The sequence below is a fragment of the Staphylococcus caprae genome, from assembly GCF_002902725.1.
GTDB classification, from domain to species: Bacteria; Bacillota; Bacilli; order Staphylococcales; family Staphylococcaceae; genus Staphylococcus; species Staphylococcus caprae.
In genome coordinates, this window is record NZ_PPRT01000027.1 from 1 (window position 1) to 57,671 (window position 57,671).

Here is a 57,671-nt window from a genome sequence, read left to right on the forward strand (position 1 = left end):
GCATATTAATATGGTGATAATATGCAAGAAACCCTGTTTATTAGATTTCATGAATTTATATTAATTATTTATATATTGAGCATAGTATGCTACTTTGTGGACTTTATAAGAAAAAGTTATAAAGTTAGGACTTTAGGCGTTTATTCACTAGGGATTGTTTGGATATTACAAACAATCTCTTTATCTGTTTTTATCATTCAAACAGAGAAGGTCCCTTTAAATTCTATATTTGATGTCTTTTTCACGTTGACGTGGATTATTATAACGATTTCTCTAGTATTGAATTTAATTAAAGTACTTAATTTTTCTGTATTTTTCTTGAATCTTATAGGATTAATACTTATGGCAATGAATACGTTCCAGCCGAAAAATTATCAAACCCAAATCCAACAAGTAGCAGTTATTAATGAATTGTTGCTTGTGCATATTGGATTAGCTGTATTAAGTTACGCTTTCTTTGCCGTAGCATTTGTGAATGCATTATTATATATTATTCAATATAGAAACTTAAAAGAGAAAAACTTTGATCAAAATTATTTTAGAATCGGTAGTGTAGGTACTTTAGAGTCAATTATTTTTTATTCAACTCTAACAGGTTTTATTGTACTCATTTTAAGTATTATATTAGGCGCGCAATGGGGCGTTTTCGCAGTAGGTAATAAAATATTTATAGATCCTAAAGTCATACTTTCTTCAGTCATTACATTCTTATATGGTGTTTACATTTTTTTACGTATCAAAAAATGGATTACTCAAAGAAATTTAGTGTATTTTAATATCATTTTATTTTGTCTTTGTATGATTAATCTGTTCTTTACAGCCCACTTTACTTAAAAATAAATTTAAGCACTTAAGGACGAAGCAAAATAAACAAAACAGACTGTTAATAATCTTTTGTTAAAATAAAAGAGTATTGAGATTTAAGTTATGTGTTTAAAAGAGTTATCTACAGTCTGTCATCTATGTCAATCATTTTAAGAAGATACTAGTACCTAGGAGGCATTCAACATATGCGTAAACTCGTTGTTGGATCACGTAGAAGTAAATTAGCTTTAACACAGAGTCAACAGTTTATAGATAAATTAAAGGAAATTGAACCTGATTTAGATATTGAGATTAAAGAGATTGTTACCAAAGGTGATAAAATAGTTGATAAACAATTATCTAAAGTTGGGGGCAAAGGACTTTTTGTTAAAGAAATTCAAAACGAATTATTTAATAAAGATATCGATATGGCTATCCATTCATTAAAAGATGTACCAAGCATTATCCCTGAAGGGCTTACGTTAGGATGTATACCGGATAGAGAAGTACCATTTGACGCATACATTTCGAAGAATCATACACCTTTAAGTGAATTACCTGAAGGTAGTATTGTGGGCACAAGCTCATTACGTCGTGGTGCACAAATTCTTTCCAAGTATCCACATTTAGAAATTAAATGGATTCGTGGAAACATCGATACTCGCTTGAATAAATTAGAAACAGAAGACTATGACGCTATTATTTTAGCGGCAGCTGGCTTAAGACGCATGGGCTGGTCAGATGATATCGTTACCACTTATTTAGATAAAGACATTCTCTTACCAGCAATCGGGCAAGGTGCACTAGGTATAGAATGCAGAAGTGATGATGAAGAACTTCTTGAGCTACTTAAAAAGGTTCATAATCACGAAGTTGCACAATGCGTGACAGCTGAACGTACTTTCCTATCTGAGATGGATGGTAGTTGCCAAGTTCCTATCGGAGGTTATGCAACGATTGACGGTAATAGTCAAATTGAATTTACGGGATTAATTATGACACCTGACGGAGAAGAGCGTTATGAACATACCGCTAGAGGTCACAATCCTGTTGAGTTAGGCCAAGAAGTAAGTCGTGTTTTAAAAGAACAAGGTGCTTATGAAATCATTAGAAAGTTAAATGAAGAAAATTAATTATATAACCATACCTTAAAGGTGGCACTAAAATGATGAAACCAGTGATAGTTATGACGCAAACAAGTAAAGTTCAAAGTGATTTAGTGGATATTATTCACAAACCATTGATACAAATTCAAGGACTTTCTTTTAATGAACATTTGCTCAATCATAGCTATGACTGGCTTATTTTTTCGTCAAAAAATGCAGTTAAATACTTTTATGCATATTTAAAAAGCGTTAAAGTTAAAAAGGTAGCAGTTATTGGAGCTAAAACTGCTCAATACTGCAAAGATTTGAATATTCATGTTGACTTTCTTCCACAAGATTTTTCACAAGAAGGATTTTTAGCAGAATTTCAAAATAAGGACCAAAAAATATTACTTCCATCAAGTCAGTACGCACGGCCTAAATTAGCAAATCAATTGAACAAATATAATGATGTTACTAAGATAGATTTGTATCGACCTGTACCGCATCAACAACATATTGAGGAAGTAAAACAATTAGTAAAAGAAAAACACATTGATGCTTTCACTTTCTCTAGTTCATCGGCTGTTAGATTTTATTTTAGTGATAATAATATTCCAGAATTTAATCATTATTATGCGATAGGAAAACAGACGGCTGATACGCTGAAAGAATATCATCAAAATGTGCGGATTGCTGATCAACAAACTTCAGAATCGCTGATAGATAAAATTTTAGAAAGTAGGGACAATAATGAAATTTGATAGACATAGAAGATTACGTTCTTCTCAAACAATGCGTGATTTGGTAAGAGAAACACATGTGAGAAAAGAAGATTTAATTTATCCAATCTTTGTGGTTGAAAAAGATGATGTTAAAAGCGAGATTCAATCTCTTCCAGGTGTATATCAAATTAGTTTAAATTTATTACATGAAGAAATTAAAGAAGCTTATGACCTAGGCATAAGAGCAATTATGTTCTTTGGTGTTCCGAATGAAAAAGATGATGTAGGTTCTGGCGCATATGATCATAACGGCGTTGTTCAAGAGGCAACTCGAATTGCTAAAAAAATGTATAGTGATTTATTAATTGTTGCTGATACATGCCTTTGTGAATATACAGATCATGGTCACTGTGGTGTGATAGATGATCATACACATGATGTAGATAATGACAAATCATTACCTTTATTAGTGAAAACTGCAATTTCTCAAGTAGAAGCAGGAGCAGATATTATTGCTCCAAGTAATATGATGGATGGCTTTGTTGCTGAAATCAGAGAAGGTTTAGACCAAGCAGGTTATGAAAATATTCCAATCATGAGTTACGGTATTAAATATGCATCTAGTTTCTTCGGTCCTTTCCGAGACGCTGCAGATTCAGCACCATCTTTTGGAGATAGAAAAACATATCAAATGGATCCTGCCAATCGTCTAGAGGCTTTAAGAGAATTAGAAAGTGACCTTAAAGAAGGTTGCGATATGATGATTGTTAAACCTGCATTAAGCTACTTAGATATTGTGAGAGATGTTAAGAACAATACTAATGTACCTGTAGTAGCTTATAATGTCAGTGGCGAATATAGTATGACTAAAGCTGCTGCACTTAACGGTTGGATTGACGAAGAAAAAATCGTAATGGAACAAATGGTTTCTATGAAGCGTGCGGGCGCTGACTTAATCATTACGTATTTTGCAAAAGATATTTGTCGTTATTTAGATAAATAATAATACGCTACTAAGGAGGCACTTAATTATGGGTTATGAAAAATCTATTAAAGCAATGGAAAAAGCGGAGCAACTTATGCCTGGTGGGGTGAATAGTCCTGTAAGAGCATTTAAATCAGTTGATACGCCTGCAATTTTTATGGATTATGCTGAAGGTTCCAAAATATATGACATCGATGGCAATGAGTATATAGACTATGTTTTAAGTTGGGGGCCTCTCATTTTAGGACATAAAAATAAACAAGTTATAGAAAAACTTCATGAAGCAGTAGATAATGGTACAAGTTTCGGTGCTTCAACTTTACAAGAAAATAAACTTGCAGAACTTGTCATTGACCGTGTTCCATCAATAGAAAAGGTTAGAATGGTGTCATCAGGTACTGAAGCTACATTAGATACATTGCGTCTTGCAAGAGGTTATACTGGTCGCAACAAGATCATTAAATTTGAAGGTTGCTACCATGGACATAGTGACTCGCTACTAATTAAAGCTGGTTCTGGTGTAGCAACATTAGGCTTGCCGGACTCTCCAGGTGTACCAGAAGGTATTGCTAAAAATACTATCACTGTACCTTACAATGATTTAAATTCCCTTAAACTCGCATTTAAAAAGTATGGCGACGACATTGCAGGTGTGATTGTTGAGCCTGTTGCTGGGAATATGGGCGTTGTACCTCCTGTCGAAGGATTTTTACAAGGTTTACGTGATATTACAAATGAATATGGTGCATTACTCATCTTTGATGAAGTTATGACAGGTTTCCGTGTAGGTTATAATTGTGCCCAAGGTTACTTTGGTGTAACACCAGATTTAACTTGTTTAGGAAAAGTCATCGGTGGCGGTTTACCAGTTGGTGCCTTTGGCGGTAAAAAAGAAATTATGGATCAAATCGCTCCTGTTGGAAATATTTACCAAGCAGGTACGTTATCAGGTAATCCATTAGCTATGACGAGTGGCTATGAGACATTAAGTCAACTTACACCTGAGTCGTACGAATATTTTAATGAATTAGGAGATATTTTAGAAAAAGGTCTTAAAGAAGTATTTGGTAAGCATAATGTGCCTATTACAGTTAACAGAGCTGGTTCAATGATTGGTTATTTCTTAAATAAAGGTCCAGTAACTAATTTTGATGAAGCTAATCAAAGTGATTTAGAACTATTCAGTAATATGTATAGAGAAATGGCAAAAGAGGGCGTATTCTTACCACCTTCACAATTTGAAGGAACATTCCTATCAATGGCTCATACTAAAGAGGACATTGAAAAAACGATTCAAGCATTTGATAATGCCTTAAGTCGCATTGTATGATAAATTTAATTTAATATAAGATAACAATTTAGTGAGGCTGAGACATGATTGATTATCTCAGCCTCATTTAACATATTGACAGTAAATGTCTGAGTGGAATGATCAAGGAATCATATATTTTAAGATTCAACGATTTCTATTTAACTTCCGTACTCAAGAAAGCGGCGTGATAGGATGAATAAAATACAAAGAAATAACTTTATTGTCTTAGTTTTAGCCATTATTTTAAGTTTAATTTTAAAATTCTCACATATATTATTACCGTTTATGTTTGGTCCGATGATTGCAGCAATCTTATGTGTGAAAGTTTTCAAGTTAGAAATCAAATGGCCATTTTGGTTAAGCCAAACTGGTTTAATATTTTTAGGTATACAAATTGGTTCTACCTTTACGAAGACAGTCATAGGTGATATTAGGAATGATTGGTTAACCATCATCATTATTACGGTACTATTACTAGTCCTAGCGTTATTCATTGCTTACTTCTTTAAAAAGATCGCTCAAGTTAACACAGAAACAGCTATTTTAAGCGTGATTCCAGGTGCGCTAAGTCAAATGTTGATTATGGCGGAAGAAGATAAAAGAGCAAATATTTTAGTAGTCAGTTTAACTCAAACCTCACGAATTATATTTGTTGTGATTTTAGTACCGCTGATTTCTTACTTTTTCAGAGATTCTAGTAGTTCTTCTGAAGGAGCTAGCATGAAAGTAGCGCCATTCACGCAAGCGTTAGAAATATGGCAAATTGCACTTCTACTATTATTAGTTGCAATTGTTTATATTTTAATGGCTAAAATTAATTTTCCTACGAAACAGTTACTTGCACCGATCTTGGTACTTATAGTTTGGAACATGACAACAAATCTTACTTTTACATTAGATCATTGGTTATTAGCGTCTGCACAAGTTGTGTATATGATTCGCATCGGAATACAAATTGCGTATTTGCTGAATGACTTAAAGGGCAGGATAGCTGTAGCAATTGCATTTCAAAATATCATGTTAATTCTATCTGCATTTATCATGGTTGTCATTGTGCATGTGTTTACCAATAATTCCATCAATGAATTATTCTTAGGTGCAGCGCCAGGTGGTATGAGTCAAATCGTACTTGTGGCTATGGCAACAGGTGCTGACGTTGCAATGATATCAAGCTATCATATATTTAGAATCTTCTTTATCTTATTTGTTATCGCACCATTAATTGGTTACTTCTTAAAATACAGAGCAAGATATAATGAAAAGTAAAAGAGGCGGGAAACCTTATCGTTTATACTCTGGGAAACCGATTAACGGTGTCCCAAAAGCAGGATTTTCGGCAGTAACACTCACAATTCGACAAAATTTGAGAAACAATTTTGCTCATTGTTCGGTTCTGCTCAAATCCTAAACGCTTTTGTCCCGACCTCTTTTTAATTTTATGCATGTGAAGGTTTGACTGGACAACCTTCTAAATGTGAATCGTATAAGCCAGCAGCCTCTAAAAAAGAAAAGACAGTCACTGGACCTAAAAATTTAAAACCGTATTTCTTAAGATCTTTCGAAAGTTGTGTTGCGCGTTCATCAACTGTTATTCGATCACTTGGCTTTTTATATCCCATATCAATAGGCTTATTGTTTACATATGACCACAAGAAATCACTAAAACTATTATAATCTTGTTCGATTTTTAAATAACCTTGAGCTTGACTCACAATTGCTTCTAGCTTCTTTCTATTATGAACGATGTTAGGAAATTCCATTAATCGGTCGATATCTTTGCTCGTCATTTGAGCAACCTTTTCAGGATCAAAGTTATAAAAAGCTTCTTCGTATGCATCTTTTTTCTTTAAAATAGTTAGCCATGATAAACCTGCATGTTGTGACTCTAAAGCAATCAGTTTAAACAATTCCTTACTATCGTATAATGGTTGCCCCCAAAATTTATCGTGATATTCTAAGTATGTTTCATCCTGTGTACTAAAGGCACACTCATTCATAAATTTTACCTCCAATACATTGACTTATTGATATATCCATTATACTATAAGTGAGTAAATGAATATAATGTTAGGGAAGAGTAAATTCTAATCATTTTATAGAGAGCATATATTTGGTGGAAATATGTAAGTGGTTTGAATTGAAGGTAGCCCGTTAATAACTTTCACTGAACATATATATAGTAGGTGAAAGCGTGTTTGAGCGTTAATCTAATACTTAAGTGCTTGAAGACATTACATGTAACAAATTGAGAATGTAATTCTTCTTGAATATAGGTGGTACCACGGAACATCCGTCCTATTTTTATAGGGTGGGTGTTTTTAATTTATTAGGAGGATTTTTTATGGAAATGAAACCGAAATACGATCCAAGAGAAGTTGAAGCGGGTCGTTATGAAGAATGGGTAAAAAATGGTTATTTTAAACCGTCAGAAGATAAATCGAAAGATACATATACGATTGTGATTCCACCACCCAATGTAACTGGGAAGTTGCATTTAGGACATGCATGGGATACAACGTTACAAGATATTATTACACGTATGAAACGTATGCAAGGTTATGACACTTTATATCTTCCTGGTATGGACCATGCTGGGATTGCAACACAAGCTAAAGTTGAAGCAAAATTAAACGAACAAGGTATTTCTAGACATGACCTTGGACGAGATAAATTCTTAGAACAAGCATGGGATTGGAAAGAAGAATATGCGTCATTTATTAGACAACAATGGGCTAAACTTGGTCTAGGTTTAGATTATAGTAGAGAGCGTTTTACTTTAGATGAAGGATTAAGTAAAGCAGTTCGAAAAGTGTTTGTCGATTTATATAATAAAGGTATTATCTACCGCGGTGAAAGAATCATTAACTGGGATCCTCAAGCAAGAACAGCGTTATCTGATATAGAAGTTATCCATGAGGACGTTCAGGGTGCATTTTATCATTTTAAATATCCATTTGCAGATGACGATGGATATATTGAAATTGCGACAACACGTCCAGAAACAATGCTTGGAGATACAGCCATTGTCGTCAATCCTAATGATGAACGTTATAAAGACGTTATTGGCAAAAAGGTAATTCTACCTATAGTAGGTAGAGAGTTGCCTATTCTTGCAGACGAATATGTTGATATCGAATTCGGTTCTGGTGCAATGAAAGTCACTCCAGCACATGATCCAAATGACTTTGAAATTGGTCAACGTCACGATCTGGAAAATATTATCGTGATGGATGAATACGGTAAAATGAACGATAAAGCCGGAAAATATGAAGGCATGGATCGCTTTGATTGTCGTAAACAACTTGTTGAAGATTTGAAAGCACAAGATTTAGTGATTAAAATTGAGGAACATACACACTCTGTGGGTCATTCAGAGAGAACAGGCGCGATTGTAGAGCCTTATTTATCAACACAATGGTTCGTTAAAATGAAACCACTAGCTCAAAGAGCACTAGATAATCAAAAAACCGACGATAGAATCGACTTCTTCCCTGGACGCTTTGAAAATACGTTCAATCGTTGGATGGAAGAAATCAGAGACTGGACGATTTCTCGTCAGTTATGGTGGGGACACCAAATTCCAGCATGGTATCACAAAGAAACGAATGAAATTTATGTTGGTGAAGAAGCACCAAAAGATATCGAAAATTGGATCCAAGATGAAGACGTATTGGATACGTGGTTTTCAAGTGCATTATGGCCATTCTCTACATTAGGTTGGCCTGCTACGGACTCAGAAGACTTTAAACGTTATTATCCAACGAATGCATTAGTAACTGGTTATGACATTATCTTCTTCTGGGTAGCTAGAATGATATTCCAAGGATTAGAATTTACAGATAGAAGACCATTTAATGATGTGTTACTTCATGGATTAGTAAGAGCTGAAGACGGACGTAAAATGAGTAAGTCTTTAGGGAATGGCGTTGACCCTATGGATGTAATTGATGAATATGGTGCGGATAGTTTAAGATATTTCTTAGCTACCGGTTCATCTCCAGGTCATGATTTACGTTATTCAACTGAAAAAGTAGAATCTGTTTGGAACTTTATCAATAAAATATGGAATGCAGCGCGTTTTAGCTTAATGAATATCGGCGAAGACTTTAAAGTAGAAGATATCGATTTATCAGGTGAATTATCTTTAGCGGATAAGTGGATTTTAACAAGATTAAATGAAACAATTAAAACAGTAACAGAGTTAAGTGACAAATATGAATTTGGCGAAGTAGGACGTGCACTTTATAACTTTATTTGGGATGAATTCTGCGATTGGTATATTGAAATGAGTAAGATACCAATGAATAGTGATGATGAAACTCAAAAACAAACAACACGTTCAGTATTGAGTTATGTACTCGATAAAATTATGAAAATGTTGCATCCATTTATGCCATTTGTTACTGAAACAATTTGGCAAAGTTTACCTCACGAAGGTGAAACAATTGTCAATGCAAGTTGGCCGACGGTTAAGCAAGAATTTATATTTGACGAAAGTAAACAAACAATGCAACAACTTGTTGAAATCATCAAATCAGTTCGTCAATCAAGAGTTGAAGTGAATACGCCACTTTCTAAATCGATATCAATTTTAATTCAAACTAAGGATGAGAATGTAAAACAAACGCTTAAAGAGAATGCGAGTTATTTACACAAATTCTGTAATCCTAGTGAGTTAATAATCGATACAGAAATCGATATTCCTGAAAAGGCAATGACTTCAGTGGTCGTAGCTGGTAAAGTCGTTCTACCACTTGAAGGTCTTATTGATATGGAAAAAGAAATTGCACGTTTGGAGAAAGAACTAGATAAACTTCAAAGTGAATTAGATAGAGTAGATAAAAAACTTTCAAATGAGAACTTTGTAAATAAAGCTCCGGAAAAAGTTATAAATGAAGAGAAAGAAAAACAACAACATTATCAAGAAAAATATGATGGTGTTAAATCACGAATTGAACAATTAAAAGCATAGGAGTATGATCATGAATTACCTAGACAGCTTGTATTGGATACATGAAAGATCGAAATTTGGTATTAAACCTGGTGTCAAGCGTATGGAATGGATGTTAGAACAATTTAATAATCCTCAAGATAAGATTAGAGGTATTCATGTTGGTGGCACGAATGGTAAGGGGTCTACGGTAGCTTATCTGAGAACTGCTTTAGTGGAAAATGGCTATGAAGTAGGTACCTTTACTTCACCATTTATCGAAAGTTTTAATGAGCGCATTAGCTTAAATGGAACACCAATTACAAATGACGAACTTGTTCAACTTGTTGAACGCGTCAAACCTGTAAGCGAAGCCTTAGAAACTGAAACTGAATTAGGTGGCGCTACGGAATTCGAAATTATTACTACGATGATGTTCCTATACTTTGGAGAGATTCATCCAGTTGATTTCGTTATTATTGAAGCAGGGTTAGGAATTAAACACGATTCCACGAATGTATTTAAACCTATTTTATCTATTTTAACTAGCATTGGACTTGATCACACTGATATTCTTGGTACAACTTATTTAGATATAGCTAAAGATAAAGCAGCTATTATTAAGCCTAATACACCGATTATATATGCAGTTAAAAATGATGATGCTTTAAAATATGTTAGGGACTATGCTTTAGAGCAAAATGCGAAACCTATTGAACTAGATCGAGAAATAACGATCATTTCACAAGATGATGAATTTACTTATCGATATAAGGATTATGAGCTAGAGACGATTCTTTTAAATATGCTTGGAGAACATCAAAAAGAGAATGCTTCGTTAGCTATTACAGCACTTATAGAACTTAATGAAGCGCATATGATTGATCTTGACTTTAATAAAATGATTGATGGTATTGAATCTGTAAATTGGACAGGTCGTATTGAACAAGTTAAAGAACATCCACTTATGGTTATTGATGGTGCGCATAATAATGAAAGTGTAGAAGCGCTAATAGACACAATTAAACATTATTATGGCCGAGATAAAATTGATGTACTTTTTTCTGCAATTAAAGGGAAGCCTATCAATAGTATGATGAGTAATCTAAGCGATATTGCATCAAGATTTTATATTGCCGACTTTGACTTTCCCAAAGCGTTAACTAAAGAAGAAATTGCTGAAGAAATTAATTTTGAAAATATAGAACTTGTAGATGATTACGTTCAATTTATAGAAAATTATCAGGGCGAAGGCTTAATCATTACTGGAAGTTTATACTTTATCAGTGAAGTAAAAGCTAAAACAAAATTCAATTAAGTAACTGAAAGAGCAAAACAGGTTGTTATACTTCCTTGTTTTGCTCTTTCGTTGTGTTTAAGGTGCAAAAACTTAAATGATTTTAAATAGGAAATTTCTCTATTTTGTTAACGGAATTTTAGAGAAATACAAGTTATTTACATTGAGTTGAAAATACTTATAATAAATTTAAGGAGGATGATATATGGTTCTACTTGCATATTCATGTAGTGTGATTTTCAGCTTTTTATATCAATTTAGTCATAAAGGTTTTCTCAGTTTGAGATACTTTTATACAAGGTCTAGATGTGATTACTGTGCTGAAGTAATTAAACCTTATGATTTATTACCGATTATCAGTTTTATTACGTTAAATGGTCGTTCACGTTGTTGTCGACAAAAATTACAAATTTACTACTTTATAGGTGAAGTTCTGTCTGTTATTCCGATATTCCTTTATTCGATGACAAATACAAATATTCATTTTGTACTTTTCCTAACCACTTTTCTATTCTTACTTACTATGTCTCTCTACGATATGCATTCAATGACAGTCGATCTAAGACTCGTATGCATCTATATCATTATCACATGTTTGTTTTCACATATTTATTTTTGGAATTTTTTAATTGTATTTACTATAACCCATACATTATATCTATTTATGTATAAACTTATTGGATATGGCGATATTATTATCTTTAATATGCTTGCATTGTTTTTACCGTTGAAACTCTCTTTTTATTTGTTTATCTTCACTTTTATAATAGGCGGATTAGTTGTGATTCTTTTTAAATTGTTTATTAAAAAAGATATTAAATATATTCCACTTATCCCTTTTATATTTCTTTCCTTTGTAACTAACGCACTTTTTTATCAAGAAATAAATCAATTTTTAGGAGGCGATTTTTATTGAAAATTAATGAAATGGCAGTGTCAGAAAAACCTAGAGAACGGTTGATGAATTTTGGTGCTCAAAGTCTTTCGAATGTTGAATTGTTAGCTATTCTTATCAACACAGGAAGAAAAGGTTTCTCAAGCATTGATATAGCGAATGAATTAATAAAGAACCATCATTCAATTCGAGAATTAAAAAAACTGTCAATCAATGATTTGTTAAGAATAAAAGGTATAGGATTATATAAAGCAATCACGTTAAAAGCTGCTTTTGAGTTAGGGGAAAGATTAAATGCAACGAGTACGATTGATAAAGTGAAAATTACAAGCCCTGGAGATGTAGCTGAATTAATGATGTCTAAAATGAAAGATTTGGAGCAAGAACATTTCGTAGTGTTATTACTTAATTCGAAAAATATTGTTATTAAACAATCGTGGATATATAAAGGTACACTCAATAGTTCGATTATCCATCCAAGAGAGGTATTTAATATAGCAATAAGAGAATCTTCAAATGCAATGATTGTTGTACATAATCATCCATCTGGTGATGTGACTCCATCAAGAGAGGACATAACTACAACATTACGTTTAAAAGAATGTGGAGCTATCTTAGGTATCGAATTGTTAGATCATATTATTATAGGAGATAATAAATTTATTAGTTTAGTAGAAGCGGGCTATTTTGAAGATAATTCAATTTAATATCGTCCTTTCGATTGTCTATTTAATCCAAGTAAAAATAAAAAAGTTAGCTAAACCAAATATGAAATTTGAGCATACAACCCAAACATACATAAAATGAATAGCTAACTTATTGACTAATGAATAAAACCTGATAAATTTTGAAAATGATCAAGTAACCAAATCACGCCTTGGTAACCTAAATATATACATAATAAAACAATACCAGCAGATATTAAGAATCGTAAAATAGACAAACCTACTCTAAATAGCAGTATGACTAATAATACGATGAGTATGATTGTTAAAATGCTCAACATGTTGTACCTCCTTATTATGTGTACATTCCATATTATGTATTATAATGTATACAAATAGCAATGACATCAGTCCATAGATATAAAAATCCTACTTCCTTAGTCTGATGCTAAAATGCCATAATTAAATTATACTTAATTTAATATGTTAAGGAGGGCAAATATGAGATTTATTTTCAGTATAGTAAAGAACATCGTTGCAGTGCTAGCAATTATAGCCATTATCTATATAGCACTTAAATACGCCCCTTTCCTTAGAGATCAAGAATGGAATCCACTAAGTGATACTTCGAATAATGTCCAACAAAATTTAAATGACACACAAAATCCAAATGGTTCATCATCGGGAGAGCCTCAAAATGGTAAGCGTTATTCATTAAAAGAAAATGATATTATTAACAATGTACCTTCAAGTCAGATAAAAAATGTTTTTAATATGATAGATAAAAGAGAATTTATGTCTGTTTCCGGTATAGGTAGAATGGGATATAATGACAAATATCTCGCAGGACAAAGAGACGATGAATTCATTATATACAAATTTGGATCTGATTCTATAAGAGTTTACAAAACTGAATTTGAAATGCAACAAGACTTAAATAAACTAGGGCAACATATAGAACTAAAACCAGCCGATGCATACAATTAAATCTCATAAACTATGAATTTGAAATGTGATTTTAAATAAGTTAACCTTTGAATATAGATAAATAGAGTAAAGGTTGGTGTGATTTCGAATGGCTGAACAATCAAAAGAAAAACAAGCAAACGAACAAGCAAAAGCGCAAAATCTTTTTGCTCGTTGGAGAAAAGAAGAAACGTTGTACAGCGAAGACGAAAAGAAAGATAATAAAGATTCTAATGAAGATGAGAGTAAATAATTACAAGCTTGTCTGGCTCTGATAAAAATTTAAAATTAATTTTAACTAACTACTAACGTAACTGTTGGTAGTTTTTTATTATATATATACAGGTTTAACTCACTAAATAACAACGCTCAACTAAATCATTCGTAAAATTTATCTTTAATAATGAGTTAGTGCTTTATTTAAAGAGATGAGTAATATAAAATATAAAAGGATAATAAATTTAGTATTATAGAGGTGTTCTGGGTGCTTAACTTTTTTAAAAATAACAAGCTTGTTGTTGTTTTATGTGCGATTATCGTTTTTATAGCGTTAATAGGTTTATCCATTCGTTCTCAAACTCAATCACCTCCAGAACAATATGTCGGCGACTCGGTTTCTTTGGGGCAAAGAGCTGTAAGTTATCCGATTCATTTTGTAACTGGAGCTATTGGAAATATCTTTAATAAAGATGGATCGAAACAAGATAAAAATAAAATCAAACAACTTGAAGCGGAGAATCAGAAATTAGAGACAGAAAATAAAAAATATAAAAAAGAACTTGATGTGAAGGATTTATCAAAGTATGAACCTATTTCTACAACGGTCATTGCTAGAAACCCAGATCAATGGATGAATACTATTGTGATAGATAAAGGGTCTAAGTCAGGCATTAAGAACAATATGGCTGTGATGACTTCAGAAGGTTTAGTAGGAAGAGTGACGAAGGTAAATCAATTTTCATCGCAAGTGGATTTGATTTCTACTAACACACGTGCAGGTAAACTTTCAGTGAATGTACAACATGGTTCTAAGAATGTTTTTGGTTTAATTGATCATTATGATGCTAAAAATGAAGAGTTAGTCATCAGTGACATCAATAATAAAGATAGCGTGAAAAAAGGAGATAAGGTTGTTACAAGTGGTTTAGCGGATCAATTACCAAGTGATCTTTACATAGGCGAAGTAACTGAAGTAGAGAATGACCAATATGGTCTTGCTAAAGAAGTTAGAGTTAAAACTGGCGCAGATTTAGCCGACTTAAACCATGTATATGTAGCAAAACGTGATGTGAACACGATTCCTGATGATGAAAGTGGGGGTAACTAATGCGTACCCTTTACTATTTTCTTATTGGAATTTTATTATTCTATATTGATACCGCAATTGGATTAGTGATTCCTTTGCATTTTGGTAAAATTGATATCATTTTTGTGCCTCATCTAACGCTGATGTATATTTTAATTATGACAGTGTACAGAGGATTCGGTGTAGCACTTATACTTGCTATATTCTTTGGTATCATTACTGACTTATATTTTGGAAGCATTTATGGCTTATACATGTTTGGCTATATCATTCTTGTCGTACTTATAGATAAATTCTTTAAAGTATTTTATAGAGACTATTCGATGCTATTTGGTATCGTACTCTTAAGTACAATAGTACTTGAAATATATGTTGTTGCGATATACGGTGTCATTGGATTTATTCAATTTAACTTTATTGAATTTATTTTATTCAGACTTGTTCCAACACTGTTACTTAATTTCATATTACTATTGATCTTATTTCCAATTATTATTAAATTTACTAAAAAAGTACAAAACACAATTGACAGTAAAGCTAAGCGATGGTAAGATTCAATAGTTGAGTAGTTTCAGGCTACATACAACCGCTCAAATACAGGTTTAAGAACAATAAAGCATAAAGTTTATATTTAACTTGAGCTGACGTCACCTGTATATGGCGTGACTTATATTATAGGAGGTGCAAAGTATGTTTGCTATTATTGAAACAGGTGGAAAACAAATCAAAGTAGAAGAAGGTCAAGAAATCTTCGTTGAAAAATTAGACGTAAATGAAGGCGACTCATTCACTTTTGATAAAGTATTATTTGTAGGTGGCGATTCAGTTAAAGTTGGTGCGCCAACTGTTGAAGGTGCTTCTGTTACTGCTACTGTTAATAAACAAGGTCGCGGTAAGAAAATCACTGTCTTCACTTACAAACGTCGTAAAGACTCTAAACGTAAAAAAGGCCATCGTCAACCATATACTAAATTAACAATCGATAAAATTAACGCATAATTTTATGATTACTGTTGATATTACAATTGATGATGAAGGCAAAGTGACAGATGTGATCATGGATGGCCATGCTGATCATGGTGAATATGGTCATGACATTGTCTGTGCTGGAGCCTCAGCTGTTTTATTTGGTAGTGTAAACGCAATTATGGGATTGACATCTGAAAAGCCTGATATCGATTACGACGATGATGGTGGTCATTTTCATATAAGAAGTGTTGATACTAATAACAAAGAAGCGCAATTAATTCTTCAAGCGATGTTAGTTTCTTTACAAACGATTGAAGAAGAATATAATGAGAATATCAGATTAAATTATAAGTGAGGTGTATCCCGATGTTAAAATTAAACTTACAGTTCTTCGCATCTAAAAAAGGGGTAAGTTCTACAAAAAACGGACGTGACTCTGAATCTAAACGTTTAGGTGCTAAACGTGCTGACGGTCAATACGTATCAGGTGGTTCAATTCTTTATCGCCAACGTGGTACTAAAATCTACCCTGGTGAAAATGTAGGTCGTGGTGGCGATGATACATTATTCGCTAAAATCGACGGCGTTGTTAAATTTGAACGCAAAGGTCGCGACAAAAAACAAGTTTCTGTATACGCAGTAGCTGAATAATTTTGTCTAGTTAACACCAGAAGTGAATGCTTCTGGTGTTTTATTTTTGTTTAAAACGACATCATATTTAAATATGATTTTTCTAAAAATAGTGATAATGATATAATTATAAAGATGAAAATTGCAGATCAAAAGAGGTGAGATATATGTTCGTCGATCAAGTTAAAATATCTCTTAAAGCTGGTGACGGAGGAAACGGAATCACAGCTTATAGAAGAGAAAAATACGTCCCTTTTGGTGGACCTGCAGGTGGCGATGGTGGTAAAGGTGCTTCTGTCGTATTTGAAGTAGATGAAGGTCTAAGAACTCTTTTAGACTTTAGATATCAGCGTCATTTCAAAGCTAAAAAAGGTGAAAATGGACAAAGCAGTAACATGCATGGTAAAAATGCCGAAGATTTAGTGCTAAAAGTACCTCCTGGCACAATCATTAAAAGTGTAGATACTGAAGAAGTATTAGCCGATGTAGTTGAAGATGGTCAAAGAGCAGTTGTAGCTCGCGGAGGACGAGGCGGACGTGGTAATTCAAGATTTGCAACTCCAAGAAATCCTGCCCCAGACTTTAGTGAAAATGGTGAACCGGGCGAAGAGCTAGATGTTACCTTAGAACTTAAATTACTTGCAGATGTAGGCCTAGTTGGTTTCCCAAGTGTAGGTAAATCAACGTTATTATCTATCGTTTCTAAAGCGAAGCCTAAGATTGGTGCTTACCACTTTACTACTATTAAACCTAATTTAGGTGTTGTTTCCACACCAGATCAAAGAAGTTTTGTTATGGCCGATTTACCAGGTCTTATAGAAGGCGCTTCAGAGGGTGTAGGTTTAGGACATCAATTCTTAAGACACGTGGAACGTACGAAAGTGATTGTTCACATGATTGATATGAGCGGTTCTGAAGGTAGAGATCCTATCGAAGACTATAAAGTAATTAATCAAGAATTAGTGAATTATAAACAACGTCTTGAAGACCGTCCGCAAATTGTTGTCGCGAATAAAATGGATATACCTGAAGCTGAAGAAAACTTAGAACTTTTCAAAGAAGAAATAGAAGATGACGTGACTATCATTCCAGTATCAACGGTTACGCGTGATAACATAGACCAATTATTATATCTCATTGCAGATAAACTAGAGGAAGTTAAAGATATTGACTTCTCAGTTGAAGAAGATGAAAATGTAGGCGTCAATCGTGTACTATACAAACATACACCTTCTCAAGATGCATTTACGATTACTAGAGATGACGATGGTGCATATGTTGTAAGCGGAAATGCTATAGAAAGAATGTTCAAGATGACAGACTTTAATAGCGACCCTGCTGTCCGTCGATTTGCCAGACAAATGCGTTCTATGGGAATTGACGATGCACTTAGAGAAAGAGGATGTAGCAACGGTGATATCGTAAGAATTCTAGGTGGAGAGTTTGAATTCGTCGAATAGGAGTGTAAACCTTGGACAATAAAGATTATAAAAAGTTTTATTTAATTAGAGAAGATGTATTACCTGAATCTGTGGTTAAAACTTTAAAAGTAAAAGATGCTTTGAAAAACGATCCTAAGTTGTCCATTTATGACGCTGTAAAACAGTACGATTTGTCGCGTAGTGCCTTTTATAAATATAGAGAGACAATCTTTCCAGTTGATGAAAAGATGCTCGACCATAGAGAGTTTACATTAATATTGTATGTGAATGATATCGTTGGAATGTTAGCACAAGTGTTGAACACAATCTCTCAATTACAATTATCTGTTCTAACAATACATCAAAGTGTTCCAATGGAAGATAAAGCAACGATTACGTTATCACTGAATGCGCAATCTTCTCATTTATCAGTTGATGATGTGGTTAATGCACTGAGAAAGATAGAACATGTTTCAAAAGTAGAATTAATAAGTATGAGTATGTAAGGAGTGCTAACATGTATGCATATGTAAAAGGGACCTTATCTCAGCTATTTCCAACCCACGTTGTTGTAGAAACAGCTGGAATAGGTTATGAAATACAGACACCGAATTCTTATCGTTTTCAAAAATATTTGGATAAAGAAGTACAAATATATACATCACTGATAGTTAGAGAAGATGCACAATTACTTTATGGCTTTATTAGCGAAGAAGAAAAAGACATGTTCCTTAGTTTAATTAAGGTAACAGGTATAGGGCCTAAATCAGCCTTAGCAATCTTAGCTGCTAGTACTCCAAATGAAGTTAAACAAGCAATAGAGAATGAAAATGATGCATATCTCACACAATTCCCAGGGATTGGTAAGAAAACCGCCAGACAAATTGTGTTAGATTTAAAAGGTAAGGTAACGATTAATGAAGAAAACAGTGAGACACTACTTCAAGTTGATTTAAATTCAACTGAACAAAGTCAAATCGTTAAAGAAGCAATGCTTGCATTAGAAGCACTAGGTTATTCTAAACGCGAACTTTCTAAAGTGGAAAAGGTGCTAAACAAGCAAAGTATTACTTCAGTGGATGAAGCAGTTAAACTTGGTTTACAAACCTTAATATCTTAATATAAATAATAATGATTTAATGGGGGAAACGTATATGGATAAAAGAATGGTCGATCAAGAATTTCATGATGAAGACTCGGCTTTTGAATTGTCATTAAGGCCTACAAAACTTAAACAATATATCGGTCAATCCTCTATTAAAAGTAATCTAGAAGTATTTATAAAAGCTGCTAAATTAAGAGAAGAACCACTCGATCACGTTCTATTATTTGGTCCTCCTGGACTAGGTAAAACGACTCTTTCCAATATTATTGCTAATGAGATGGAAGTGAATATAAGAACGATTTCTGGTCCGTCTTTAGAGAGACCAGGCGATTTAGCAGCTATTTTATCTGGATTACAACCAGGCGATGTATTATTTATTGACGAGATCCATCGTCTTAGTAGTGTTGTAGAAGAAGTACTCTATCCTGCGATGGAAGACTTTTTCCTAGATATCATCATAGGTAAAGGTGATGAAGCAAGAAGTATCAGAATTGATTTACCACCATTTACTCTTGTTGGAGCGACGACGAGAGCTGGTAGTTTAACTGGTCCGCTTAGAGATAGATTTGGTGTTCATTTAAGACTTGAATATTATAATGAAAATGAACTAAAAGAAATTATCACACGTACTGCTGAAGTACTTGATACAGGAATTGATGAAGAAAGTGCCCTAGAATTAGCACGTCGGTCACGAGGTACACCGAGGGTTGCAAATAGATTATTAAAACGTGTGAGAGATTTCCAACAAGTGAATGAAGATGATCAAATCTATATTGAAACAACCAAAAGGGCATTACAATTATTACAAGTTGATCAAGAAGGTTTGGATTACATAGACCACAAAATGATGAATTGTATTATCAACCAATATAATGGTGGCCCTGTAGGCTTGGATACGATTGCAGTATCTATAGGTGAAGAACGTATTACAATTGAAGACGTTTATGAACCGTTTTTAATCCAAAAAGGCTTTTTAGAGAGAACGCCACGTGGTAGAAAAGCTACGGCATTCGCTTATGAGCATTTTAAAAACATAGATGAAAAGAGGAAGTAAGTTGAATATTGAAGAATTTGACTATCATTTGCCAGAATCTTTAATCGCTCAAACACCCTTAAAAAATAGAGACCAGAGTCGCTTGCTTGTGCTTCAAAGAGAAACTGGCGAAATGGCTCACCTTCATTTTAAAGATGTTATAGATTATTTGAATCCTGGTGATACGTTAGTGCTAAACGATACACGTGTGATGCCGGCACGTCTCTTCGGTTTAAAAGAAGAGACCGGCGCCAAAGTTGAAATGCTAATGCTCACTCAAATCGAAGCTAACGACTGGGAAGTTTTGCTAAAACCAGCTAAAAGAATTAAAGTTGGGAATCGTTTAAGTTTTGGTGATGGTAAGATTGTTGCTGAATGCGTTAAAGAATTAGAGCAGGGTGGACGTATTATGCGTTTACATTATGAGGGTATATTACAGGAACGTTTAGACGAGCTAGGTGAAATGCCACTCCCACCATATATCAAAGAGCGTTTAGATGATCCAGATCGCTATCAAACAGTTTATGCTAAAGAGAGTGGATCAGCTGCTGCGCCGACTGCAGGACTTCATTTCACGGAAGCGTTACTTGATCAAATTAAAGCTAAAGGGGTAAATATAACATTTATTACCTTGCATGTAGGTTTAGGCACATTCCGTCCAGTTAGTGTAGATAATATTGACGATCATGAAATGCATAGTGAATATTATCAAATGACGCGTGAAACTGCAGAATTATTGAATCAGACAAGAGCGAATGGAAAGAGAATCATTTCTGTAGGAACTACTTCTACTCGTACTTTAGAAACGATACGACGTGACCATGAGCAATTTGTTGAGAAAAGTGGATGGACTGATATCTTTATTTACCCGGGATTTGAATATAAAGCAATTGACGGTTTAATTACTAATTTCCATTTACCGAAATCTACATTAGTCATGTTAGTCTCTGCTTTCAGTACGAGAGATAATATTTTAAACGCATATCAAACAGCAGTTGAAATGAAATATAGATTCTTTAGTTTTGGAGATGCAATGTTAATTATTTAATAGAATGTGAGGTTTAACATATGCCTGCAGTAACTTATGAGCATATAAAAACATGTAAACAATCAGGAGCAAGATTAGGTATCGTACATACACCACATGGTTCTTTTGAAACACCAATGTTTATGCCTGTTGGTACGAAAGCTACTGTTAAAACAATGAGTCCTGAGGAATTAAGAGAGATTGAAGCAAAAATTATTTTAGGAAACACATATCATTTGTGGTTGCAACCTGGAAATGATATCATCAAGCGTGCTGGGGGACTGCATCAATTCATGAATTGGGACGGTCCGATACTAACTGATTCTGGTGGATTTCAAGTTTTCAGTTTAAGCAATTTACGTAATATATCTGAAGAAGGTGTAGAATTTAGACACCATACGAATGGGTCAAAACTATTTCTTAGTCCTGAGAAATCAATGCAAATTCAAAATGATCTAGGTTCAGATATCATGATGGCATTTGATGAATGCCCGCCAATGCCTTCTGAATACGATTATGTGAAAAATTCAATTGAAAGAACAACACGATGGGCTGAAAGATGTTTAAAGGCACATCAACGTCCTGAAGACCAAGCTTTATTTGGTATTATTCAAGGCGGAGAATATAAAGATTTACGTGAACAAAGTGCGAGAGAACTTGTTGATCTTGACTTTCCTGGATATGCCATTGGTGGTTTATCTGTAGGAGAGCCTAAACCAGTTATGTATGAAATGGTTGAACATACAGAGCAATTTATGCCTAAAGACAAACCAAGATATCTTATGGGCGTTGGTTCACCTGATGCACTTATAGAATGTAGTATCAGAGGTATGGATATGTTTGATTGCGTTTTGCCTACTAGAATCGCTAGAAACGGTACATGTATGACGTCTATTGGACGTGTAGTGATCAAAAATGCGAAATATGCTGATGATTTAGGACCTTTAGATGAACATTGTGATTGTTATACATGTCGCAATTATTCAAGAGCCTATATCAGACATTTAATCAAAGCGGAAGAGACTTTTGGTATCCGTCTTACTACTATTCATAATTTACATTTTCTGCTAAAATTAATGGAAGATATAAGACAAGCCATTCGAGAAGACCGTCTTTTAGATTTCAAAGATGAGTTCTTTGAACAGTATGGATTAAATGTAGAAAACCCTAAAAACTTTTAAAGAGGAGAATTAACAATGGGCCAATTTGCATCATTAATTTTGCCGATTCTATTATTGGCAGTTATGTGGTTCTTTTTAATTAGACCACAACAAAAGCGTGCTAAAGCACATCGTGAAATGATTAGCCGTGTAGAATCAGGTCAAAAGGTTACTACAATCGGTGGTATTAAAGGAACTGTTAAATCTGTAGATGAAACTACAGTTGTGATCACAGTAAATGGTCATGGTACAGAAATGACTTTCGAGAAACCAGCCATTAAACAAGTAGATCCTTCATAAAACAGAAGTCATTTTGACAAAATTGGAACTCAAGTTGTTGAGTTCCTTTTTTTTATTTAATTATGATGTTTTAATGACAAAACTCCATTCTTTTAGCCAACAATTTCACTATTAAGTGTAGTATGTTAATATAGATAGGTCGTTAAAGTGAACGTAATATCATTTTAACTTGCATGATAATTTATTCATCGAGTATTCTAAATACATAAGTAAATAATGAGGTGTTCATGTGAAGAAAAGTAGTAGATTAGTTGCATTCATACTCCTCGTAGTTCTATTGTTTGCTGGAATGGGACTAACGTATAAGAATGTAGTTAAAAATGTTAATTTAGGACTTGATTTGCAAGGTGGTTTCGAAGTACTTTTCCAAGTTGATCCTTTACATAAAGGTGAGAAGATAGATAAGAAAGCACTTCAAGCTACATCTCAAACACTTGAAAGTCGTGTCAACGTCTTAGGTGTTTCAGAACCTAAAATTCAAATTGAAGACCCTAATCGTATTCGTGTTCAATTAGCGGGGATTAAAGACCAAGCACAAGCACGAAAAATGTTATCAACGCAAGCCAATTTAACAATTAGGGATGCAGAAGACCATGTTCTTATGTCTGGTTCAGATATTAAACAAGGTTCAGCAAAACAAGAATTTAAACAAGAAACAAATCAACCAACTGTTACATTTAAAGTTAAAAGTAAAGATAAATTTAAAAAAGTCACTGAAAAGATTTCAAAAAAACGTGACAATGTAATGGTCGTTTGGATGGATTTCAAAAAAGGTGATAGCTACAAAAAAGAGGCTAAAAAACAGCAAGAAGGTAAAGAACCTAAATATGTCTCAGCAGCAAATGTAGATCAACCTATTAATTCAGACAGTGTTGAAATTTCTGGTGGATTCAATGGTAAAAAAGGTGTGAAAGAAGCTAAGCAAATTTCTGAGCTATTGAATGCTGGTTCATTACCTGTAGATCTTAAAGAAATTTATTCAAATTCTGTAGGTGCACAGTTCGGTCAAGATGCACTCAATAAAACAATATTCGCGTCATTTATTGGTGTCGCAATTATTTATTTATTCATGTTAGGATTCTATAGATTACCTGGTTTAGTAGCGATTATCGCTCTAACTACATATATCTACTTAACATTAGTAGCATTTAACTTTATTTCAGGTGTACTTACATTGCCAGGACTCGCTGCGTTAGTTCTAGGTGTAGGTATGGCTGTAGATGCTAATATTATTATGTACGAACGGATAAAAGACGAACTTAGAATAGGACGAACGCTTAAACAAGCTTATTCTAAAGCTAATAAGAGTTCATTCTTAACTATCTTTGACTCCAACCTTACAACTGTTATCGCCGCAGCAGTATTATTCTTCTTCGGTGAAAGCTCAGTTAAAGGTTTCGCAACAATGCTCTTACTAGGTATCTTGATGATATTTGTTACTGCCGTCTTCTTATCTCGTGGTCTTTTAAATTTATTAGTATCATCTAATTTCTTCAAGAAACAATACTGGTTATTTGGTGTTAAGAAGAAAGACCGTCATGATATGAACGATGGTAAAGATGTTCATGATCTTAAGACCTCATTTGAAAAATGGAACTTTGTTAAGTTAGCGAAACCGCTTATCGCATTAAGTATATTAATCGTCGTGGTTGGTTTAGTTATTTTAGCAGTCTTTAAACTTAACTTAGGTATCGATTTCTCATCTGGTACAAGAGCTGATATTAATGCGAAACAACCTTTAACACAAACTAAAGTTGAAAAAGCTGTTAAAGATGTAGGTTTAGAACCAGATCAAATTCAAATTAATGGTAGCAGCAATAAAGGAGCTACAGTACAATTCAAAAAAGACTTATCACGTGCTGAAGATAATAAATTGAGTGATAAAATCAAATCTGAATTTGGCGATACACCTCAAATCAATACCGTATCTCCATTAATTGGTCAGGAATTAGCCAAAAACGCAATTACTGCGCTTATATTAGCGTCATTAGGTATTATTATTTATGTATCATTACGCTTCGAATGGCGAATGGGCTTATCTGCTGTACTTGCCTTATTACATGACGTCTTTATTATCGTTGCGGTATTTAGCTTATTCAGAATTGAAGTAGACCTTACATTTATCGCTGCTGTCTTAACGATTGTAGGTTATTCAATCAATGATACGATTGTTACATTTGACCGAGTAAGGGAGAACTTACACAAACTTAAAGTCATTACAAGTCCTGAACAAATTGACGATATGGTCAATCGCTCAATTAGACAAACAATGACAAGATCAATTAATACAGTGTTAACTGTAGTTGTTGTAGTTGTGGCAATCCTCATTTTTGGTGCGCCAACAATCTTTAACTTCTCATTAGCATTATTAATTGGTTTAATCTCAGGTGTATTCTCATCTGTATTCATAGCTGTGCCTTTATGGGGCATCATGAAAAAACGTCAATTGAAAAAATCTCCAAATCATAAGCTAAAAGTATACAAAGAGAAGAAATCTAACGACGAAAAAATATTAGTATAATTCCCAATTTATCTGCCAGTAGAGCACATCGCTTTATTGGCAGTTTTTTTATGTAAATTTTCAAACCACAACGGGTTGTACTTTTTATTTTATTTAAATTTCGGTATAATGACTTTTGGAAATGAGGACGATTGTTATGATTAAACCTAAATATAATTGGGATTTAGCTGAACCAACTGAATACATAACAGAAGAACTTGCAAAGGAACTCAAACTTTCTCCGATAGTCAAAAAGGTTTTAGAGAGTAAAAATTTAGTACAAGAAGAAATGATTCAAGATGTACTACAAGATAAAATCATTAATCATGATCCTTGGGCGCTCAGTGATATGCAAAAAGCGGTGGATCGTATTAATTTAGCTATTGATAAAAGTGAGCGTATTTTAGTATATGGTGATTATGATGCTGATGGTGTGACTTCAACCACTATACTTGTTAATACGCTGCGTCAATTAGGTGCGCAAGTAGGATGGTATATTCCTAACCGCTTTAGTGAAGGATATGGTCCAAACGCACTTGCTTTTCAAAATGCATATGAAGAGGGCACGTCACTTATCATCACTGTTGATAATGGTATCCAAGGGCACGAAGAGATAAAAATGGTGCAAGACTTAGGGGTAGATGTGATTGTGACCGACCATCACGAAATAGGTCGCACTTTACCTGAGGCTTATGCGATTGTACATCCCATGCATCCTGAGTTTAGTTATCCTTTTCAATATTTATGTGGTGCTGGAGTGGCGTACAAACTTGCACAAGCTTTAATAAGTCATCCACCTCAACAATTTCTAGCGCTAGCAGCTATAGGGACTATTGCAGACTTAGTATCCCTCACTGATGAGAATCGTTCTATCGTTAAACAAGGTCTAAATATACTTAATAACAATGCACCTGTGTCTATTCAAGCCATATTGAAGCAGGCTGGATATAACGATAATATCAACGAAGAAACGATTGGTTTTATCATCGGACCGAGATTAAATGCTGTAGGACGTTTAGAAGATGCGTCGCTTGCTGCTGAATTATTAATGTCAGAAGAGATAGAAGAAGCAGAATTTTTAGCTGAACAAGTCGAACATTTTAATCAAGAAAGAAAAGACATCGTTTCTGAGATTACTGAAGAAGCATTAGCTTTAGCTGAAGAACAAGTTCAACAAGGACATTTATTCTTATTATTAGCAAAAGAGAATTGGCATGAGGGTGTATTAGGTATTGTGGCTTCTAAAGTTGTCGAAACATACGCTTTACCCACGCTGATACTAAACATTGATTTAGAACAAAATCATGCCAAAGGGTCTGCGCGTTCGATAGATCAAGTATCTATGTTCGAGATTTTAAATGCGCACCAAGATTTAATTTCAAAATTTGGTGGTCATCATATGGCTGCTGGAATGACTATGGATATTGAGAATATCGATGAACTGCGCAAAGGATTAAATGACTGGATGCGTCAACTTGCTGAAACGACATCATTAGAACCAAGAAAGCATGTTGATGTTTTACTTGATGAAAGAGAAATTTCTGTTAAAAATATTCGAGACATTCAAAGACTACGTCCATTTGGTACAGATTTTAATAGCCCAACATTTGAACTCAAAGATTTAAATGTACAGTCTATCAAAGCGATAGGCCAAGATGGGAAACATTTGAAATTATCACTCGGTGAAAATCAAATCGCAGCACTCTATTGGAGTAATGGGCACCTTGCAAATGAATTAGAAATAGGGCAACCTGTTAACTTAATAGGACAATTACAAATCAATGAATGGAATGGCAATCAATCGCCACAGCTTATTATTCAAGATATAGCTATGGAAACACTACAGATTTTAGACTATCGTAGTAAACGTAAGCATTATCAATTCTCAGAAGATGATGTGAACACTGCCTATGTCATTCATCCTAGAAAAGAAAAAACAACAAATCATCATTATCATTATGGTGAGGAAATTTCGACAAATTATGATAAAGTCGTATTTAGAGATTTGCCAAATACGATGGATGAAATTGAGCAAACATTAAATCAATTACAATTATCACAACTTTATCTTGTATTACAACACGAGCAGTCAATCTATTTTGAAGGTATGCCAAGCAAAGATCTTTTCAAAAATTGTTATAAAGCATTAATTAATAAAAAGGAAACAAACCTCGTTGAAGAGGGTATGATGTTATGTGAATATTTAAAAGTTAAGCCTGAATTACTTAAATTTATGCTTAAAGTATTCAAAGATTTAGAATTTATTTATGATGATCAAGGAATTATTAAAATTAATAGCCAGCCAAGTAAGCAAGCTATAGAATCAAGTCATATTTATCAATTGAGACAGTCACGAATGGAAGTTGAAAAACGATTATTGTATGATGACTTTTCAAATATTAAAGAATGGATAAAATCTCAGTTAAGTTAATTTATAGGAGGAAATTTAATGGATTTAAAACAATATGTTTCAGAAGTTGAAGATTGGCCAAAACCGGGTGTGAGCTTTAAAGATATTACAACGATTATGGATAATGGTAAAGCATATGGATATGCGACTGACCAAATCGTTGAATATGCGAGAGAAAAAGAAGTAGACGTGGTTGTTGGACCGGAAGCTAGAGGATTTATTATTGGATGTCCTGTTGCTTATTCAATGGGCATTGGATTTGCTCCTGTTCGTAAAGAAGGTAAGCTACCTCGAGAAGTTATCCGTTACGAATATAGTTTAGAATATGGCACTAATATTTTAACGATGCATAAGGATGCGATTAAACCAGGTCAACGCGTGTTAATCACTGATGACTTACTCGCTACTGGAGGTACAATTGAAGCGGCGATTAAACTTGTCGAGAAGTTAGGTGGAATTGTCGTTGGTATCGCATTTATTATTGAATTAAAATATCTCCATGGTATTGAAAAAATTAAAGATTACGACGTCATGAGCCTTATTTCTTATGATGAATAGAATAAAGCCATAATATTAGTTATATCTTGTGTTAATATGCAGTTAATACAAGGTATAACTTTTTTATTTTTGAAAAATCGAAATCAACAACGTATCATTGCTACTAAATCAAGGATGATGGATTACTTCTGGTTCAACAACGTTTATTTATTTAAAAAATTGTAGTATCATAGAACTATTATTTAGATAAAAGCGAGCTACCTTATTTAAGTTAGGGGATAATATAGAGTAAATTAAATATAAGTAATTATATATTGATATAACAAGGGTATAAATTTGCTGTAATCAGAATTTTACAAATATAAAAGATTTAAATTTTCGCGAAATAAATTTAATTAAAACAAACAAGGGAGTGGGACAGAAATATAATTTAGCAAAATTATTTTCGTTGTCCCACCCCGGCAAGGATGGCTAGGATTGAAAGAAGCTTGATATAAGCGCATTTTTAATTCAGACATCTACTGCCAATATGTTAAAGAAAGCTGAGACAATTAATTATGTCTCAGCCTCTGTAAAAATAAGGAATTTAAAAGTAATAAATTTGAGTGGGGTGTCTTATATTGAACAACGAATATCCATACAGTGCGGATGAGGTTCTTCATAAAGCAAAATCATATTTATCGGCAAGCGAATATGAGTATGTGCTGAAAAGTTATCATATTGCTTACGAAGCCCATCAAGGCCAGTTTCGAAAAAATGGTTTACCTTATATCATGCATCCTATTCAAGTTGCAGGGATATTAACTGAAATGAGACTTGATGGACCTACCATTGTAGCAGGCTTCTTACATGATGTAATAGAAGATACTCCTTATACATTTGAAGATGTAAAAAGCATGTTTAACGAAGAAGTCGCTAGAATTGTAGATGGCGTAACTAAACTTAAAAAGGTGAAGTACCGTTCTAAAGAAGAACAACAAGCTGAAAATCATCGTAAATTATTTATCGCTATCGCTAAAGATGTTCGAGTTATATTAGTCAAATTAGCGGACAGACTTCATAATATGAGAACTTTAAAAGCGATGCCGAGAGAGAAACAAGTTAGAATCTCAAAAGAAACACTTGAAATCTATGCGCCACTCGCACATAGATTAGGGATTAACACAATTAAATGGGAACTTGAAGATACAGCACTTAGATATATCGATAGCGTTCAATATTTCCGCATCGTTAACTTAATGAAGAAAAAGCGAAGTGAACGAGAAGCTTATATTGCTAATGCAATCAGCAAAATCGAAGCAGAAATGGATAAAATGAAACTTTCTGGAGAAATAAGTGGTAGACCTAAACACATTTATAGTATTTACCGCAAAATGATGAAACAGAAAAAGCAATTTGACCAAATATTTGATTTGCTAGCTATTCGCGTTATTGTGAATTCGATAAATGATTGCTACGCCATACTTGGACTTGTTCATACTTTATGGAAACCAATGCCAGGTCGCTTTAAAGACTACATTGCTATGCCTAAACAAAATATGTACCAATCTCTTCATACTACTGTCGTTGGACCAAATGGAGATCCTCTCGAAATACAAATCAGAACCTACGAAATGCATGAAATTGCTGAACACGGTGTGGCAGCACACTGGGCTTACAAAGAAGGTAAAACAGTTAATGAGAAGACGCAAGACTTCCAAAACAAATTAAATTGGTTAAAAGAATTAGCCGAAACAGATCATACGACTACTGATGCACAAGAGTTTATGGAGTCATTAAAGTATGATTTACAAAGTGACAAAGTTTATGCCTTTACGCCAGCAAGTGATGTGATTGAATTACCATATGGTGCAGTACCGATCGACTTTGCTTATGCTATTCATAGTGAGGTAGGCAATAAAATGATTGGCGCTAAGGTTAATGGCAAGATTGTGCCTATTGATTATGTACTTCAAACAGGGGATATTATAGAAATTCGCACAAGTAAACACTCTTATGGCCCGAGCAGAGATTGGTTGAAAATTGTTAAATCATCAAGTGCTAAGAGTAAAATCAAAAGTTTCTTTAAAAAACAAGATCGATCTTCAAATATTGAAAAAGGTAAATTCATGGTCGAGGCAGAAATTAAAGAACAAGGTTTCCGTGTCGAAGATGTCTTAACCGAAAAGAATTTAGAAGTTGTAAATGATAAATACCATTTTGCAAATGATGAAGATTTATTCGCAGCAGTAGGTTTTGGTGGTGTAACGTCTGCACAAATCGTTAATAAACTTACTGAAAGACAGAGAATTCTTGATAAACAGAAGGCTTTAAATGAAGCTCAAGAAGTCACAAAATCTGTGCCTATTAAAGAAGATATCATTACCGATAGTGGTGTTTATGTAGAAGGATTGGAAAACGTACTTATCAAGTTGTCAAAATGTTGTAATCCTATACCTGGTGATGATATTGTAGGATATATCACCAAAGGTCATGGTATTAAAGTTCATCGTACAGATTGTCCAAATATAAAGAATGAGACAGATCGATTAATCTCTGTAGAATGGGTTAAATCAAAGGATTCAACTCAACGTTATCAAGTTGATTTAGAAGTGACCGCATATGATAGAAATGGGTTACTTAATGAAGTATTGCAAGCTGTAAATTCAACAGCAGGAAGTTTAATCAAAGTTTCAGGTCGTTCTGACGTAGATAAAAATGCTGTGATAAACATTAGTGTGATGGTAAAAAATGTGAACGATGTTTTTCGCGTCGTTGAGAAAATTAAACAACTAGGTGACGTATATACAGTATCGAGAGTTTGGAACTAGAGGTGCAAAAGAAATGAAGATAATTGTACAAAGAGTTAAACATGCAAGAGTAACAAATAATGCGATCGATAATGAAATTGAAAAAGGATATTGTCTACTCGTTGGAGTAGGTAAAGACTCTACTGAACAAGATGCTAAAGTGATTGCTAAAAAAATTGCTAATGCTCGATTATTTGAGGACGAAAATGACAAATTAAATCTCAATATTCAACAAGTTGAAGGTGAAATTTTATCAGTATCACAATTTACTTTGTATGCTGATGTAAAGAAAGGTAACCGCCCTGGATTTTCAAATTCTAAAAGTCCTGACGAAGCAAAGCAACTATATGAAAAATTGAATGAGGAATTAGAATCTTATGGTTTAACAGTAAAAACAGGTGAATTTGGCACACATATGAATGTAGAAATTAATAATGATGGGCCAGTTACCATTATTTATGAAGCTCAGGATGGAAAAATTCTATGAAGAAGATAGATGAATGGTTAACGCGTCACGGTCTAAAAAATCGACTTACACTTGTTGTAGTTATAGCGTTTATTCTATTCCTTATCTTACTATTTATGTTTCTTAATCATAGTGATGAGGATTCGGGTCAAATTACGATTACTGAAAATGCCGAATTAAGAACAGGGCCTAATGCTGCATACCCTGTGATTTATAAAATAGAAAAAGGCGACAGCTTCAAAAAAGTTGATAAAAAAGGTAAATGGATTGAAGTTCAAAATCGTGCTGGAACTGAAAAAGGCTGGGTTGCCGGCTGGCATACGAATTTGAATATTCAAGCAGATAATTCAAATGCTTCTAATCCTCTCAAAGGTAAAACAATTGTACTTGATCCTGGTCATGGTGGTAGTGACCAGGGCGCATCAAGTAATACCCCTACTAAAAGTTTAGAGAAAAATTACACATTAAAAACTGCGAAAGAACTCAAAAAATTATTAGTTAAAGAAGGTGCCAAAGTCAAAATGACGCGTACCTCAGATAAATATGTATCCCTTGATGATAGAAATATTAAAGGTGATGCATTTATTAGCATACATAATGACTCTTTAGATTCCTCTAATGCCAATGGTGCAACCGTTTATTGGTTACAAGATAATCAAGAATCGCTCGCTCAAACTTTAAATTCTAATATCCAGAAAAAAGCCTTACTTACTAATAGAGGCGCGCGACAACAAAATTATCAAGTTCTTCGACAAACTGATGTACCAGCTGTACTATTAGAACTCGGATATATAAGTAATCCTACTGATGAAGCAATGATTAATGATCAACTACATAGACAGGTCGTGGAACGAGCTGTAGTAGATGGACTTAAGCAATATTTCTCATCATAGAACTTGCAAATTAAAATAAAACTCGTTATCATTATTGATGAACTTTATAAATAAAACCATTAATATTCTTGAAAGTTTAAATGAAATTGGTAGCATATCATTGCGCAGAAATACAATCCATGGCTGAAAGATTGTACTGAGTAGTTTAAATCTTTGAACACAAGAAGAGGTACTTTAGGAAACTAATGTCGGGTGACGCACGTTAAGCGTTTTGAGTGGGTCAACGCGATTCTAGCGTTTGATCAATTAGGGTGGCAACACGGTTAATACGTCCCTTGTATAGTTTTTAACTATGCAAGGGTTTTTTATTTTTAAAAATAATGGAAAGTTATCATCTTAGTCGTAACACAGACCTATTCAATGATTATTAGCGACAAAGGAGAGGACGATATGATAAAGATTCCAAGAGGTACGCAAGATATCCTACCAGAAGATTCTGTAAAATGGCGTTACATTGAGAATAAATTAGACGAACTCATGGAAATATACAATTATAAAGAAATTCGAACACCTATATTTGAAAGTACTGAACTATTCGCTAGAGGTGTTGGTGATTCAACAGATGTTGTACAAAAAGAAATGTACACATTCCAAGATAAAGGTGACCGAAGTTTAACGTTACGTCCAGAAGGTACGGCTGCAGTCGTTCGTTCATATATCGAACATAAAATGCAAGGGCAACCGAATCAGCCAGTTAAATTGTATTATAATGGGCCGATGTTTAGATATGAACGCAAACAAAAGGGACGTTATCGTCAATTTAATCAATTTGGCGTAGAAGCAATTGGTGCAGAAAACCCATCTATAGATGCCGAAGTGTTAGCAATGGTTATGCACATTTATCAATCATTCGGATTGAAACACTTAAAGCTTGTTATTAATAGTATTGGGGATAGCGAATCTCGTAAAGAATACAACGAAGCATTAATTGAGCACTTTGAGCCAGTCATAGATACATTCTGTTCAGACTGTCAATCACGCTTACACACTAATCCAATGAGAATTTTAGATTGTAAAGTTGATAGAGATAAAGAAGCAATTAAGAATGCACCTCGCATCACTGATTATCTTAATGATGATTCTAAAGCTTACTTTGAACAAGTTAAACAACACTTAGATGACTTGAACATTCCTTATGTAGAAGATCCTAATTTAGTGCGTGGACTAGATTATTATACGCATACAGCTTTCGAAGTAATGATGGATAATCCAAATTACGATGGTGCGATTACGACACTTTGTGGAGGCGGACGATATAACGGCCTCTTACAATTGTTAGATGGACCAAGTGAAACTGGAATAGGTTTTGCATTGAGTATCGAACGTCTATTACTTGCACTTGAAGAGGAAGACATCGAATTAGATATTGAATCAGAATTCGATTTATTTATCGTAACGATGGGTGAAGAAGCTGATCGTTATGCGGTTAAATTATTAAATGAATTACGTAAGAACGGTGTGAAAGCCGATAAAGATTATCTTAATAGAAAAATTAAGGGCCAAATGAAACAAGCAGATAGATTGAATGCGAAGTACACGATAGTGATTGGTGATCAAGAGCTTGAAAACAATTCTATTGATATTAAGCATATGGCTTCTGGTGAGTCAGAAAAAGTACAATTAGATCAATTAGTTGACTATTTTAAAGAGTAGAAAGGGAGTATTACTTTGAGTAAGAGAACAACATATTGTGGTTTAGTCACAGAAGAATTATTAAATGAAAAGGTTACTTTAAAAGGTTGGGTACACAATCGACGTGACCTAGGTGGTTTGATTTTCGTAGATTTAAGAGACCGTGAAGGTATTGTTCAAATTGTTTTCAATCCAGACTTTTCAGAAGAAGCTTTAAAAGTTGCAGAAACTGTACGTTCTGAATATGTAGTTGAAGTTGAAGGTGTTGTTACAAAACGTGACGCTGAAACGGTTAACCCTAAAATTAAAACAGGACAAGTCGAAGTACAAGTTTCAAATATTGAAATTATTAACAAATCAGAGACACCACCATTTGCAATTAACGAAGAAAACGTGAATGTAGATGAAAATATCCGTTTAAAATATAGATACTTAGATTTACGTCGTCAAGAATTAGCGCAAACTTTCAAAATGAGACATCAAACAACACGTTCAATACGTCAATACTTAGATGACAATGGCTTCTTCGATATTGAAACACCAGTGTTAACTAAATCTACACCTGAAGGCGCCCGTGATTATCTCGTACCATCTCGTGTACATGAAGGTGAATTTTACGCATTACCACAATCACCACAATTGTTTAAACAACTCTTAATGATTAGTGGATTCGATAAATATTATCAAATTGTTAAATGTTTCCGTGATGAAGATTTACGTGCAGACCGCCAACCTGAATTTACACAAGTTGATATTGAAATGAGCTTTGTTGATCAAGAAGATGTCATTTCAATGGGCGAAGAAATGTTACGTAAAGTGGTTAAGGACGTTAAAGGCATTGATGTTCCAGCTCCGTTTCCACGTATGACATATGCTGAAGCAATGGATCGTTATGGTTCAGATAAACCTGATACACGTTTTGATATGGAACTTATCAACGTATCTCAATTAGGTAAAGACATGGATTTCAAAGTCTTTAAAGATACTGTCGAAAATGACGGCGAAATTAAGGCAATTGTAGCTGAAGGCGCTGCTGACAAATATACACGTAAAGACATGGATGCACTAACTGAATTCGTTAATATCTACGGTGCTAAAGGTTTAGCGTGGGTTAAAGTCGTTGAAGATGGATTAAGTGGTCCAATTGCGCGTTTCTTCGAAGATGCAAACGTTGAAACACTTAAAGAACTTACAGGTGCTAAACCAGGTGACTTAGTGATGTTTGTTGCTGACAAACCAAGTGTAGTGGCACAAAGTTTAGGCGCATTACGTATCAAACTTGCTAAAGAACTAGGACTGATTGATGAATCTAAATTAAACTTCTTATGGGTTACAGATTGGCCACTTCTTGAATATGATGAAGATGCGAAACGTTATGTTGCTGCTCACCATCCATTCACATCACCTAAACAAGAGGATATAGCTAAGTTAGATTCAGAACCTGAAAATGCTCAAGCAAATGCTTATGATATCGTATTAAACGGTTATGAGCTTGGAGGCGGTTCAATCAGAATTCACGATGGTGAACTACAACAAAAAATGTTTGAAGTTTTAGGCTTTTCAGCTGAACAAGCACAAGAACAATTCGGTTTCTTACTAGATGCATTTAAATACGGTGCACCACCACATGGCGGTATTGCACTAGGATTAGATAGACTTGTGATGCTACTCACAAACAGAACAAACCTAAGAGACACAATCGCATTCCCTAAAACAGCATCAGCAACATGCCTACTCACAGACGCACCAGGCCAAGTCTCAGACAAACAACTCCAAGAACTATCACTAAGAATCAGACACTAGGGGCCCCAACAAAGAGAGTTTCAACAGAAACTCAACAAGCAATGCGAGTTGGGGTTAGGGCCCAACAAAAACATTTCGCTAAGAAATGTCAGATAGTATAAGTTTTAAAAATATCTTTATCTACGATTTTGTGGTATGATATTTTCATAAGATAGTCATCTGTGGTGTTCGTAAGTTTGCTTTTTATTTGGGCCTAACACTCTTTGATCAGGGAGCCCAATAGGTTTTCTCGCAGCGCACACGCCTCTATAGGAGGACTTGCAAAACGAGAAACAGGGCACCCACCTGTATATAGCAGGCCGAATGATCAAGCTTTTTACAACTACGGCACCTACGGACTCTATCGGTACGCAAGACTTCGGTCTTGCGTATTTTTATGTGAATTTTTACAATGAACCATATACATAATAAAATGAGCTCATAACAAAGTTAAGTTTTATAAAGGAGTAAACAATGAAACATCAATTTTCCAGAAATGAATTGGCAATTGGTCAAGAAGGTTTGGACTTATTAAGAAATAAAACAGTAGCTGTCTTAGGAGTAGGCGGCGTGGGGTCTTTCGCCGCTGAAGCACTTGCAAGAACAAATATTGGTCACATTATACTCATAGATAAAGATGATGTAGATATCACAAATGTAAACAGACAAATTCATGCATTAACTACAACTATTGGCCAAAGTAAAGTGACGTTGATGGAAGAACGTATCAAATTGATCAATCCAGAATGTAAAGTCACACCATTACATATGTTTTATACAGAAGAAACGTACGAAGAAATCTTTAATAATTACGATATTGATTACTTTATTGATGCAAGTGATACAATTATTTATAAAGTACATTTAATGAAAGAATGCCTAGAACGTGGTATTAATATGATTTCAAGTATGGGTGCCGCTAATAAAACTGATCCGACGCGTTTTGAAATTGCTGATATCTCTAAGACACACACAGATCCAATGGCTAAAGTGATTAGAAATCGCTTAAAACGACAAGGTATTCGTAAAGGTGTTAAGGTTGTCTTTTCAGATGAGAGTCCTATCGTTATACGTGAAGACGTTAAAGAAACAGTCGGGGATAAAAATGCAATCAATAGAAAAGGACAAATACCACCATCTTCTAATGCGTTTGTGCCAAGTGTTGTAGGGCTTATCTGTGCGAGTTATGTCATTAATGACATTCTTAAAGATATTCCTGTGAGACGTATTAAAGATAAAGGGCAATAAATATAAAATGAGTTAGCTTTAACTTTCAAAACAGATATTCCGAAATAAGTACTGTTAAACAGATACAATCACTTAAATCAGAATATCTTTTATGTGAAATAAAGCTAATTCTTATTTTTTGTTCAATAAATTTTCATAAACAGCTTTAAATTGCTGTTCACTTTTTGACGTGGTTTTAGGTTCATAATAAATTCTATTTTTTAGCTTATCCGGTAAATATTGTTGCACGACGTGGCCATTTTCATAATTATGAGGATACTTATAACCAATGGCTCTTCCTAATTTTTTAGCACCAGAATAATGACCATCTTTCAAATAGTCTGGTATTTGACCGACTAAACCTTTTCGTATATCACTCAGAGCGCTATCAATCGCAGTAATGCCTGAATTTGATTTAGGTGATAGACAAAGCTCGATGACAGCTTGACTTAGAGGAATTCGTGCCTCCGGGAAACCTAATCGTTCTGCAGATTGAATTGCTGCTAAGGTACGTTGTCCTGCACTAGGTGATGCGAGTCCTACATCTTCATAACTAATCACTAATAAACGTCTTACAATTGTAGGTAAGTCGCCAGCTTCAATTAATCGTGCTAAATAGTGTAAAGCTGCATTAACATCGCTTCCTCTAATAGATTTTTGAAAGGCACTCATCACATCATAGTGCATATCTCCATCTTTATCGCTAACGAATGCGCCTTTTTGTAAACAATCTTTAGCATCATCTAAAGTGATATGTCGTTGATTATTTTCTTCATCAGCACTAAGTACAGCTAGTTCTAATGCATTCAAAGCACTTCTAACATCGCCTTGGCTTTGAGTTGAAAAGTATTCCATAGCATCTTCATCTACAACTGGATGATAGCTATTGAGTCCACGGTCACTATCATCAATCGCACGATCAAGTGCAATTCTCACGTCATGATCATCTAATGGATAGAGTTCAAAAATTTGTGCCCGAGAACGTATAGCTGGATTAATTGCATGATAAGGATTAGAAGTTGTCGCACCAATCAATACAATTTTGCCATTTTCTAAGTGAGGTAAAAGAAAATCTTGTTTAGCTTTATCTAAACGATGAATTTCATCAAGGAGTAGAATGACCTGTCCTGACATTTTTGCTTCTTCGACAACCATTTGCATGTCTTTTTTTGTATTTGTAACAGCATTGAGTTGTCTAAATTTGAATTGAGTACTTCCAGATATCGCTTTGGCTATACTCGTTTTTCCAATTCCAGGTGGTCCATAAAATATCATTGATGATAATCGTTTAGTATCAACCATCCTTCTAATAATGCCTTTTGGCCCAACAAGATGCTGTTGAGAAATAATTTCATCTATATTCATAGGTCTCATTCGAGACGCTAAAGGTTCTGTACTCACATTTGTCACACCTTTCTAATATTATCTTAACGCAAAAAATGATAGAATGGGAATATATATAATTCGAATTAAGTGAGGTTATACAATGAAAATATCAACAAAAGGGAGATATGGACTAACACTTATGATTTCTCTTGCGAAAAGAGAAGGTCAAGGTTGTGTATCTTTAAAGTCTATTGCTGAAGAAAATAAATTAAGTGATTTATATCTTGAACAATTAGTCGGCCCTTTAAGAAATGCTGGATTAATTCGAAGTGTGCGTGGTGCTAAAGGTGGTTATCAACTTAGAGTACCAGCTGAAGAAATCACAGCAGGCGACATTATTCGCTTACTTGAAGGTCCAATCACATTTGTAGAAAGTATTGAATCTGAGCCACCTGCACAGAAACAATTATGGTTAAGAATGAGAGATGCTGTAAGAGATGTTTTAGATAACACAACTTTAAAATATCTTGCTGACTATAAAGAAACTGATGAAGATTTAGATGGATATATGTTCTATATCTAAAGGTTTCATCAGTTTCGCTTCAGTATATTGATATTAATTTTATTACGATATCCTTTAATTTTAAAAAATTTATTTTCATATGTTTATCTTCTTTTTCAAGTGGTATTACAAATAATACATCGAGGAGGTAGTTAATATGGCAGATGAAAGTAAATTTGAACAAGCTAAAGGTAACATCAAAGAGACAATCGGAAATGCTACCAACAACGAAGAACTTGAAAGTGAAGGTCAAGAGGATAAAACTTCTGGCAAAGCGAAAGAATTCGTTGAAAATGCCAAAGATAAAGCCAATGACTTCATTGATAATTTAAAAAAATAATTTTTCAAAATTTGAAAGGAGCTATTATTTATGAGTTTCATGGATAAAGCAAAAGAAGCAGCAGAAAAATTTAAGGATAGCGATAACGAGCAAGTGAACAAAGCTAAAGATAAAATTAATGAATATACTGGTGGCGGAGACAACGACGACAAAGAAGATAAAGACGACAAATAAGTCACTTAATCATTAATACAAAAAGGAAGGGCAAACGCCCTTCCTTTTTTATATACATAATTATGATTTTAAAGCATTTTGCAAACGTTGATATGATTCTAATTGCTTATCTTGGTCATATATATAACTAATAGCCATCAATTCATCTATTTCTCCATATTCACTAATAAAGTTTTCAAGCTGTTCTTTCACAGATGTTTCTGAACCTATGAGTGAACCAGCAAAACGTTGTTGAGCTAACTCATATTCTCTCGGCGTGAGTAATCCTTTTAAATCATCAGTAGGCGGTTGGACCGCTTGCATTCTTCCTCGAGTAATACTTACCATAATTTGTGCCATTGTACTTGCTAAGTATTCTGCATGTTCATCTGTATCTGAAACGATGACGTTTAAACAAACAATCACATAAGGCTCACTTAAAACATCAGACGGTTCAAATAATTCTTTGTAGATTTGAATGGCTTCTTTCATTTGTTGAGGGGCGAAGTGTCCAGCAAATACATAAGGTAAACCTTTTCGCGCAGCTAGATGAGCAGAATCTGTTGATGAACCTAATATATAAAGAGGAACGTTCTTACCAACTGCTGGATACGCTCGTACATACGCTTGTTGGTTGCCAGGTCCGAAATATTTCTCTAATTGTTCTACTTCTTCTGGAAATTGATATACACCATGATGTTGATCTCGTCTCAATGCGCTTGCAGTCATCATATCCGTACCAGGCGCACGTCCTAATCCTAAATCGACACGACGAGGGAACATTGTCTCCATCGTACCAAATTGTTCAGCTACAATTAGTGGGGCATGGTTAGGAAGCATAATTCCTCCAGAACCAACTTTAATATTTTTAGTATGTTCTAAAGTATGTTGAATCAGTAACGCTGTAGCGGAGCTAACTAAGTTTGGCGCATTATGATGTTCAGCAATCCAATAGCGTTCATACCCTAAATCATCTAAACCTTGCGCTAAATTAACCATATCATTGATTGCATCTTGATCATTTTGACCTTCTCTAATTGGTACAAGATTTAAAGCTGATAATTTAATATCTTTCATTTTTTAGCTTCCTTTCATGTCATTTTAATAATTGAAGTATAACAGTCAGACCTTCATCACAATATTTATATGCTCATGCATAGATAATGATCATTTTCAAAAATGAATTTAGCAAAAAATTATACATCGAAAAGATACCTAAATAAATGTTAAAATAATTCTAAATTATAACCATACTTACAAAAACAGAATGGTAGAAAAAAGCAATGATTAGTGCTATTATAGGAACATTGATAAATTGACGAGGAGTGTCTATACATGGAAGTTTATGCAGATTATGCCGCGACCACACCAGTGAAACCTGAAGTCGTTGATGCAATGATGGAAATTTATAAGAATCATTATGGTAATCCATCTTCTATTCACTTAATAGGTAGAGATGCTAGAAAATATCTAGACCAGTCGCGTCGTAAAGTCGCACAATTAGTAGGTGCTAAACCGAGTGAAGTGATTTTTACAAGTGGCGCAACGGAATCAAATAATACTGCAATCAAAGGATTAGTTAAAGCCAATGAACAGTTAGGAAATCATATCATTACTTCTAAAATTGAACATCATTCTGTGTTACATGTATTTGAACAACTTGAACGTGAAGGTTATGACGTAACGTATTTAGATGTTGATGATACAGGGGCTGTTGATTTAGATCAATTACGCGATACGATTACTGATAAAACGATTTTAGTGTCTATTATGTTTGTAAATAATGAAATTGGAACAGTACAAAATATGTATGATATTGAAGATATTATTGCCGATTCTAATGCGTTATTCCATGTTGACGCAGTGCAAGCAATCGGTCATTTAGATATAGACTTTCATGACTTTAAAATAGACACTATGAGTATCACAGGTCATAAATTTGGTGGACCTAAAGGTGCCGGTATCTTACTAGTAAAGGAAAACACGCCAATAGAATTTAATCAGTTAGGCGGAGAACAAGAGACTAAACGTCGCGCAGGTACAGAAAATGTACCTCAAATTGTCGGTCTTACTAAAGCTTTGGAATTAGCTGTTCGGAATCGAGATGTGAACAACGTTCATTTGATGAATCTAAAAGAATTATTCTTAGTGAGTCTACAAGAACGTGCCATTCCATTTGAATTGAATGGTTCAATGACAGATTCAACAGGGCATATTTTAAATCTCTATTTTCCATTTATCGATGTGGAAACAATGTTAACATTACTAGATTTAGCAAATGTTTATGTCTCTTCTGGCTCTGCATGTACAGCTGGGTCAACAACGCCATCACATGTACTTGCTGCAATGTTCGAAGATGAAGAACGTGCGAAACATTCTGTGAGATTTAGCTTTAATGAAGAAATGACTGAACAACAAATTAAATATATAGTAGCTGAAATTCATAAAATTTATCATAAATTTAAGGAGGAATCATAGTGTCTAATGAAGATATACGAGTAGTTGTCGGAATGTCAGGTGGCGTTGATAGTTCAGTAACGGCCTATCTTTTAAAAGAACAAGGTTACGATGTTATTGGAATTTTCATGAAGAATTGGGACGACACAGACGAAAATGGTGTATGTACTGCAACTGAAGATTACAACGATGTCATCGCTGTATGTAACCAAATTGGCATACCTTATTATGCTGTTAATTTTGAAGAAGAATATTGGGATAAAGTCTTCACATATTTCTTAGATGAATATAAAAAAGGTCGAACACCAAATCCAGATGTGATGTGTAATAAAGAAATTAAATTCAAAGCATTCCTAGAACATGCATTGAAATTAGGCGCTGATTATGTAGCAACAGGCCATTATGCACGCATTCGTCGTCACGAAGATGGACATGTTGAAATGTTGCGAGGCGTAGATAATAATAAAGATCAAACTTATTTCTTGAATCAATTGTCTCAAGAACAACTATCCAAAGTTATGTTCCCAATTGGTGATATTGAAAAAAGTGAAGTACGTCGAATTGCTGAGGAACAAGATTTAGCAACAGCTAAAAAGAAAGATTCTACGGGTATTTGTTTCATCGGAGAAAGAAACTTTAAAGAATTCTTATCTCAATATTTACCTGCGCAATCAGGAGATATGGTAACGCTAGATGGTAAAAAGATGGGTCAACATAGTGGTTTAATGTACTATACCATTGGACAACGTCATGGACTAGGTATTGGCGGTGATGGCGATCCGTGGTTTGTTGTTGGTAAAAACTTAGATGACAATGTGCTTTATGTTGAACAAGGATTCCATCATGATGCGTTATATAGTGATTATCTTGTAGCATCAGATTATTCATTTGTTAATGAAGGCGAAATTAATTTAGAACAAGGATTCGAATGTACTGCGAAATTCCGTTATCGTCAAAAGGACACGAAAGTGTTTGTGCAACGTGAAAATGAAAATTCAATACGCGTTACATTTGATCAACCTGTACGTGCAATCACACCAGGACAAGCAGTCGTATTTTATAATGGAGAAGTTTGTTTAGGTGGCGCAACTATCGATGATGTATATAAGAACGAAGGTCAATTAAGTTATGTAGTTTAAAGTATGAATACCGTTAATTCACAAGATTTTTATCTTTGGGTTAACGGTTTTTCATTTTAAAACATGTTATAATCATTTAGAAATGAGGTACGGAGAATGCATGAGCAGAATACAATTTATCAATACATAAAGAATGGACAGCTTGAGGATGCTTTAAAAGCATTATTTGAAAATATCGAAGAAAATCCTGATGCGGTTGAAAATTATATTAATGCAGGAATTGTCTTATCAGACGCAGGAGAAATAGAAAAAGCAGAACGATTCTTCCAAAAGGCAATAACGATTGATCCGTCAAATGGAGCTGTCTATTATAACCTAGCTAATGTGTATTACAATGAAGGACGCTATAAAGAAGCGATTAAATTATATCAAACAGCACTGAAGAATAACGTAACGACAGTAGTAGATTGTAATTATATGATTGGTATGTCATTTAATCAATTAGAAGCCTTTAAAGAGGCGTTACCTTTCTTAATGACAGCAGCAGAGAAAGATGAAAATAATGACGCGGAAATTCAATTCCAATATGGCTTAACTTTATGTCATCTTGAAATGTTCGACCAAGCAATTAACCAATTGAAACACGTGTTAAATATCGATGCTAAACATGTTGACGCCATTTATAATCTTGGCTTAGCAAGTTATATGAAGAACGAAGATATAGATGAAGCAATTGCTTATTTTGAACAAGCAGTTGCCATTGATGACCAACATTTATTAAGTCAACACGCATTAAAAACCTTTAAGACAATGAAAGAGGAGGAGTAACATGTCTGACCCTACACTATTTGATTATTCAATGATCAAAGGCACAGTAGATGCTATATTATTTCAAAATAATGATAACTTCTATACAGTTCTTAAAGTAGACACTATTGAAACAAATGAATCATTTGATAGTATGCCAACAGTTGTAGGGTTTCTTCCAAATGTAGTTGAAGGAGACGTGTACACCTTTAAAGGGCAAGTTGTAGAGCATCCACGGTATGGTAAACAATTAAAAGCTGAAACCTTTGAAAAGGAATTGCCTCAAACAAAAGATGCCATTGTGAGTTATTTATCTAGTGATTTATTTAAAGGCATCGGTAAAAAAACGGCACAGAATATCGTTAATGCATTAGGTGAGAACGCAATTAATGATATATTAAATCATCCTGAGATTTTGCAAAAGGTGCCGAGTTTGCCTAAGAAAAAGCAACAGCAAATTGCTGAACAAATTAGTGCAAATCAAGAATCTGAGAAAATTATGATTCGATTACATGATTTAGGTTTCGGTCCAAAACTGTCGATGGCTATCTATCAATTCTATATGAGTGATACGCTTAAAATTTTGGACGAAAATCCTTATCAACTCGTTTATGATATTAAAGGAATCGGGTTTAATAAAGCCGACCAACTTGCACGTAATATTGGTATTGCTGCGAATTCACCTGAACGTTTGAAAGCGGGTTTGTTATATATACTTGAAGAAGAATGTATCAAACAGGGACACACATATCTTCCTAATTCATATGTCATTGATACGACACAAGAGATGTTAAACGATGGTACTGATGTAACTATTGCTAGAGAAACACTTGAAGAAATGATATTGCAACTTTCTGAAGAGAAAAAATTAATTCTGAGTGATGAACAAGTATCCATTCCAAGCTTATATTATTCCGAACTGAAAAGTGTCCAAAATTTATATCGAATTAAGACAAACACAACAAAATTAAAAGAAATCGAACAATCTGATCTTCAAATGCACATTGGAGAAATAGAGTCACATAATAAAGTCAATTATGCTGCATCACAAAAAGAAGCACTTGAAACAGCAATGAATTCGAAAGTAATGCTTCTAACGGGTGGTCCAGGTACAGGTAAAACGACTGTTATCAAAGGGATTGTTGAACTTTATGCAGAAATTCATGGTTTATCCCTAGATTATGACGACTATAATGAAGATGATTACCCTGTGGTATTAGCTGCTCCAACCGGACGTGCGTCCAAACGACTTCAAGAATCGACAGGTCTTGAAGCGATGACGATTCATAGACTTATTGGATGGAATCAAGAGACACAACCTCAAGATATTTTAGACAATGAAATTAATGCACGATTAATCATTATAGATGAAATGTCTATGGTTGATACGTGGCTTTTCCATCAATTTTTAAGCGCAGTTCCATTAGATGCACAAATCATATTTGTTGGAGATGAAGATCAGCTTCCTTCAGTCGGCCCAGGTCAAGTATTCAAAGATCTTATTGATTCTAAAACAATCCCCCGAGTCAATTTAACTGAGGTATACCGTCAACAAGATGGCTCAAGTATTATCGATTTAGCGCATCGGATGAAGATGGGTGAACCCATAGATATTACTCAACGGTTTCACGATCGTAGTTTTATTAACTGTACCTCTGACCAGATACCTGATGTCGTAGATAAAGTCGTTCAGAGTGCAGTGAGTAAAGGTTATAATATGAGTGATATCCAAGTCCTTGCGCCAATGTATAAAGGGAATGCTGGTATTAAACGCCTTAACCAAGTATTACAATCGATTTTAAATCCTAAAAAGGATGATAGTCGTGAAATTGAATTTGGTGATGTTGTTTTTAGAAAAGGCGATAAAGTACTTCAATTAGTGAATCGACCGAACGATAATATTTTCAACGGAGATATAGGTGTGATTGTAGGCATTTTCTGGGCAAAAGAGAATGCTCTAAATAAAGATGTCTTAGTCGTGGATTTCGAAGGGAACGAAATTACGTTCACACGACAAGATTTACTAGAATTAACCCACGCCTATTGTACATCAATTCATAAATCGCAAGGTTCTGAATTCCCAATTGTTATTATGCCTATTGTTAAACAATATTTCCGAATGTTACAGCGCCCAATTCTATACACAGGTTTAACACGTGCTAAGCAATCGCTTGTGTTACTGGGTGATCCCCAAGCATTTGAAATTGGCTTGAACACGAAAGGCCAAGAACGTTTAACTCAATTAAATGGCTTGCTTACCTCTTATTTTGGTAATCATCAAGTTGATAATGAATCAGCTGACATTTTAACTATTGAAAATAAAACCATCAACAATGAAACGTTGGACGAACAAGAACAAGCGATCATAGATGAATCTCAAAAAGATATAATATTAAGTGAATCGACGATATTTAAAATAGACCCTATGATAAATATGGGAGAAATGACACCTTACGACTTTGCAGAGCGTTGACATTCTTAACGAAAATAAATAAAATATACTTAAGTTCACATAGAGATGAGTAAGTGACTTTAAGATTGATAGAGATGCACTGGTTGGTGAGAAGTGCAATCTAAGTCACTGAACGCTACTTTATGTTAGTTTGAATACGTAACTATAAGTGATAAGTAATTCGATTATACACATCATTTTATTAAGTGATTGATGTTGTCGAAATTCCTTATAACTAGGGTGGTACCGCGAGAACGTTCGTCCCTTTGTGGATGAACGTTTTTATTTTCATTGATGTACTACATTTACGTTTTGAATTGATACTTTTATTTTTCAAAATACTAAATTCCAAAAGGGAGTGTTTTTTAAATGAAAAATTTAAAAGCAAGTGAAATTAGACAAAAATATTTAGATTTCTTCGTTGAAAAAGGTCACATGGTCGAACCTTCTGCACCATTAGTACCTATTGATGATGATTCATTACTATGGATTAATTCAGGTGTGGCAACCTTAAAGAAATACTTTGATGGACGTGAAACTCCAAGAAAACCAAGAATTGTCAATTCACAAAAAGCAATTCGTACGAATGACATTGAAAATGTAGGTTTCACAGCACGTCACCATACTTTCTTTGAAATGTTAGGGAACTTCTCAATTGGAGATTACTTTAAACAAGAAGCGATAGAATTTGCATGGGAATTCTTAACTAGTGATAAATGGATGGGTATGGAACCTGAAAAATTATATGTAACGATTCATCCTGAAGATACAGGTGCATATAAAATTTGGAATGAAGATATCGGATTAGAAGAAAGTCGTATTATTCGAATTGAAGGGAACTTCTGGGATATAGGTGAAGGACCTTCAGGACCGAATACTGAAATCTTCTATGATCGTGGCGAAGCTTATGGTCAAAACGATCCAGAAGAAGAGATGTATCCAGGCGGAGAAAACGAAAGATATTTAGAAGTATGGAATTTAGTATTTAGTGAATTTAACCATAATAAAGATCATACGTATACACCACTTCCAAATAAAAATATTGATACCGGCATGGGATTAGAACGTATGGCTTCAATCTCACAAAATGTAAGAACAAATTACGAAACTGACCTATTTATGCCGATCATTAACGAAGTAGAAAACATTTCAGGTAAAAAATACTTAGAAGTCGATGAACAAGATGTTGCATTTAAAGTAATCGCTGATCATATTAGAACGATTGCCTTTGCGATTGCAGATGGTGCATTACCTGCAAATGAAGGTCGAGGTTACGTATTACGTCGTTTATTACGTCGTGCCGTAAGATTGAGCCAGTCATTAGGTATTAATGAACCATTCATGTATAAACTCGTAGATATTGTAGCTGAGATTATGGAACCATATTATCCAAATGTAAAAGAAAAAGCGGATTTCATTAAACGCGTAATTAAATCTGAGGAAGAACGATTCCATGAAACGCTTGAAGAAGGCTTAGCGATTTTAAATCAATTCATCGAGAAAGCTAAGAAAGATAATCATGAGATTAAAGGTGAAGATGCTTTCAAATTATATGATACGTATGGCTTCCCAGTTGAATTAACTGAAGAATTAGCCACTCAAGAAGGATTAACTGTTGATATGGCTACATTTGAAAATGAAATGCAACAACAAAGAGATCGTGCAAGACAAGCACGTCAAAATTCTCAATCAATGCAAATTCAAAGTGAAGTGCTTAAAAACATTACAGATGACAGTACATTCGTCGGATACGAAACAACTGATTATCAATCAACTGTCACACATCTCATTTACAATGGTGAAGAAGTTGAATCAGCTGAAGCGGGTGAAACAGTTTACTTTATTTTAAAAGAAACGCCGTTCTATGCGGTAAGCGGTGGTCAAGTTGCTGATGAAGGTACGGTTGGAAATGAGAATTTTGAAATTGCAGTTACTGAAGTGACTAAAGCACCTAATGGACAAAATCTTCACAAAGGTACAGTACAATTTGGACAAGCTACAGTTGGCGCAGAAGTAGATGCAAGTGTCAATAAAGATGAACGTCGCGCTATTCAGAAGAACCATAGTGCCACACACTTATTACATCAAGCATTGAAAGAAGTATTAGGAGATCATGTCAACCAAGCAGGTTCATTAGTAGAAGCTGACCGATTACGTTTTGACTTTTCACACTTTGGTCCAATGTCTCAAGAAGAAATTGATCAAGTTGAACGAAGAGTGAATGAAGAAATTTGGAGAGGCATAGATGTGCGCATACAAGAAATGGGCATTGATGAAGCGAAATCAATGGGTGCAATGGCTTTATTTGGAGAAAAATATGGCGACATCGTACGTGTAGTTAACATGGCACCATTTTCAATTGAATTATGTGGAGGTATACATGTAAACAATACCTCTGAAATAGGCCTTTTCAAAATAGTAAGTGAGTCTGGTACTGGCGCAGGCGTAAGACGTATTGAAGCACTTACTGGCAAATCAGCATTCTTATACCTTGAAGACATACAATCTAAATTCAATACAATTAAAAATAATGTTAAAGTTAAATCAGATGATCAAGTTGTTGGCAAGATTACTCAGTTACAAGAAGAAGAGAAGAACTTACTAAAACAACTAGAACAACGTAATAAAGAAATTACTTCTCTTAAAATGGGTAATATCGAGGACCAAGTAGAAACTATCAATGATTTAAAAGTGTTAGCAACTGAAGTAGACGTTCCTAATGCAAAAGCAATTCGCTCAACGATGGATGATTTCAAATCTAAATTACAAGATGCGATTATCGTATTAGCAAGTAATGTTGATGGTAAAGTTTCAATCATCGCAACTGTGCCTAAGTCATTAACTGATCAAGTTAAAGCTGGCGACTTAATTAAACATATGGCACCAATAGTAGGAGGAAAAGGTGGCGGACGCCCTGATATGGCTCAAGGTGGCGGCACTCAACCTGAGAAGATAACAGAAGCATTACGCTTTATTAAAGATTATATTAAAAATCTATAACTTAATTTCATAATATTGTAGAATTATAATGAATGATAATACGCATAAAAAGGAGTGTCACGTATGGAAAATTTTGATAAAACAATGAAATTTGACTATGAAGAAATTCCGAAAGAAGATGTCAAAGCAGTACTTAAAAATGTACACCGTACATTGGAAGAAAGAGGATATAATGCCGTAAATCAAATAGTAGGTTATTTGCTTTCTGGCGATCCGGCTTACATTCCACGCCAAAATGAAGCAAGAAACCAAATTCGCCATATTGATAGAGATGTTATTATGGAAGAGCTTGTCTCTTATTATTTAAAAGAGTCTGATCAATAAATATGTTAAAACATAAAATTATTGGCTTAGACGTGGGAAGCAAAACTGTTGGTATTGCTATAAGTGACCTAATGGGATGGACTGCCCAAGGTTTAGACACACTCCGAATCAACGAAGAACAAAATGAATTAGGTATAGAAAAGTTAGTAGAAATTATTCAAGATAACCAAGTAGGCACCGTCGTCATCGGTTTACCAAAGAATATGAATAATTCTATTGGATTTCGTGGTGAGGCTTCGTTACAATACAAGGAGAAGCTTCAAGAAGCCTTACCATCCATAGAAATAATTATGTGGGATGAACGATTAAGCACAATGGCTGCTGAACGCTCGCTTTTAGAAGCGGATGTTTCTAGACAAAAACGTAAAAAAGTAATAGATAAAATGGCAGCTGTGTTTATATTACAAGGCTATTTAGACTCTATCCAATAAAGGAGATATAAAAATGACTGAACATAACCATAACCATGAACACAATCATGATTCTGATTTAAACATTAACAACGAGGAAGAATTATTAACTTTATTCGATGAAGATGGCAATGAAGTTTTATACCGTAAAATGTTAGAATTTTATCATCCTGAATTCAAAAAAGAATATGTTGTATTAGCTGAAGAAGGTGCACAATCAGACGAAGATGATATGATTGAACTTGTACCAATGATTAACGAACCTGACGAATCTGGAGATGGCGGTAAATTAGTACCAATCGAAACAGATGAGGAATGGGATATGATCGAAGAGGTAGTTAATACAGAAATCAATGAATAATTGATTTAAATGGTAGCACAGCTGGGGAGATTATCCCCTGAAAATGATAGCAGTAAGATGGTTTCAATTTGAAATCTTCTTACTGCTCTTTTTATATTCAATACGTCATCCTTGATGGGTTGGCCCACGAAATTAATTTTAGCTGAATGATATTTTTGTCTTACTCCCTTAATACTTATTTAACTCTTATATTTATGAGCAATTTATGGTAAAATATGTAAAGTTAATTTCTATGAAACGATTATTTACTTCTAATATGAAAGATATAGAAGCACCATTCTAGAAATCAGTCATACTTATTGATTAAGATATAATCAATGTTGGACTGATTTATTTTATGTCTACAAATCATTGTAGTTATCACTGTAAAGGAAGTTATTTTAAATGGATTTAAACCAAGATTATTTAACTCAATTACATCAAAGATTAGATACAAATATTGAGAATTTAAGATCTTACGCTGAAGACAATCAAGTTCCGATTGTAGACAAACTCACTTTAGATATGATTAAACAATTAATTCGTATGAATCATACTAAACAAATTTTAGAAATCGGTACAGCTATCGGTTATAGTTCTATGCAATTTGCTTCAGTGGCTAATGATATAGAGGTCACTACCATTGAACGCAACGAAGATATGCTGGCACAAGCGAGACATCATTTTCAAGAATATCATTACGAAGAACAAATTAGATTAATTGAAGGTGATGCACTCGAAATGTATGACAGTGTCAGTGATAGACTATATGATATGATATTTATTGATGCTGCAAAAGCACAATCAAAAAAATTTTTCGAGTTATACACGCCTTTATTAAGAAAAGGTGGGCTCGTAGTAACTGACAATGTGTTATATCATGGATTTGTTTCAAATATTGATATCGTACGGTCAAGAAATGTACGACAAATGGTTAAAAAGGTACAACAATATAATCAATGGTTAATGAATCAATCAGGATATACGACGAACTTTTTAAATATGGACGATGGTTTGGCAATATCAATTAAAGGAGAATGACTATGGTTGAATTATTAGTTACTCCTAAGTCAATAACTCATATGGAAACACTAATAGAGAAAGGTGCAGACGCATTTGTTATTGGTGAACAAAAATTTGGTTTAAGACTTCCGGGAGAATTTAATCGAGAGATGATGAAAGAAGCGGTTCAACTCGCACATCATCACAATAAGAAAGTTTACGCTGCTGTTAATGGGCTTTTCCATAATTATCATTTGGATGCTTTAGAAGACTACATACAATTTTTACATGACATAGGTGTAGATCGAATTATATTTGGAGACCCTGCTGTCGTGATGTTTGTTAAAAAGCAAGCTCATCCGATCCCTCTTCATTGGGATGCTGAAACACTTGTGACTAACTATTTCCAATGTAATTATTGGGGTAAGAAGGGCGCATCAAGAGCGGTACTCGCTAGAGAATTGAGTTTAGATGAAATCATCAATATTAAAGAAAATGCCAATGTTGAAATAGAAGTACAAGTGCATGGAATGACATGTATGTTCCAATCTAAACGCATGCTTTTAGGTAATTATTATACTTTTCAAGATAGACAGATGAAAATTCAACGTAATGAATCGCAGAATGATTTACTACTATATGATGAAGAACGCGACAATAAATATCCTGTATTCGAGGATTATAATGGTACGCACATTATGTCTCCAAATGATATATGCTTAATTGAAGAATTAGAACCATTCTTTGAAGCAGGTATTGATGCGTTTAAAATTGATGGTGTTTTACAAAGTGAAGCGTATATCAATGTGGTTACAGAACAATATAGAGAAGCTATTGATTTATATAACGAAGATCCAGAAGCTTATGACGATGAAAAATTCATGTTAGTTGATCCTATTGAGGAGATTCAACCTGAACATCGTCCATTTGACGAAGGTTTCTTATATAAGCAAACGGTATATTAGGGAGGCTTATCATTACAAATGAAAACTTTAGAAGAAGTTCAATCAAGTTCAAAAACCAAAATGAAAAAGCCGGAATTACTCGCACCAGCTGGTAACTTAGAGAAACTTAAAATTGCGGTACACTATGGTGCTGACGCAGTATTTCTAGGTGGTCAAGAGTACGGTTTACGCTCAAATGCAGATAATTTCACTATGGAAGAAATTGCAGAAGGTGTGGCTTTTGCGAACCGTTATGGTGCTAAAATTTACGTGACTACCAATATAATTGCACATGATGAGAATATTGACGGTTTAGAAGATTATCTACGTGAATTAGATGCTACTGGCGCAACTGGAATTATTGTTGCTGATCCACTTATTATTGAAACATGTAAAGAAGTCGCACCCCGTTTAGAAATTCATCTATCAACACAACAATCACTTTCAAACTACAAGGCAGTTGAATTTTGGAAAGAGGAAGGGCTAGACCGTGTCGTATTAGCCCGAGAAACAGGCTCAATGGAAATGAAAGAGATGAAAGAGAAAGTTGATATCGAGATAGAAGCTTTCATTCATGGAGCAATGTGTATAGCATATTCAGGTCGTTGCACATTAAGTAATCATATGACGGCGCGTGATTCAAACCGTGGAGGTTGTTGTCAAAGTTGTCGTTGGGATTATGATTTGTTACAAGTGGATGATGACGGAGAACTTGATTTGTATTATGAAGATGGCGACGTGATTCCATTTGCTATGAGTCCTAAAGATTTAAAATTAATAGAATCTATCCCACAAATGATGGAACTAGGCATCGATTCTTTAAAAATCGAAGGTCGAATGAAATCTATCCATTACATTGCAACAGTCGTTTCAGTGTATCGTAAAGTTATAGATGCATATGCGGAAGATCCACAAAACTTCAAAATTAAACCAGAGTGGCTCAAAGAACTAGAAAAATGTGCAAACCGCGATACCGCTCCAGCATTCTTCCAAGGTACGCCTGGATATGAAGAGCAAATGTTTGGTGAAGCACAATCTAAGAAATCAGCATACGACTTCTGTGGACTTGTGCTTGATTATGACGAACAAACTCAACTTGCGACAATTCAACAACGAAATCACTTTAAACCAGGCCAAGAAATAGAATTTTTCGGTCCAGAAATTGAAAGTTTTAAACAAGTTGTTGAAGCAATTTATGATGAGGAAGGTAATAGTTTAGATGCTGCTAGACACCCATTACAAATTGTTCAAATTAAAGTCGATCAACCTATTTATGCAAATAACATGATGAGAAAGGAAATCGGCTAGTATGAATCAAACTACTATTATAGGTATTGCTGGCGGTTCTGGTTCCGGCAAAACAACGGTCACAAATGAAATCATGAAGGAATTAGAGGGGCATAGTGTTGCACTTTTAGCCCAAGATTACTATTATAAAGACCAGTCTCATTTAACTTTTGAAGAAAGACTTGAGACGAACTATGATCATCCATTTGCATTCGATAATGATTTACTTATTCAGAATCTTAAAGATTTACGAAATGGTATAGCAGTAGAAGTACCTACTTATGATTATGCAAATCATACACGAAGTAAGGAAACGATTGCATTTGAACCAAAAGATGTTATTATCGTAGAAGGTATCTTTGCTTTAGAAAACAAAACTTTACGAGATATGATGGATGTAAAAATTTATGTTGATACAGATGCAGATTTAAGAATTTTACGTAGATTAACTCGTGATACAAAAGAGCGAGGTCGATCTATGGAATCTGTCATTAATCAATATTTAAATGTGGTCAGACCTATGCATGAACAATTTATCGAACCAACGAAAAAACATGCAGATATTATTATTCCTGAAGGTGGAAGTAATAAGGTCGCAATAGATATTATGACTACAAAAATTCAATCACTCGTTAGCAAAAAATAGTAACTTAATAGTAAAGGAAGATGACATTATGGAAAACCAAAAACAATATCCAATGACTCAAGAGGGTTATGAACAACTTGAACAAGAATTAGAAGAATTAAAGACAGTTAAAAGACCTGAAGTAGTAGAAAAAATTAAAGTTGCTCGTTCTTTCGGTGACTTATCAGAGAACTCTGAGTATGATGCAGCTAAAGACGAACAAGGTTTCATCGAACAAGATATCCAACGTATTGAGCACATGATTAGAAATGCGCTTATCATTGAAGATAACGGTGATAACAATGTTGTTCAAATTGGTAAAACGGTTACTTTCATCGAGCTCCCAGGCGATGAAGAAGAAAGTTACCAAATTGTAGGTTCTGCTGAAGCAGATGCCTTTAAAGGTAAAATTTCTAATGAATCTCCAATGGCAAATGCGCTTATTGGTAAAGGTTTAAATGATGAAGTACGCGTGCCACTACCAAATGGTGGAGAAATCAACGTTAAAATCGTAGATATTAAATAATAAACAGCATATAGATAAGAAAATTTAACAAAAATTGTATTGAGATGAACTTATTTCAATATTAATTATCCTTATTATTAGAGCGAGGACATGATATCGATTCTTAAGAATGAACTTTCATGTCTTCGCTCATTTTTTTATAGTATTATTGATGGAATTTTATCTTAAAAGGTACTTTCGTAAATGTAAAGAAGTTTATTTAAAAAATGATAGGATAAAATACTTTTGTCATTAAGCATATATGCGATGACAAAAAATAATATGTATGATTAAATAAAAATTAGTAATTTTTTTGATATGAAGATGCAATATTTTGGCAAAGTAAAAATGCTTTAATTCAAATTATTATTGGTTATTACAAACTATTTGAATTAATTATTAAGCAAATCTTCTAATGCAATGATACAATTAAATAGTTACAGCAAATAAATCCTTAAAAATTACAAAGGGGAGGGATTTTAAAGTTGGAAACACAATTAATCAACGAACAAACTGTAATGATATATTTCAATAATGAAATAAGTGAACAAACATATGAGCAAGTTCGAGCAACAGTCGAATACATAAAAGAACAATCACATCCTGAAATAACTGAAATTATTCCATCTTATCGAGCAATTCTTATTTATTTTGATAATACAAAAATCAAAGGAAATGAATTGTTAGAAAATTTAGAACTTAACCGTTTACAAAATAAAGATGATGGACATCAAAGTCATCAACGTATTATTAAAATACCTGTACTTTATGGAAATGATTATGGTCCTGATTTAGAAGAAGTTGCAGAACATAATCAATTATCTGAGAAAGAAGTTGTACAAATACATACTCAGCAACCGTATCTCATATACATGCTAGGCTTTATGCCTGGCTTTCCATATCTAGGAGGACTAGATAAGAAATTGCATACACCTAGACGTTCAGAACCAAGACTTAAAATTGAAGCTGGATCAGTAGGCATTGCCAACAATCAAACAGGTCTTTATCCTATGGACTCTCCTGGTGGATGGCAAATCATTGGACGTACACCATTAAAAGTTTTTGATTTAAATCGAGAACCTATGACAATGTATGAGGCCGGTGATTACATTCAGTTTTATGAAATCGATCAAGAAGAATACGATCAACTTTCTGAGGACATCCGTAATGGAAATTTTGATATAGATAAGTGGGTGACATATCAAGATGAGTATTAAAATATTACAACCTGGCTTATTTACAACGATTCAAGACGAAGGACGAATAGGTTATCAGGATTTAGGTTTTTCAGGAGCTGGTGCACTAGACCAATACAGTTTGAAAGTCGCACAAACACTTATTGGCAACGAAGGTCCAGCAATTGAATATACAGTAATAGGACCTAAAATACACTTTTTAAGGGATAACACGTTTACTATTATTGGTGGCACATCAAACGCAAAATTAAATGACAAACCTATAGACACTCAAGCCGTTTATGAGGTAAAACAAAATGATGTGTTGGAAATCGGCCAGATTAGTGAGGGCGCAAGAGGCTATCTTGTTTTTGGTAATCCATTAAACATAGAGAAAATTGCTGATAGTTACTCTACACATACGAGAAGTGGACTAGGTGGTTTTCAAGGTCGTGTGCTTAAAAAAGATGATGTTATTCCTACTCAATCCAATGAATATTTTAAAGAAAATTTAGGTAAAGCTGTAGATTATCAAGCCTTACCAGAAGATAATGTCATTCATGTGATTAAAGGCCCACAGTTTAATTCATTTTCAGAAGAAGCAGTAACGACATTTGTTGAATCAGAATTTAAAATTTCTGACCAATCTGATCGTATGGGATACAGATTAAATGGGCCATCTGTCGCTCCTAAGGAGACAGCTGATATCATTTCTGAACCTGTTGCTTTGGGAAGTATTCAAGTTCCTAATGACGGTAATCCTATCATTCTCTTAAATGATAAACAAACTGTAGGCGGATACACTAAAATTGCTACTGTGACACAGCTCGATTTGAAAAAGTTAGCGCAACTTAAACCTGGTGAAACAATCCACTTTGAATGGATATCAGTAGAAGAAGCAACACAACAATTACAAGAATTCGAGCAGACTTTTAAAGAATTAATTAAAAATGTTACAGAACAACCACTATTTAATTTAGATAATGTGAGAGCTACTTCTAAAAAATTAGCATCACTTATCAAGGAGGATAATTAAAAATGAATTTAGATAGAATTGAAGAAATTATAAATCTAGTAAAATCAAATGATGTTAAAAAATTTAAATATAAAGATTTTGAAAACGAAATCGAACTTGATTTTACTGAAGGTACTGCTACACAAGCTGTAGCCGGGGCGCCTAGTGTACAAGCTGGTGAAAATACCAATACACAAACATCATCCTCACAAGCTGAAAGTCAATCATCATCAGATGCTAAAGAAATCAAATCTACAATGGTAGGTACATTCTTTTTACAAGACAGTAAAGAATTAACTGATCCTCAAATTGAAGTGGGCGACCAAGTTAATGAAGGTGATGTGATTGGTTACATCGAAGCAATGAAAGTAATGAACGAAGTAACAAGTGATGTAAGTGGAGAGGTTTCTGAAATCGTAGTTGAACATGGTACAAATGTCGAATATGATCAAGTACTAGTTAAAGTGAAGTAAGGGGGTATGAACTTATGTATCGTTGTTTGATTGCAAACAGAGGGGAAATTGCCGTAAGGATTATCCGAGCGTGCAGAGAAATGAAGATTGAAACTGTTGCTATCTATGCGAAAGGCGATGAAGATAGTCTACACGTAAGTTTAGCAGATCAAGCCATATGTATCGGCGAAGCTAACCCTCTAGATAGTTATTTAAATATTGATCGCATTATTTCCGCTGCAGAAGTGACTGGTGCGAATGCGATTCATCCTGGTTATGGTTTCTTATCTGAATCAACTACGTTTGCAGAAGCTGTTGAAGATAATGACATCCACTTTATCGGACCAAACAAGAAAACGATGGAATTGATGGGTGATAAAATCACAGCACGTCAAACCGTAGATGCAGCTGGTGTCCCAGTCATTCCTGGCTCAACTGATGAAGTTCAAAATGTTGAAGAAATTAAAGAACTCGCTGAAAATATAGGTTATCCTGTCGTTCTTAAAGCTGCTAGTGGGGGCGGCGGTAAAGGTATTCGAATCGTTAAAGAACCGGACCAGTTGGAGAAATCTTTAAAAGAAGCTAAAAGTGAAGGACAAAAATA

General features: G+C 34.2%; 57 protein-coding genes, 1 other RNA gene and 2 other annotated features (1 of these 60 running past the window's edge). Of the genes, 54 read left to right on the forward strand and 4 right to left on the reverse strand.

The window, feature by feature from the left end; translation table 11 throughout:
* The first annotated feature begins 21 nt into the window (after positions 1 to 21).
* From CD155_RS05085 to CD155_RS05110, 6 genes are all read left to right on the forward strand, one after another.
* A complete protein-coding gene (locus tag CD155_RS05085; protein WP_002443305.1) occupies positions 22 to 834 on the forward strand; it encodes a cytochrome C assembly family protein in 813 nt (270 codons plus the stop codon).
* A gap of 176 nt (positions 835 to 1,010) precedes the next feature.
* Positions 1,011 to 1,937: a hydroxymethylbilane synthase gene (gene hemC, locus CD155_RS05090; protein WP_103212717.1), complete on the forward strand. Its 927-nt coding sequence runs from the start codon at positions 1,011 to 1,013 to the stop codon at positions 1,935 to 1,937.
* A gap of 35 nt (positions 1,938 to 1,972) precedes the next feature.
* Positions 1,973 to 2,653: a uroporphyrinogen-III synthase gene (locus CD155_RS05095; RefSeq protein WP_256605091.1), complete on the forward strand. Its 681-nt coding sequence runs from the start codon at positions 1,973 to 1,975 to the stop codon at positions 2,651 to 2,653.
* Positions 2,643 to 3,617, forward strand: coding sequence for a porphobilinogen synthase (gene hemB, locus CD155_RS05100; protein WP_103212719.1), 975 nt, complete (start codon positions 2,643 to 2,645; stop codon positions 3,615 to 3,617). Before CD155_RS05095 ends, hemB begins: the two co-directional genes overlap by 11 nt.
* A gap of 28 nt (positions 3,618 to 3,645) precedes the next feature.
* On the forward strand, positions 3,646 to 4,929 hold the full coding sequence (gene hemL / locus CD155_RS05105) for a glutamate-1-semialdehyde 2,1-aminomutase (RefSeq protein WP_103212720.1): 1,284 nt from the start codon (positions 3,646 to 3,648) through the stop codon (positions 4,927 to 4,929).
* Positions 4,930 to 5,103: 174 nt separating this feature from the next.
* The gene (locus tag CD155_RS05110; RefSeq protein WP_002443295.1) at positions 5,104 to 6,177 is read left to right on the forward strand and encodes an AbrB family transcriptional regulator; all 1,074 of its coding nucleotides are present in this window, start codon (positions 5,104 to 5,106) and stop codon (positions 6,175 to 6,177) included.
* A gap of 170 nt (positions 6,178 to 6,347) precedes the next feature.
* On the opposite strand, the gene CD155_RS05115 is transcribed toward CD155_RS05110, so the two are convergent.
* Entirely contained in the window at positions 6,348 to 6,908 is a 561-nt protein-coding gene (locus tag CD155_RS05115) for a DNA-3-methyladenine glycosylase I (protein WP_103212721.1), read from the reverse strand.
* 58 nt (positions 6,909 to 6,966) lie between these two features.
* Positions 6,967 to 7,212 (forward strand) — a binding site (T-box leader).
* Between the two features lie 40 nt (positions 7,213 to 7,252).
* On the opposite strand from CD155_RS05115, the gene CD155_RS05120 reads away from it, so the two are divergent.
* The 4 genes from CD155_RS05120 to radC all read left to right on the forward strand — a co-directional run bounded on the left by CD155_RS05120 (position 7,253) and on the right by radC (position 12,740).
* Positions 7,253 to 9,883 (forward strand): valine--tRNA ligase, encoded by a 2,631-nt coding sequence (locus CD155_RS05120; RefSeq protein WP_103212722.1) that lies wholly within the window; start codon positions 7,253 to 7,255, stop codon positions 9,881 to 9,883.
* 10 nt (positions 9,884 to 9,893) lie between these two features.
* The gene (locus tag CD155_RS05125; RefSeq protein WP_037541497.1) at positions 9,894 to 11,159 is read left to right on the forward strand and encodes a bifunctional folylpolyglutamate synthase/dihydrofolate synthase; all 1,266 of its coding nucleotides are present in this window, start codon (positions 9,894 to 9,896) and stop codon (positions 11,157 to 11,159) included.
* A gap of 184 nt (positions 11,160 to 11,343) precedes the next feature.
* Positions 11,344 to 12,054 carry a prepilin peptidase gene (locus CD155_RS05130; protein ID WP_002443285.1) on the forward strand — a complete coding sequence of 237 codons (711 nt, stop codon included), beginning with the start codon at positions 11,344 to 11,346 and terminating at the stop codon, positions 12,052 to 12,054.
* Positions 12,051 to 12,740 (forward strand): RadC family protein, encoded by a 690-nt coding sequence (radC, locus tag CD155_RS05135; protein ID WP_103212723.1) that lies wholly within the window; start codon positions 12,051 to 12,053, stop codon positions 12,738 to 12,740. Before CD155_RS05130 ends, radC begins: the two co-directional genes overlap by 4 nt.
* A gap of 116 nt (positions 12,741 to 12,856) precedes the next feature.
* Here radC and CD155_RS05140 read toward each other — a convergent pair whose 3' ends face one another.
* Positions 12,857 to 13,036: a hypothetical protein gene (locus CD155_RS05140; RefSeq protein WP_037541562.1), complete on the reverse strand. Its 180-nt coding sequence runs from the start codon at positions 13,034 to 13,036 to the stop codon at positions 12,857 to 12,859.
* A gap of 163 nt (positions 13,037 to 13,199) precedes the next feature.
* Here CD155_RS05140 and CD155_RS05145 point away from each other — a divergent pair, with 163 nt between their 5' ends.
* From CD155_RS05145 to CD155_RS05255, 24 genes are all read left to right on the forward strand, one after another.
* A complete protein-coding gene (locus CD155_RS05145) occupies positions 13,200 to 13,685 on the forward strand; it encodes a DUF4930 family protein (RefSeq protein ID WP_037541496.1) in 486 nt (161 codons plus the stop codon).
* Positions 13,686 to 13,773: 88 nt separating this feature from the next.
* Positions 13,774 to 13,917, forward strand: coding sequence for a hypothetical protein (locus CD155_RS12940; RefSeq protein WP_172605818.1), 144 nt, complete (start codon positions 13,774 to 13,776; stop codon positions 13,915 to 13,917).
* 231 nt (positions 13,918 to 14,148) lie between these two features.
* Positions 14,149 to 14,991, forward strand: coding sequence for a rod shape-determining protein MreC (gene mreC / locus CD155_RS05150; protein WP_070830964.1), 843 nt, complete (start codon positions 14,149 to 14,151; stop codon positions 14,989 to 14,991).
* The gene (gene mreD, locus CD155_RS05155; protein ID WP_002443272.1) at positions 14,991 to 15,521 is read left to right on the forward strand and encodes a rod shape-determining protein MreD; all 531 of its coding nucleotides are present in this window, start codon (positions 14,991 to 14,993) and stop codon (positions 15,519 to 15,521) included. Before mreC ends, mreD begins: the two co-directional genes overlap by 1 nt.
* Positions 15,522 to 15,544: 23 nt before the next feature.
* Positions 15,545 to 15,648 (forward strand) — a sequence feature (ribosomal protein L21 leader region).
* A gap of 12 nt (positions 15,649 to 15,660) precedes the next feature.
* The gene (rplU, locus tag CD155_RS05160; protein WP_002443269.1) at positions 15,661 to 15,969 is read left to right on the forward strand and encodes a 50S ribosomal protein L21; all 309 of its coding nucleotides are present in this window, start codon (positions 15,661 to 15,663) and stop codon (positions 15,967 to 15,969) included.
* Between the two features lie 4 nt (positions 15,970 to 15,973).
* Entirely contained in the window at positions 15,974 to 16,294 is a 321-nt protein-coding gene (locus CD155_RS05165) for a ribosomal-processing cysteine protease Prp (protein ID WP_002443268.1), read from the forward strand.
* A gap of 11 nt (positions 16,295 to 16,305) precedes the next feature.
* On the forward strand, positions 16,306 to 16,590 hold the full coding sequence (gene rpmA / locus CD155_RS05170; protein WP_001830822.1) for a 50S ribosomal protein L27: 285 nt from the start codon (positions 16,306 to 16,308) through the stop codon (positions 16,588 to 16,590).
* Positions 16,591 to 16,736: 146 nt separating this feature from the next.
* Positions 16,737 to 18,029, forward strand: coding sequence for a GTPase ObgE (gene obgE, locus CD155_RS05175; RefSeq protein WP_103212725.1), 1,293 nt, complete (start codon positions 16,737 to 16,739; stop codon positions 18,027 to 18,029).
* A gap of 11 nt (positions 18,030 to 18,040) precedes the next feature.
* Positions 18,041 to 18,496 (forward strand): ACT domain-containing protein, encoded by a 456-nt coding sequence (locus CD155_RS05180; protein ID WP_002443266.1) that lies wholly within the window; start codon positions 18,041 to 18,043, stop codon positions 18,494 to 18,496.
* A gap of 11 nt (positions 18,497 to 18,507) precedes the next feature.
* A complete protein-coding gene (gene ruvA, locus CD155_RS05185; protein ID WP_103212726.1) occupies positions 18,508 to 19,110 on the forward strand; it encodes a Holliday junction branch migration protein RuvA in 603 nt (200 codons plus the stop codon).
* Between the two features lie 34 nt (positions 19,111 to 19,144).
* Complete coding sequence (gene ruvB, locus CD155_RS05190) at positions 19,145 to 20,149, forward strand: Holliday junction branch migration DNA helicase RuvB (RefSeq protein WP_037541493.1); 1,005 nt, start codon at positions 19,145 to 19,147, stop codon at positions 20,147 to 20,149.
* A 1-nt stretch (position 20,150) separates the two neighbouring features.
* Positions 20,151 to 21,176: a tRNA preQ1(34) S-adenosylmethionine ribosyltransferase-isomerase QueA gene (gene queA, locus CD155_RS05195; protein WP_103212727.1), complete on the forward strand. Its 1,026-nt coding sequence runs from the start codon at positions 20,151 to 20,153 to the stop codon at positions 21,174 to 21,176.
* A 20-nt stretch (positions 21,177 to 21,196) separates the two neighbouring features.
* Positions 21,197 to 22,336 carry a tRNA guanosine(34) transglycosylase Tgt gene (gene tgt, locus CD155_RS05200; RefSeq protein WP_103212728.1) on the forward strand — a complete coding sequence of 380 codons (1,140 nt, stop codon included), beginning with the start codon at positions 21,197 to 21,199 and terminating at the stop codon, positions 22,334 to 22,336.
* A gap of 15 nt (positions 22,337 to 22,351) precedes the next feature.
* Positions 22,352 to 22,615, forward strand: coding sequence for a preprotein translocase subunit YajC (yajC, locus tag CD155_RS05205; protein ID WP_002443260.1), 264 nt, complete (start codon positions 22,352 to 22,354; stop codon positions 22,613 to 22,615).
* A gap of 229 nt (positions 22,616 to 22,844) precedes the next feature.
* Complete coding sequence (secDF, locus tag CD155_RS05210; protein WP_070872026.1) at positions 22,845 to 25,136, forward strand: protein translocase subunit SecDF; 2,292 nt, start codon at positions 22,845 to 22,847, stop codon at positions 25,134 to 25,136.
* A 136-nt stretch (positions 25,137 to 25,272) separates the two neighbouring features.
* Positions 25,273 to 27,546, forward strand: coding sequence for a single-stranded-DNA-specific exonuclease RecJ (gene recJ, locus CD155_RS05215; RefSeq protein ID WP_103212729.1), 2,274 nt, complete (start codon positions 25,273 to 25,275; stop codon positions 27,544 to 27,546).
* Positions 27,547 to 27,564: 18 nt separating this feature from the next.
* Positions 27,565 to 28,083 carry an adenine phosphoribosyltransferase gene (locus CD155_RS05220; RefSeq protein WP_002443255.1) on the forward strand — a complete coding sequence of 173 codons (519 nt, stop codon included), beginning with the start codon at positions 27,565 to 27,567 and terminating at the stop codon, positions 28,081 to 28,083.
* Between the two features lie 560 nt (positions 28,084 to 28,643).
* Entirely contained in the window at positions 28,644 to 30,833 is a 2,190-nt protein-coding gene (locus tag CD155_RS05225) for a RelA/SpoT family protein (protein ID WP_037541489.1), read from the forward strand.
* 13 nt (positions 30,834 to 30,846) lie between these two features.
* Positions 30,847 to 31,299, forward strand: coding sequence for a D-aminoacyl-tRNA deacylase (gene dtd / locus CD155_RS05230; protein ID WP_103212730.1), 453 nt, complete (start codon positions 30,847 to 30,849; stop codon positions 31,297 to 31,299).
* The gene (locus CD155_RS05235) at positions 31,296 to 32,171 is read left to right on the forward strand and encodes an N-acetylmuramoyl-L-alanine amidase family protein (RefSeq protein ID WP_044466737.1); all 876 of its coding nucleotides are present in this window, start codon (positions 31,296 to 31,298) and stop codon (positions 32,169 to 32,171) included. Before dtd ends, CD155_RS05235 begins: the two co-directional genes overlap by 4 nt.
* Positions 32,172 to 32,561: 390 nt before the next feature.
* Positions 32,562 to 33,824 carry a histidine--tRNA ligase gene (hisS, locus tag CD155_RS05240; RefSeq protein ID WP_070872029.1) on the forward strand — a complete coding sequence of 421 codons (1,263 nt, stop codon included), beginning with the start codon at positions 32,562 to 32,564 and terminating at the stop codon, positions 33,822 to 33,824.
* Between the two features lie 15 nt (positions 33,825 to 33,839).
* Positions 33,840 to 35,606: an aspartate--tRNA ligase gene (gene aspS / locus CD155_RS05245; protein ID WP_103212731.1), complete on the forward strand. Its 1,767-nt coding sequence runs from the start codon at positions 33,840 to 33,842 to the stop codon at positions 35,604 to 35,606.
* Positions 35,607 to 35,759: 153 nt separating this feature from the next.
* Positions 35,760 to 35,950, forward strand: a non-coding RNA gene (gene ssrS / locus CD155_RS05250) — 6S RNA.
* 109 nt (positions 35,951 to 36,059) lie between these two features.
* Positions 36,060 to 36,833, forward strand: a complete 774-nt coding sequence (locus CD155_RS05255) for a tRNA threonylcarbamoyladenosine dehydratase (RefSeq protein ID WP_002443242.1) — start codon at positions 36,060 to 36,062, stop codon at positions 36,831 to 36,833.
* 111 nt (positions 36,834 to 36,944) lie between these two features.
* Here CD155_RS05255 and CD155_RS05260 read toward each other — a convergent pair whose 3' ends face one another.
* On the reverse strand, positions 36,945 to 38,213 hold the full coding sequence (locus CD155_RS05260) for a replication-associated recombination protein A (RefSeq protein WP_172605819.1): 1,269 nt from the start codon (positions 38,211 to 38,213) through the stop codon (positions 36,945 to 36,947).
* Between the two features lie 85 nt (positions 38,214 to 38,298).
* On the opposite strand from CD155_RS05260, the gene cymR reads away from it, so the two are divergent.
* From cymR to CD155_RS05275, 3 genes are all read left to right on the forward strand, one after another.
* On the forward strand, positions 38,299 to 38,721 hold the full coding sequence (gene cymR, locus CD155_RS05265) for a cysteine metabolism transcriptional regulator CymR (protein WP_002443236.1): 423 nt from the start codon (positions 38,299 to 38,301) through the stop codon (positions 38,719 to 38,721).
* Between the two features lie 136 nt (positions 38,722 to 38,857).
* Entirely contained in the window at positions 38,858 to 39,040 is a 183-nt protein-coding gene (locus tag CD155_RS05270; RefSeq protein WP_070830997.1) for a CsbD family protein, read from the forward strand.
* Between the two features lie 30 nt (positions 39,041 to 39,070).
* On the forward strand, positions 39,071 to 39,214 hold the full coding sequence (locus CD155_RS05275) for an SAS049 family protein (RefSeq protein ID WP_002443232.1): 144 nt from the start codon (positions 39,071 to 39,073) through the stop codon (positions 39,212 to 39,214).
* 60 nt (positions 39,215 to 39,274) lie between these two features.
* Here the strand turns inward: CD155_RS05275 and CD155_RS05280 are convergent, their stop codons facing one another.
* Positions 39,275 to 40,270 carry an LLM class flavin-dependent oxidoreductase gene (locus tag CD155_RS05280; protein ID WP_070872032.1) on the reverse strand — a complete coding sequence of 332 codons (996 nt, stop codon included), beginning with the start codon at positions 40,268 to 40,270 and terminating at the stop codon, positions 39,275 to 39,277.
* A 258-nt stretch (positions 40,271 to 40,528) separates the two neighbouring features.
* Here CD155_RS05280 and CD155_RS05285 point away from each other — a divergent pair, with 258 nt between their 5' ends.
* From CD155_RS05285 to CD155_RS05365, 17 genes are all read left to right on the forward strand, one after another.
* Entirely contained in the window at positions 40,529 to 41,671 is a 1,143-nt protein-coding gene (locus CD155_RS05285; protein ID WP_103212733.1) for a cysteine desulfurase family protein, read from the forward strand.
* A complete protein-coding gene (gene mnmA, locus CD155_RS05290; RefSeq protein ID WP_002443227.1) occupies positions 41,671 to 42,789 on the forward strand; it encodes a tRNA 2-thiouridine(34) synthase MnmA in 1,119 nt (372 codons plus the stop codon). Before CD155_RS05285 ends, mnmA begins: the two co-directional genes overlap by 1 nt.
* 96 nt (positions 42,790 to 42,885) lie before the next feature.
* Positions 42,886 to 43,557 (forward strand): tetratricopeptide repeat protein, encoded by a 672-nt coding sequence (locus CD155_RS05295; protein WP_044466736.1) that lies wholly within the window; start codon positions 42,886 to 42,888, stop codon positions 43,555 to 43,557.
* Between the two features lies 1 nt (position 43,558).
* Positions 43,559 to 46,009, forward strand: a complete 2,451-nt coding sequence (recD2, locus tag CD155_RS05300; RefSeq protein WP_103212734.1) for an SF1B family DNA helicase RecD2 — start codon at positions 43,559 to 43,561, stop codon at positions 46,007 to 46,009.
* Positions 46,010 to 46,357: 348 nt separating this feature from the next.
* On the forward strand, positions 46,358 to 48,988 hold the full coding sequence (gene alaS, locus CD155_RS05305) for an alanine--tRNA ligase (RefSeq protein WP_103212735.1): 2,631 nt from the start codon (positions 46,358 to 46,360) through the stop codon (positions 48,986 to 48,988).
* 63 nt (positions 48,989 to 49,051) lie between these two features.
* Complete coding sequence (locus tag CD155_RS05310; protein WP_002443220.1) at positions 49,052 to 49,312, forward strand: IreB family regulatory phosphoprotein; 261 nt, start codon at positions 49,052 to 49,054, stop codon at positions 49,310 to 49,312.
* 2 nt (positions 49,313 to 49,314) lie between these two features.
* Entirely contained in the window at positions 49,315 to 49,743 is a 429-nt protein-coding gene (gene ruvX / locus CD155_RS05315; RefSeq protein WP_002443217.1) for a Holliday junction resolvase RuvX, read from the forward strand.
* 13 nt (positions 49,744 to 49,756) lie between these two features.
* Positions 49,757 to 50,083, forward strand: coding sequence for a DUF1292 domain-containing protein (locus CD155_RS05320; RefSeq protein ID WP_002443216.1), 327 nt, complete (start codon positions 49,757 to 49,759; stop codon positions 50,081 to 50,083).
* Between the two features lie 384 nt (positions 50,084 to 50,467).
* A complete protein-coding gene (locus tag CD155_RS05325; RefSeq protein ID WP_103212736.1) occupies positions 50,468 to 51,103 on the forward strand; it encodes an O-methyltransferase in 636 nt (211 codons plus the stop codon).
* Positions 51,104 to 51,105: 2 nt separating this feature from the next.
* Positions 51,106 to 52,029: a peptidase U32 family protein gene (locus tag CD155_RS05330; RefSeq protein ID WP_070872047.1), complete on the forward strand. Its 924-nt coding sequence runs from the start codon at positions 51,106 to 51,108 to the stop codon at positions 52,027 to 52,029.
* 18 nt (positions 52,030 to 52,047) lie between these two features.
* Positions 52,048 to 53,316 carry a peptidase U32 family protein gene (locus CD155_RS05335; RefSeq protein ID WP_103212737.1) on the forward strand — a complete coding sequence of 423 codons (1,269 nt, stop codon included), beginning with the start codon at positions 52,048 to 52,050 and terminating at the stop codon, positions 53,314 to 53,316.
* A 1-nt stretch (position 53,317) separates the two neighbouring features.
* Positions 53,318 to 53,941, forward strand: a complete 624-nt coding sequence (gene udk, locus CD155_RS05340; RefSeq protein ID WP_002443212.1) for a uridine kinase — start codon at positions 53,318 to 53,320, stop codon at positions 53,939 to 53,941.
* Between the two features lie 28 nt (positions 53,942 to 53,969).
* Positions 53,970 to 54,446: a transcription elongation factor GreA gene (greA, locus tag CD155_RS05345; protein ID WP_002443210.1), complete on the forward strand. Its 477-nt coding sequence runs from the start codon at positions 53,970 to 53,972 to the stop codon at positions 54,444 to 54,446.
* 464 nt (positions 54,447 to 54,910) lie between these two features.
* Positions 54,911 to 55,642 (forward strand): 5-oxoprolinase subunit PxpB, encoded by a 732-nt coding sequence (gene pxpB, locus CD155_RS05350; RefSeq protein WP_002443209.1) that lies wholly within the window; start codon positions 54,911 to 54,913, stop codon positions 55,640 to 55,642.
* Positions 55,632 to 56,636 (forward strand): 5-oxoprolinase subunit C family protein, encoded by a 1,005-nt coding sequence (locus CD155_RS05355; protein WP_103212738.1) that lies wholly within the window; start codon positions 55,632 to 55,634, stop codon positions 56,634 to 56,636. Before pxpB ends, CD155_RS05355 begins: the two co-directional genes overlap by 11 nt.
* A 2-nt stretch (positions 56,637 to 56,638) precedes the next feature.
* Positions 56,639 to 57,088 (forward strand): acetyl-CoA carboxylase biotin carboxyl carrier protein, encoded by a 450-nt coding sequence (locus tag CD155_RS05360; RefSeq protein ID WP_103212739.1) that lies wholly within the window; start codon positions 56,639 to 56,641, stop codon positions 57,086 to 57,088.
* Positions 57,089 to 57,102: 14 nt separating this feature from the next.
* Positions 57,103 to 57,671, forward strand: partial view of an acetyl-CoA carboxylase biotin carboxylase subunit gene (locus CD155_RS05365; protein WP_103212740.1) — the start only. It continues 793 nt past the right edge of the window; the window shows 569 of its 1,362 coding nt (coding positions 1-569); it begins with the start codon at positions 57,103 to 57,105; its stop codon lies beyond the right edge, outside the window.

Excerpts from the sequence above, each read along its gene's own strand:
- CD155_RS05085 (WP_002443305.1), top strand. The coding sequence starts at position 22 with ATGCAAGAAACCCTGTTTATTAGATTTCATGAATTTATATTAATTATT.
- hemC (WP_103212717.1), top strand. The coding sequence starts at position 1,011 with ATGCGTAAACTCGTTGTTGGATCACGTAGAAGTAAATTAGCTTTAACA.
- CD155_RS05095 (WP_256605091.1), top strand. The coding sequence starts at position 1,973 with ATGAAACCAGTGATAGTTATGACGCAAACAAGTAAAGTTCAAAGTGAT.
- hemB (WP_103212719.1), top strand. The coding sequence starts at position 2,643 with ATGAAATTTGATAGACATAGAAGATTACGTTCTTCTCAAACAATGCGT.
- hemL (WP_103212720.1), top strand. The coding sequence starts at position 3,646 with ATGGGTTATGAAAAATCTATTAAAGCAATGGAAAAAGCGGAGCAACTT.
- CD155_RS05110 (WP_002443295.1), top strand. The coding sequence starts at position 5,104 with ATGAATAAAATACAAAGAAATAACTTTATTGTCTTAGTTTTAGCCATT.
- CD155_RS05115 (WP_103212721.1), bottom strand. The coding sequence starts at position 6,908 with ATGAATGAGTGTGCCTTTAGTACACAGGATGAAACATACTTAGAATAT.
- CD155_RS05120 (WP_103212722.1), top strand. The coding sequence starts at position 7,253 with ATGGAAATGAAACCGAAATACGATCCAAGAGAAGTTGAAGCGGGTCGT.
- CD155_RS05125 (WP_037541497.1), top strand. The coding sequence starts at position 9,894 with ATGAATTACCTAGACAGCTTGTATTGGATACATGAAAGATCGAAATTT.
- CD155_RS05130 (WP_002443285.1), top strand. The coding sequence starts at position 11,344 with ATGGTTCTACTTGCATATTCATGTAGTGTGATTTTCAGCTTTTTATAT.
- CD155_RS05145 (WP_037541496.1), top strand. The coding sequence starts at position 13,200 with ATGAGATTTATTTTCAGTATAGTAAAGAACATCGTTGCAGTGCTAGCA.
- CD155_RS12940 (WP_172605818.1), top strand. The coding sequence starts at position 13,774 with ATGGCTGAACAATCAAAAGAAAAACAAGCAAACGAACAAGCAAAAGCG.
- mreD (WP_002443272.1), top strand. The coding sequence starts at position 14,991 with ATGCGTACCCTTTACTATTTTCTTATTGGAATTTTATTATTCTATATT.
- rplU (WP_002443269.1), top strand. The coding sequence starts at position 15,661 with ATGTTTGCTATTATTGAAACAGGTGGAAAACAAATCAAAGTAGAAGAA.
- CD155_RS05165 (WP_002443268.1), top strand. The coding sequence starts at position 15,974 with ATGATTACTGTTGATATTACAATTGATGATGAAGGCAAAGTGACAGAT.
- rpmA (WP_001830822.1), top strand. The coding sequence starts at position 16,306 with ATGTTAAAATTAAACTTACAGTTCTTCGCATCTAAAAAAGGGGTAAGT.
- obgE (WP_103212725.1), top strand. The coding sequence starts at position 16,737 with ATGTTCGTCGATCAAGTTAAAATATCTCTTAAAGCTGGTGACGGAGGA.
- ruvA (WP_103212726.1), top strand. The coding sequence starts at position 18,508 with ATGTATGCATATGTAAAAGGGACCTTATCTCAGCTATTTCCAACCCAC.
- ruvB (WP_037541493.1), top strand. The coding sequence starts at position 19,145 with ATGGATAAAAGAATGGTCGATCAAGAATTTCATGATGAAGACTCGGCT.
- tgt (WP_103212728.1), top strand. The coding sequence starts at position 21,197 with ATGCCTGCAGTAACTTATGAGCATATAAAAACATGTAAACAATCAGGA.
- yajC (WP_002443260.1), top strand. The coding sequence starts at position 22,352 with ATGGGCCAATTTGCATCATTAATTTTGCCGATTCTATTATTGGCAGTT.
- recJ (WP_103212729.1), top strand. The coding sequence starts at position 25,273 with ATGATTAAACCTAAATATAATTGGGATTTAGCTGAACCAACTGAATAC.
- CD155_RS05220 (WP_002443255.1), top strand. The coding sequence starts at position 27,565 with ATGGATTTAAAACAATATGTTTCAGAAGTTGAAGATTGGCCAAAACCG.
- dtd (WP_103212730.1), top strand. The coding sequence starts at position 30,847 with ATGAAGATAATTGTACAAAGAGTTAAACATGCAAGAGTAACAAATAAT.
- CD155_RS05235 (WP_044466737.1), top strand. The coding sequence starts at position 31,296 with ATGAAGAAGATAGATGAATGGTTAACGCGTCACGGTCTAAAAAATCGA.
- hisS (WP_070872029.1), top strand. The coding sequence starts at position 32,562 with ATGATAAAGATTCCAAGAGGTACGCAAGATATCCTACCAGAAGATTCT.
- CD155_RS05255 (WP_002443242.1), top strand. The coding sequence starts at position 36,060 with ATGAAACATCAATTTTCCAGAAATGAATTGGCAATTGGTCAAGAAGGT.
- cymR (WP_002443236.1), top strand. The coding sequence starts at position 38,299 with ATGAAAATATCAACAAAAGGGAGATATGGACTAACACTTATGATTTCT.
- CD155_RS05270 (WP_070830997.1), top strand. The coding sequence starts at position 38,858 with ATGGCAGATGAAAGTAAATTTGAACAAGCTAAAGGTAACATCAAAGAG.
- CD155_RS05275 (WP_002443232.1), top strand. The coding sequence starts at position 39,071 with ATGAGTTTCATGGATAAAGCAAAAGAAGCAGCAGAAAAATTTAAGGAT.
- CD155_RS05280 (WP_070872032.1), bottom strand. The coding sequence starts at position 40,270 with ATGAAAGATATTAAATTATCAGCTTTAAATCTTGTACCAATTAGAGAA.
- CD155_RS05285 (WP_103212733.1), top strand. The coding sequence starts at position 40,529 with ATGGAAGTTTATGCAGATTATGCCGCGACCACACCAGTGAAACCTGAA.
- CD155_RS05295 (WP_044466736.1), top strand. The coding sequence starts at position 42,886 with ATGCATGAGCAGAATACAATTTATCAATACATAAAGAATGGACAGCTT.
- recD2 (WP_103212734.1), top strand. The coding sequence starts at position 43,559 with ATGTCTGACCCTACACTATTTGATTATTCAATGATCAAAGGCACAGTA.
- alaS (WP_103212735.1), top strand. The coding sequence starts at position 46,358 with ATGAAAAATTTAAAAGCAAGTGAAATTAGACAAAAATATTTAGATTTC.
- CD155_RS05310 (WP_002443220.1), top strand. The coding sequence starts at position 49,052 with ATGGAAAATTTTGATAAAACAATGAAATTTGACTATGAAGAAATTCCG.
- ruvX (WP_002443217.1), top strand. The coding sequence starts at position 49,315 with ATGTTAAAACATAAAATTATTGGCTTAGACGTGGGAAGCAAAACTGTT.
- CD155_RS05320 (WP_002443216.1), top strand. The coding sequence starts at position 49,757 with ATGACTGAACATAACCATAACCATGAACACAATCATGATTCTGATTTA.
- CD155_RS05325 (WP_103212736.1), top strand. The coding sequence starts at position 50,468 with ATGGATTTAAACCAAGATTATTTAACTCAATTACATCAAAGATTAGAT.
- CD155_RS05330 (WP_070872047.1), top strand. The coding sequence starts at position 51,106 with ATGGTTGAATTATTAGTTACTCCTAAGTCAATAACTCATATGGAAACA.
- CD155_RS05335 (WP_103212737.1), top strand. The coding sequence starts at position 52,048 with ATGAAAACTTTAGAAGAAGTTCAATCAAGTTCAAAAACCAAAATGAAA.
- udk (WP_002443212.1), top strand. The coding sequence starts at position 53,318 with ATGAATCAAACTACTATTATAGGTATTGCTGGCGGTTCTGGTTCCGGC.
- greA (WP_002443210.1), top strand. The coding sequence starts at position 53,970 with ATGGAAAACCAAAAACAATATCCAATGACTCAAGAGGGTTATGAACAA.
- CD155_RS05355 (WP_103212738.1), top strand. The coding sequence starts at position 55,632 with ATGAGTATTAAAATATTACAACCTGGCTTATTTACAACGATTCAAGAC.
- CD155_RS05360 (WP_103212739.1), top strand. The coding sequence starts at position 56,639 with ATGAATTTAGATAGAATTGAAGAAATTATAAATCTAGTAAAATCAAAT.